This is a genomic window from Paenibacillus sp. F024, from assembly GCF_057814255.1.
In genome coordinates this window covers 1-41,276 of sequence record NZ_JBVASZ010000032.1, presented here as the reverse complement: position 1 = coordinate 41,276, position 41,276 = coordinate 1, and the positions used below count along the sequence as shown (strand labels likewise).

The window sequence follows — 41,276 nt, the reverse complement described above, 5'->3', positions numbered from 1 at the left end:
CAGGTTGCCTACGTGTTACTCACCCGTCCGCCGCTAACTTATCCCGAAGGATAAGTCCGCTCGACTTGCATGTATTAGGCACGCCGCCAGCGTTCGTCCTGAGCCAGGATCAAACTCTCCATTAAAGAAAAGCTGATATAGCTCAAAATTTAAAACTGGCGAGAATCATACGATTCTCTATTTAAAGCACTCACTCGTTGTTCAGTTTTCAAAGGGCAATTCATTCTTTAGTATGTCACCCAACCGCTTGTCCCATGCGGTCAGAAGACTAATTTACCACATCGCCTGTCCGATTGCAACTGTTTTGTTTTTCCTTGTTCAGCACAGTATGCAGCGAACAGCGAGATTCAATCTATCACATTTACTATCTACTTGGCAAGCACTTTTTTTGTCCTTGTCCAATCCAGGGGACGAACCCGCTGACTCAGAAACTCTCAAAGCGCTGCAATTAGACAGCGAAATGTAATTTACCACAAAACAGCTCCACATTGCAACTGTTTTTTTCAACAAGCCATCATCGACGGCCGGAATAATAATGTATCATAAACGCCCATCCTCAAGCAAGCCGATAAATTTTCCCATCCGGAGCCTTGAGCTTTTTCTTTTCACACTTAAAACAGGTACAATAGAACCGAGGTGATTTACTTTCATGGAGCCATTATTGAAGGTGGAAAAGCTGACCGGCGGATACAGCAGGCAAAAGCCTGTACTGCACGGTTTGACGTTCTCGGTGCGTCCCGGGGAAATGGTCGGTCTGATCGGACTTAACGGAGCCGGCAAAAGTACAACGATTAAACATATTCTAGGCTTGATGCAGCCGCACTCCGGTGAAATCCGGTTGAATGGAATCCGCTTGGAAACTGACCCTACAGCTTATCGGCGCACGTACGCCTACGTACCGGAAAGCCCCCTGTTATATGAAGAGATGACCGTAAAAGAACATCTCGAAATGGCGGCGATGGCTTACGGAATAGATAAAGAAGCTTTCGAACATCGTACCGCCGCGCTTCTCGAAGAATTTCAAATGAAGTCTCACCAAAACCGGATTTCAGCACATTTATCCAAAGGAATGAAGCAAAAGGTGATGATCATGAGCGCCTTCCTTGTCCAGCCGGAGCTTTATATCATTGACGAGCCTTTTCTCGGCTTGGATCCCCTTGGCATCCGTTCACTCCTGGAATTAATGGTCAAGGTGAAAGAAAACGGCGCAGCCATTCTGATCAGCTCCCATATCCTATCCACAATTGAAAGCTACGGCGATCGCTTCCTCCTGCTTCATCAAGGGCATATGGCAGCGGCCGGGGATATGAACGCGCTTCGCCAACAAGCGGAAATGCCGAACGCCTCGCTTGACGATATCTTCTGCAGCCTGGTGACCCGGGAAGTGAAGGTCGAATGAACAAAACAGAGCTGCATGGACCGTCCATGGATACAAAACGTCTCTGGAACAAGCGAACGGCCGATTTTTTAGTCGAGATTCACCCCTATATCGGTTATGCGCTGCAAAGCGCAGCACTTATGGTTGTCCTGGTCATGCTGGCGGGATCCTATTTCTACACCCGGCTCTTGTCGGAAGCTCCTTCTGGCTTCCCTTTCCGTGAGCTTGCGGCTCTTGTGCTGCTCCCTTTCCTGGCCCTGTCTCCGATTCGAACCTACCTTAAGGAAGCGGACATCATTTTCATGATTCCGATGGAGGCAGCCATGTCCACTTATATGCAGAAGGCTGCAGCCCGGGCGTTTTGGATACAGACTCTGGCCCTTCTAGCCGCCTGGACGGCTGTATGGCCGATGTATGCCCTGTCGGCTGGGGGAGACGGAACCAGCTTTGTCGTTATTCTACTCGTACTTGCGGCACTAAAAAAAGTGATGCTCTTAAGCCGTTGGCAGGAGCTCAAACGAACAGAACGCATCCAAACGCTGTCTTGGTCGGCTCTGCGATGGCTCATCGCCGGAGGCATGACATACCTGATTCTCAAATTGCCTCTTTGGAACGGGACTTTGATCGTCTCGGCGTCGCTGCTTCTGATATTCGGCATATTGCGTTGGGTTGACACATCATCAGGTATCCATTGGCCGCGGTTGATTGATACAGAGAAAAAACATCGTGCGTTCATCTTCCGTTTGCTCAACCAATTCATTGATGTGTCCGAAGTGCAAAGCCGCCCGCGCCCTAAACCTGCTCCGATGAAGGTGCTTCGCCTGCTGGGAGGATTCCGGTTTGCTTCTCAAGACACCTACCGTTACATGTATACCCTCGTTTGGCTGCGTTCCGAGTTGTTCGGAATCACGACGCGGCTGACGCTCTTGGGAGCGGTGCTCATCTCTTTTGCCCGGGATACGTGGATGAGCGGTTTTCTGTTTATTTTGTTTGCGGGACTTTTATCTCTTCAGCTGAAGGAACTGCTAAAAATGTACCGCCATTCCGATTGGTCCTTCATCTACCCCCTGCCGGCGGACTTGCGTGCCCGATCGGCCCGAAGCGTCCGATTCCGGATTCAAACCGCTTGTATGGCAATTCTTGCTTTTCCTGCTCTTTGGGCGATGCCTGTTCCGTTATATGGGCTAGGACTATTTTTGGTTGGATGGAGTATACCTTATCTGTACGGCGCAATGAAGCGAAAGCACTAAAAAAGCCGGAGTTTAGTTACTTTTGTCGGAATCTGACATAAAGTATAATTACAAAAAGGGATACCGATCAAAACCATACAGCAGAAAGGAATTCACGCTGCATGAGAACTACCCCGTTAATAACGAGAGCTCCGAGGGTACGCGGCAGACGAAAAAAGAGGTGGCTGTGGACGATTGCCGGAATGCTTCTTTTTGTAATCCTCGCGTGTGCGGGCATAGCCACCTATGTCGGCTGGCAGCTGACCCATCCGAAGCCGGCTGCGCTGGACGACTCGCCGGACCGATTGGGCATGTCCTACGAGAACGTACAGTTTAAGAGCCGGGAAGATGAACTGAATCTTAAAGGTTGGTTTTTGCCCGGCAAAACGATAGAAGGCGACCCTTCCGAAAAACCCGGAGTCATCATGGCCCACGGGTACAGCACGAATCGGCTGCAAAAAAGCGCTGAAGCGCTGGATTTGGCCAAGCGGCTCACGGACCGCGGATACAGCGTGCTCATGTTCGATTTCCGGAATTCGGGAGAGTCCGAAGGCAGCAAGACCACCATAGGATATGATGAAAAATATGATCTGCTTGGAGCAATCGATTGGATGAAAGCCCATCATCCTGGGAAAATCGCTTTGCTGGGATATTCGATGGGTGCCAGCACATCCCTGATAGCGGCGGCCGAGGAGCCTAACGTATCCGGCATCATTGCCGATAGTCCTTTTAACCATCTGGGATTTTATCTGAAGGATAATCTTTCCGTATGGTCTAACCTGCCGCAACACCCCTTCACTCCGCTCATTTTAGGCATTTTGCCTAAGCTCATCGGCGTAGACCCCGATCAAGTGGACGGATTCGCAGCCGTAGACCGAATTTACCCTAGACCGATACTTTTCATTCACAGTACCAAGGATGCTTCCATTCCTATCTCAAACAGCGAATCGCTTTGGGAAAAACACAAGGACCGGTTTGACATGTGGGCTACATCCGCCAGAGGCCATGCCAAAAACTATCCCCCTTTGAAAGAAGAATATCTAGAACGGGTTACGGCCTTTTTAGAAAAGCTTTAACGATCGCCTACCGGCAAAGAAGCAGCTGCTCAGTCACGAGACAGCTGCTTCTTTGCCGATGCTGCCGGTTTCCCTTCACAGCAAGACTTAGCTCTGGTTAATAGTCGAGAAATCGCTCCCTGACCTTCGAATCGGGAAGCATACAGGTGTCGCTTCGGCCAAAGAATCGGTACCGGTGTCGTGCGACCCAACCGTACACTATATCCCGTATAGGCCTAGGTACGACAATAAAGGCGTATAAAAGCGGCCAGCCGCCGCCAAGTCCTCGGAGCACCCGAAGACCTGCGGTTGACCGCGTATACACCTTTCCCCGTTCCAAAAGAATGAACGTGCTCAATGCATCGGGATCCATTCCCTGATGAAGGAGCAGCTTCCTGCCGATTTCCGATTGTATAGCCACAAACCGGAATAGGGCATTCCGGTCTCTAGGAAGAATAAACTGTACGACCCGCTGGCAAAACCCGCATACACCGTCATAAAATACCAATGGGTGCCCGGCAGCCGCTACCAAAAGTTCCTCTGCCGATTGTTCCCTCATGTGATCTCCCATGTGGACACTCGTCCACTCCTTCCTATGCTGCCTTTACAGCCTGGCCGTAAAATCAAGTATGGCTTGCGCCAGCTCTTGAGGCGATTCCATCATGCTCATATGCCCTGCGCCATCCAATGTTTTGGTAATGATTCGCTCCCCGCTCACCGAAAATGTCTTTTCCGGCGCAATAATTTGGTCTCCCGCTCCGGCAATCAGCAGCACAGGCACCTTCGCACCGGATAATACGGCATTCCGGTCCTTTCTTGTACGCATGCCCTCCAGCGTACGAACCGCACCTTCCGGGCTTGTGCCAAGACCGACTTGTTTCGCTTTGCCGATCGCTTCCGGCATGGTCTCAAAATGAGAAGGCGCGAACAATTTGGGAATCAAGCCTTCCAAGAAAGCGGGCAGCCCCTGCTCCCTGATCGTCTCCATCGCCTTTAACCGTCCTTCCTTCCCTTTGTCGTCATCGGGAAGTGCCGTAGAATGCACAAGCCCGAAGCCGAGCAGCTTGTCCGGATGTTTTTCCGCCAGCGTCAACGTGACATAACCGCCCAGTGAATGCCCTAATACAACAGCTTGCCCGCAGCCCATTTTAACCAACAGTCCGGCAATGTCTTCCGCCATCAGCTCCATCGTATAGGTTCCTTCCGGCGCTGCGGAATCTCCATGTCCCCGCAGATCGGGAATGATTAACCTGCAGCTTCCCTCCAGCAGAGGAATGACCTCTTCCCAATAAGCGGAGCTTCCGCAAAAGCCATGGATCAGCACCACCGGTGTACCTTCTCCACATTCAATATAACCGAGCTTGGTTCCATTTACGTTCTCATAACGTTTATCCATCCCGTGCCACTCCCCTAACTTATGTATTATGCAGCAATAATAAGTTTAGTATGTGCTCGTTTCTTAAACCTATTATACCATTTTACCCGCCCGTTTCCTCTATGAATCCAATGCCTGCAGCCACTGATGGCGACAGGAAAAAGCCGATCGTCCACCAATAAATTCATTAGTGATCGATCGGCTCGTACATCGGCCTTCATCCTTTTAGTTTACCGTTCGGCCGCCATCGGCTCCGCATTCAACCCGCTTGGCTCGGCTACCGGCTTATACTTGGAGGAAACGTACGTCTGTGCTTTAGGCTCCGTAATGACCTGTGCGTTCATGCTGTCCGGCTCCGGATCGGTAACGGAGTAGGTAATGACCGCTCGTCCGTCCTGTTCGAAGCGGATTCTCTCAATCGTAATGCCGTAGCCTGCAGTCGGCTTTTGGCCTCTGGAGAGAATGACCTTGTTGACATCGTCGTTGACCTTCTCCACCGATACGGTGACTTGCTCCTGCTGTACCGGCTGCTCTGCGTGCGATTCGACAAAGCTCATCACATGATGTACCCAAACAGCCGCTTCCCCGCGACTCATCTCACGCTTGGGATAAAACTTGCGGTCCTCGCCCACCTTAGCGATTTGGTGCAGAACAATCCGCTGCAGGCTGTTGCTGAGCTTAGGATCGATTTCATTCTCATCCTCAAAGACCACAAACATCTTGATCACAGGGAAGGTCCCTTTCGTATCGATGGCATGGATGATAAGGTCCGCAAATTGTTCACGGGTAATCGTCCCGTTCGGATCTACATCCTTGGGAATCGGCAGACCGTTCAAATGAGCATTCACAAACGACTCGGCGTACCAGGCATCATTCGGGATATTCGTATAGTAATCCGTAGCTTGCGGAGCTTTAATGAACGTCATGGCGCTGATGTTGATATCCAGTCCTTTGACCAGCATGTGAACGGCTTGAGCATAGCTGACTTTACCCGATGGAACAAAATGCTTGCCGTCCATACCGCTAACGACTCCCCGCTCCTTTAATGCCATAATTTGAACTTTATTATCCTGATTCAGATCATCGAACGCAAAAGCTGAGCCAGCCGTTAAGCTGCCCAACAGCGCCGCAGCCGACAAAAGGGAAACTAATTTTTTGACCGACATTGGAAAATCCCACCTTTGTATTTAATCGCTCCGGAGTTACTTTCTAAACGTATCCATTGACCAAAAGGTTGCACCGTATGATAGCTGGCTTCATTTTAACGACAATTGTATCCAATTTCCTTCTTTTTCCGACATCAACCTTTAAAACTTCGAGCTTGACGGCTAGAACCCGAACCAACGTCTTACCACAGCTTTTTTTAACTGCGTCAATGTTTGTATTTTGCTTTAATTTCTTTTACGGGCATCGTGAATCTTAACCCATCGAGCCTGCAGAATACCGCTGAACGGAGCGATCGCTATGGAACTTCATCCTATACAAACCCCCCCAAGCCGGAAAGAGGAAGGACAGATGTACCCTAGCCGGAATTCAATACAACCGGAAAAACGCTCCCGAAGCCGGCGTTTCACCGATCGGCTGCGTCTTATGATCCCTGCGCTGCTTTTACTGACCATTGTAGCGGTCATCATCGTAAATACCCATAAACCGCTCCCTGAAGGGATATCATATGAGGGGCACCCGCATCAGGTTGAGGGCATAGAGTTTCTGTCCGATCTCACCTATCAAAAGGATGGGGCCCTTGTTACCGAGCACATGATTTATGACCGTATCCTGAAGGCCATCGACGAGGCGGAGTCCTTTATTGTCATCGATATGTTCCTGTTTAACGGGTATATCGATCCGGGCCAGTCTTTTCCCTCACTGAGCGCCACGCTGACAGACAAGCTGATTGCCAAAAAGCAGGAGCGTCCCGAGCTGGAGGTGGTATTCATCACCGATGAGATCAACACCACCTACGGCTCGCACCCATCGCCCGAGCTGCAAAGAATGGAGGAAGCCGGTATTGCCACAGTAATCACGGACACGGATCGTTTGCGGGACTCCACTCCCATTTATTCCGGCATTTGGCGGATCTTCTTCCGTTGGTTCGGCGAAGGCGAAGCAGAAACGGGGTGGCTGACCAATCCTCTGGCCGAAACGGCGCCGGACATTACCGTCCGCTCCTATCTGAAGCTGTTTAATGTAAAAGCAAATCACCGCAAAGTGATCGTTACCGATCAAACGGCTATTATTTCTTCAGCCAACATTCATGATGCGAGCGCCCTTCACTCCAATGTCGCCTTCGCGGTAAATGGCGGCATCATCAACGATGTGCTGAGCAGCGAACAGGCGGTTTCCAGCCTATCCGGCGGGCCTGAGCTGCCGTCCAATCCTGACCGCGAAAACGGTAGAAGCGGCGACTTAACCGTACGTCTTCTCACCGAAGGCAAAGTATACAAATACGTCCTCGGGTCTTTAGCCCAAGCAGGGACCGGCGATACCGTGTGGATGGGCATGTTTTATCTCGCAGACCCCAAAGTTGTAGAAGGACTGCTCGATGCTTCTTCCCGCGGAGCGGATGTGCGGCTCATCTTAGACCCTAATGAGAATGCGTTCGGAAGCGAGAAAATCGGCATTCCGAACCGTCCCGTAGCGGCACAGCTGCTGGAACAATCGGAAGGCCGCATTCAAATCCGCTGGTATAACACCGCTGAAGAACAGTACCACCCTAAGATGACCGTGATTGCCGGACCTTCCAGAACCGTCATCCACAGCGGATCCGCCAATTTAACGAATCGAAATTTGGATGATTTAAATCTGGAATCAAACCTGATGATCGAAGCGCCCGCCGAAAGCGAGCTATCCATTGAAGTACTCGATTACTTTGATCGTTTGTGGACCAACAAGGATGCCGAATTCACATTGGATTTCGAGGCCTTCAAGGAAAAGACGACTCCAATCAAAAAATGGATTTACCGCTTACAAGAAACGCTTGGATTCACAACCTATTAAGTGACCAATAGAAAAAAGAGGAAGGCCTATGGATAAGCACCAAGCCTTCCTCTTTTTTTGCATCGCATTATCCTAACGATTCAACATGTCCTTGATTACCTCGGATGATCTCCAAGGCATCGTCAACATCGGACTCTTCTACGATCGCGCTTAGCACATATTGCAGTTCCCGATCATCGACTCCATCATTGGTACGGCTGCGGGGAGACTCCCGAATCGGCCTTATTCCCACGTAGGCGCCCAGCGGTGCTTCACTTCGAGCCCCTGTACCTCCTGGCCCGTCATAGCTTCCGGTTCCTCCTTCTACGGGAACATCGGACGTGCCCGCCGCAGAAGGGAAGGATAGCGGCGGCGAGCCCGGTTGAAAGGGAACTTCCAGCGCTCCGACCTCGATGTGCTTCACTCTGAGCGTTTCCAGCTTGATTCTGACATTCTCGGCATCGTTTTCCGTATGAAAATAAGCTTGTAAGGGTTTACTCATCACTTATCTCTCCTTTGTTAGAAAATGATGACTTATGTCTTATTACCCCTGACGGCCCCGAATTACACAATTTTCCTCCGGCCCTTCTTGTGATAAGCTTTTCTTCAGAAGCCTATGAAACAGGAAAGGACTAAAACCCCTTCATGAAAAAAAGGTATCTGCTTTTTATCGCTCTGTATCTGCTGCTGTTTGCGGCCTCGGTGTACGGAAGCTGGTCCCGCGGGCCGGAAACGCTGATGACGGATGTAAGCCGGATTCTATCACGCGAGGTGACGAAAATCGTTCCGGCGGATGACCTCAACAGCTTGCAGGATACGGTTTTAGAGGCAGCAAGGAAAGGACTGCCCATTTCCATTGCCGGTGCCGGTCACAGCCAAGGAGGCCATACATTCTATGAAGACGCGGTCGTACTGGACATGAAGCCGTTCAACCGGATTCTGCATCTGGATGAGAAACGGCGCATTCTTCGCGTACAAAGCGGCGCAACCTGGGCCGACGTTCAGAACTATTTGAATCCTCTTCACCTGTCGATCCGGGTCATGCAGTCCTCCAATATCTTTACGGTCGGCGGGTCGCTCAGCTCGAATGTGCACGGACGAGATCTGCACCACGGTCCGGTGATTGAAACGGTGGAGAGCTTTCGGCTGCTGATGGCCGACGGTTCTCTGCTTAACGTAAGCAGAGATGAGAATAAAGAGCTGTTTGGCCTTGCCATCGGCGGTTTCGGGCTGTTCGGCGTCATTGTCGATGTGGACCTGCGGATCATGGATAACCCCGTCTACCGGATCGATACGTTCATCACCGATTACCGCTCCTTCCCGGACCGGTTCCGCAATGATATCCTGTCCAAGCCGGAAACGGAGCTGGCCATTGCACGATTGTCCGTAGCTTCAGACAGCTTGCTGGACGAAATGTATGTAACCACCTATTCAAGGACCGATGAAAAAGCAACGCCTTCTCTAAACGAGCTGCAGGAGGAACGTTCCGTAGAGCGCAATAAATTTTTGTTCGGCCTATCGCGCAAATGGGATTGGGGCAAAGACTTCATCTGGTCTGTCCAAAAAAAAATGTTTGCCGATGCCCCTAAGGGAGAGCTGATCACGCGCAACAACGCCATGCGGCCTGATATCGAGTTTTTGGAGCATCGCTCCCCGACGGACACGGATATCCTGCAGGAATATTTCGTACCTGCTGACCGTTTCTCTGCATTTGTCGACGAACTAAGAACGATCGTCCGGCAGGAGAAGGTCAATCTGCTGAACGCTACGGTTCGATATATCCGCAGCAATGATGAAGCGCGTCTGTCTTATGCAAGGCATGACGGTTATGCCGTGGTGATCTTGATCAACCAGAAGCTCTCTAATCAAGGGAAAGCGCACACCGAAAGGGTCACACAGCAGCTTGTGGATGCGGTTATACGAAACAACGGCACCTACTATTTAACCTACCAGCTGTATCCGACACCGGAGCAAATGAGGCAGGTTTACCCTAACGGGGACAGCTTCTTCGATGCCAAGCGGCAATATGATCCGGATGGCCTTTTCCAAAATTTACTTTACGAAAGGTATGCCAATCATGGAAAATAAACCATTGCTCAAAAATCGCGAGCTGGCCATCCGCAGCCTGATGCTTTCTCAAAGCGCAGCGCTGTTCGGAAGCGGACTGGTCTTTCCGTTTTACCTCATTTTCATCAAGGAGATCGGCGCCGGATTTACCGAATACGGGCTGGCTTACGGCTTATTTGCCATCAGCTCGTCCTTGCTCCAGCCCAGGCTCGGAGCGTGGTCCGATCGATACGGCAGGAAATCGCTGCTGCTCTGGAGCGCTTGGGGCATGGCGGCACTGTTCTTGTTTTTCCCTGTAGTGACCGGGATTTGGCAGGTTTACGTACTGCAGGTGCTGATGGGACTGTTCGGGGCAATGCAAAAAACCGGCGAGAAGGCACTGCTCGCCGATATCACGGAGGGGCCGCTCAGAGGGCGGCAAATCGGCTCCTACCACGGCTGGGTAGGCTTGTTCTCCGGTCTTGCCGTTATAGCCGGGGGCATGCTGATCGACTTCTTCACGCTGGATATCATCTTTTATATCGGCTCTTTGTGGATGTTCGTCAGCGGACTGCTGCTGCTGAGAATGGAGGAGCAATGATAGATGCGCGCGACAAAGCTCCGGAAGATCGTTCTTCCGGAGCTTTTGCAGGATCGGCAGCCGGCGGCCGCTGAAAGAAACTTCATGGACCGGATTTATCGGTTAAGACTAGTTGCGCCAAGGGGCTATTTTGCGTTCAACCACCTTCAGCAGCTGGGTCAGCAGTACGGAGAAGACCATCAAAACACCGACATAGCCCAAATATTCGGCCGTGCGGAACAGCTCGGATGCATGCCGGATGGCATACCCAATCCCTTTGTTGGCCGCCAGCATTTCGGCGACGACGACTGCAATCAGCGCGCGCCCGATGGCCAGCCGGATTCCTGTAATAATATAAGAGAGCGTGGAAGGAAAAATGACTTCCTTGAACATTTGTAACTCATTGGCTCCGTAAGAACGTGCCGCTTTGATCAACGACGGATCCGTTGTTTTGACCCCCGCCATCGTATTGATCAAGATAGGAAAAACGGCCATCGTAAACACCATCATAATTTTGGATAAAATATCCAACCCGAACCACAATACGAAAAGCGGCGTTAAGGCCACCACGGGTGTGGTATAAAGCGCGGTAATAATCGGATCAAAGGAATACTCGAGTTTTTTCCAATAGCCCAGAGCCAGCCCCAATGGTATCCCGATCATAGCCATGGCCAATCCGATCCCCGCTTCCAGACCGCTTATCGCCAAATGTCGGAATACACTTCCATTCATAACAAATCCCCAGGTCTGTACCAGGATTTTACTGGGCCAGCTGAACATAAAAGGATCGATCATCCCTACCTGTCCACAGACTTCCCATACCAATAAAATACTTGCGATCGTCACCAGAGGATAGGTCCAGGCAGGGGAGAATTTTGATTTTTTTGGGGAAACCGGACCGACGGCAGCCGACTTCAGCGTCTCCAATTTGGCCATTTACACTTCCCCCTTATGATATTGTCTGGTAACTTCCCCTTTGAGGTGATTCCAGATTTGAGATTTATATTCCTGATATTTGGGAAGCAGCTTGGTTTCCAATGTTCTGGGATAAGGGATGTCGATTTTTAAATCCTCCACAATTCGGCCGGGACGTACGGTCATTAGGAAGATCCGGCTGGACAAAAACACGGCTTCATCGATGGAATGCGTAATGAAAATCACCGTCTTTTTTTCTTTAAACATAATTTTCAATACTTCTTCCTGCATGATCTCGCGTGTCTGTTCATCTATCGCGGAGAAAGGCTCATCCATTAATAATATTTTGGGGTTTACGGCAAAGGCGCGGGCAATACCTACCCGCTGCTTCATTCCGCCCGAGAGCTGATGAGGGTACTTGCCTTCAAATCCCTCAAGTCCGACCATCCGGATATAATGCATCACATGATCGCGGATATCCTTTTCCGATTTGCCCTGCAGTCTTAACCCGAAAGCCACATTTTGAAAAACAGTATGCCAAGGCATCAAGGCAAAGTCTTGGAATACCATGGCCTTCTCTCCACCCGGACCTTCAACGCGGTGTCCGTTAATATGAATAGTGCCGGTTACCGGACGAATTAATCCGTCCAATGTATGCAGTAGTGTGCTTTTCCCGCATCCGCTGGGACCGATAATCGAAATAAACTCGCCTTCATAAATTTCTCCCGAGGCATCCTGAAGCGCGTGAACCTGATTAGGCTCACCCTGGTTATATATAACATTCAGATTCTCAAAATTCATTAACGGCGCTGCTGCTGTCATCCTAGTTCTCCTTTGCTAAAGGTTTTTATTGATTTTCAAAGCGGAGCAGGCGCAAGGCTTTCCGCCCTTTATTCCGCATAGTACTTGTCATCCACAACTTTCTCCACCGGCAGATCATTTTGGATTCCGCCGATTTCTTTGACGGCATCGATCGCCCACTTCATGCCTTCAATATTCAATTTCCCTTTTTCCGGGATGGCATCCAAAGCAAAATCAAAAGACTTTGTCGTGACTTCCAGATCCGTACCAAGCGACTCTACTCCGATTTTGATCGCTTCCTCGCGGTTGGCAGGATCTTTAATGAATTTTATACCTTCCGCCGTAGCAGCCATGAAGGCGCGAACCACTTCAGGCTGATCTTTAATTACCTTTCCATTAGCCGCAATGACGTCTTGATTATAATTTTGCAGTTCTTCGCTCATCACGGCTAACCGTTTCATTCCTGCCTTCTCGCCGTTAACGTCGTTGGGCGGCTGAAGCAGCGTCCCCTGCACCTGCCCGTTTCTTAATGCGGTTAACCTGGCAGGCGTTGCGCCCGCAGAAACGATACGGACATCTTTATCAGGCTCAAGACCATGCTTTTTCAGCCACCAACGCGTAATAATATCCACACCGTTGCCCGGCTGTAAAACCGCGACCGCCTTCCCCTTCAAATCCTCAGGCTTGCTAATATCCGGAGCAACAAACATCGAGAATAAGGTTTTATTGCTTAACGTGCCCACAACCCTTACGTTAGCCCCTTCAGATACGGCGGTAATAATGGATTCCGGCAGGCTTGCAATAAATTGAAAGTCTCCTGATTGAAGGCCCCTTAAGGCTACAACTCCGCCATCCACCGATTTAATATTCACTTTTAAATTATGGTTTTCAAAATATCCTTTTTTTGCAGCTACGTGCCAGGGTAAGAAATCGATCGTATTGGATACCGTAGCGATATTGACTTCTACGACCTGGTCCGGCTTGCTTTTTGGGTTTGGCCCGCTTGCATTCTGGTCGTTGACCGGTCCCGGATTTGAACCACAGGCGGTGAGCGCAATCGTAAGCGCTACCAATATAATAAGTGGAATGGTGAAACATTTTCTTCTCAAACGGATCGCCCCCTGTCATGTAATACCATGGCCATGAAATGACTTATTCATTGTAATATTGTTCATCCACAACATCCTCCAGCTTAATATCCTTGGTCAATGTCCCCGCCTCTCTTGCCGTATCGATGGCCCATTTGATTCCGTCCACATTCAGCCTTCCTTTATTTCCATAAGAAGGAAGAGCAAACTCCAGCGATTTCATTACATCTTCTTCCTTTGTATTCAAGACCTTTGCGCCGATTTGAACCGCTTCGGAGCGATTGGCCGGATCTTTGATAAAATCAATGGCATCTGCGGTTGCCGCCATGAACGCCCGGGCGATTTCCGGTGTTTCGGCCAGCATTTTTCCGTTGGCTGCAATCGTATCATGGTTGTAGCTCTTCAGTTCATCACGGATTAATCCGATTTTCTTGAACCCGGCTGCTTCCGCTTGCAAATCGGTAGGAGGGCTTAGCAGAGTCACTTGAGCCTGACCCGCTTTCATTGCCTGTACCCGGGCGGGATTACCGCCGGCCGAAAGGATCCGTACGTCTTGATCCGGCACCAGCCCATGCTGTTTCAGCCACCAGCGCAAAATGACATCGGTGCCGTTACCCGGCTGCACTACCGCTCCGGCCTTCCCCTTTAAATCTTTAATGTCCTGGATATCCGGGGTAACGAATATCGAATACATCGATTGTGATGTCAACGCACCGATCAATTTGACATTCGCCCCTTCCGAAACACCGGTAATCGCGGGCTCCGGCAAGCCCCCCAGAAAAGTAAAATCACCGGTCTGAAGACCTCTTAAGCCGACAACGCCGCCCTCAACCCTTTGCAGCTCAACTTCAAGATTATATTTGCTGAACATCCCCTTTTGAACCGCGGCATACCATGGCAAAAAATTAATATTTTGCGTTGGGATGCCTACTTTGATCTTGGTCAGCTGATCCGGCATTTTCTTAACTGAAGCTTGCGGGCTTGCCGATTGCCCTTCACTGGATGACCCCGCCGGCTGTCCTCCGCTTGGCGGACTAGCCGTCCGCCCCCCGCTCCCGCAGCCAGCCAAAGTGAGCAATACGCCAAGTGATAGGTATATGAAGCAAAAGAGCTTTAGTCTGAGACTGTTTCTCATAAAGACCCTCCATTCCTATTCACGTTTGAAAGCGCCAACAAATTAGCCGACACTAGTGATTCAACAAACTGCAATAGTATCTCCATCGGCTGGCCATAGGTCCTAAAGCATCCTTAATCTGGCGCTCCGCCTCCTCTTGGCTCATGCCACGGGGGGTTCCCGCCATCGAGGCTTGCCAGGTTAATTTGGCCTGTTGCTCCAGCCATATGGCAAAAACCACCGCTTGCTCAATACTGTCACCGACTGTGCAAATCCCGTGATTGCGCAGATGAACGGCCCAATGATCCCCCAATGCCCGGGCTACGTCTTCACCCTGCCCGCGTGTCACGATTTTTAAAGAGGATGCAAAGACAGGGATCTCTCTTGCGGCTATGGCAGCCATGACGCCCTGCATGGGCAGGATTCGCATCCCTAAATCACCAAGTATAGTGGATATCGGCTGATGGGTATGGACTACGGACATCACCTCCGTACGCGCTCTGAATATTTCCGTATGAAGCACGACTTCATCAGGGGGGTTCAAGCCCTCGCCCTCAACCTTTCTTCCTTCCAAATCCACCATCACCACTTTATCCGCTGTCATATCCAGCAGGTTCCCCAGATCCAGACCCCTTGCTTTAATCAGTATAAGGTCTGTCCCGGGTATGCGGGCGCTCACATGTCCAAGATAATCAGACAGCTCCAATTTCGCTAAAATTTTACAGCCCAGCGCGATTTTTTCTTTTAAATCCTGTACAATCGTTAGATCAAGCCCTTCCAATTCCTTCATCCCATACACTCCTTCTATCATTTTCAAGTCAATGGATGCGATTACCTTAAGGGATTACGGCGCCCTCCTTTTTAACCTTTGAATCGGAATCATAGGAGATTAAAGCACGCTAGTATTGACAGGGGAGTGTAAGCGCTTTATATTCGGGTGGGGGCATGCACCCGTTCAACATCGGGGCTAGCCTAAACGTTTATTTCCAAGTATGTCACTAATGATATTTCATAAGTTCCTCACATTCAAATTGATAATTTCGATACCAAGGTATTAAGGAAATCTATAAGTGCCCTATGCCCACATGATGATTTTCTATTGTAATCCGGAAGGATGCCCCGGTTTCATTTGATGCAGCCGGATCGTTATCACCAGCATCAGTCCGCCTATGACTGCGCAGATAAGCGCCATTAAATGAAGCTCGTTGGATGCGATTTCTTTACCGAAAACATTGCCGAGCAAACTGGACGAAAGAATCGTTCCCATATAGCGGGATGTCATCAATAAACCCGAAGCGACGCCCGTTTCCTCCGTGGAGATGAAGGAATATAAAGCGGTCTGCAGGCTGAGATTATTGATCCCTGTACTCATGCCAAGGAAGGAAAGAGCGACAAAGAACCAGACCAATCCGGGGCCGTCTTGTACGGTCATGAGCAGAAGCGTTCCCGTAATGACGGCCAGTGTGCCGAACAACAAGGGATATCGGGAGCCTTTTATATCCAGCCATCTTGCGGCAACAGGTGTAATCAGCACGGCGAAGCCCGAAAGGAACAGCATCGACAGCCCGGTTTGTTGAGTATCAAAATGCCGGGCCGTCTGCAAATACAAAGGAATTCCAAAGGTGATGGAATAAAATACGATGTTAACTAAAATATTTTGAATATAAATCAGCGTCACATGCTTGTTGTTTTTAAGAAAATGAACATCAATAAAAGGCTGAAGCTGACGAAGCTCAAACCTGTAAAAGAAATATCCCAGTCCTATACCTGCGCCCAGCAGCCACCATTCCCCTCCTTTGCTTAAGGAGAGTAAAAAGAGAAGCCAGACCAAAACCAGCAAAGAAAACAGTATAATTCCCCTTACATCCATTTTCATTTTCAATGACTTCCCTGTATCTGCAGGCATGACTTTTACGGCCAGGATCAACGAAACAAGAATGACAGGAAAATTAATGATAAAAATCGCCTGCCAATCCCCATAATGAATTAAAAATCCGCCTATGGATGGTCCAAAAGCGGCAGAAGTAGAAGAAAATACCGATAAAACCCCGAGCGCACGCGCCTGATTCTCCGTAACCACGCTGCGCACAATGCTCATTCCGGATGGAAACACCGCAGACGTCCCGATGGCTTGAACGATACGGAAGGCCAATAGCCAATGAAAGCTTGGAGATAACGGAGCCAGCATGGAAGACACCGTAACCAGCAGCAGGCCCATGATAAACATCCGCTTTCTTCCGAACATATCGCTGAGCTTACCCAGTACCGGCTGTCCGATGGCGCTTGCCAGGTAATAGGTCGAAATCAACCAGGAGATCTCCGTAAAGGACAACCCAAAATCCTCCTGCAGTCTGGAAAAAGCCACGGAGATCATCGTCGTATTCAAAGGATTCAAGATAAAGCCCAGTGCTATGGCTATGATTAAAAGCTTGCGTTTTTTATCGCCTGGTTCCATTTCAGGCCTCCATTATTTCCTTTATCGAATGATAAAAATCCGTTTGTTATCCGATGCGTATGCTGAATTTATTATGAACTTTTGTGTGCCACAGCGCAAACTTTGATGGTAAAATAATGAAATGAATCAAAAGATTTCAAAGGAGGAACTGATCATGGGATTTGTTTCGGAGTGGGTACAATATGGAGATCAAAAGGAATATGTAGGATATGCCGCTGAACCTTCACGGCCGGCATCCGGTCTGCCTGCGGTCATGGTACTGCAGGAGATTTTCGGGGTGGACGGGCATATTCAGGATGTGGCCCATCGGTTCGCCAGAGCCGGCTATGCCGCTTTCGCGCCGGATCTGTTCTCTCGTCACGGTAAGCGTCCAAGCCATCTGACTGCAGAACGGATTGAAGCCGCCAAAGGGTTCATGGATCAGCTTCCTTCTCCCGGTTGGCGGGACATCCAGGTGAGGAGTCAGGCACTTTCCGCCTACCCTCAGGAGCAGCAGAATGCTTTGCTAGAGACGATCGAGGGAATGTTCGCCGCTACCGCGCCCGCACAGCATCTGGAGCAGATGCTCTCCACCAGCCGGTTCATACAGGAACAGTATGCTCCAACGAAAGGATCCAAGCTAGCGGCATTAGGCTTTTGCATGGGGGGTGCTTTATCCGGCTATTGCGCGGTTCACGTTCCCCGCCTAGCCTGTGCCGTGGTCTACTACGGCAATCCGCCGGCAGCGGACAGCGCTGCATCGGTACAATGTCCGGTGATCGGTTTCTACGGACAGCTGGATACGGGAATTACGGAGAAGATTCCTGCTTTTGCCGAAGCGATGGAGAAGCACGGAAAATCCTTTGAATATCACGTTTACGATGAGACTCCGCATGCCTTCTTTAACGACACGCGCAAATCGTACCGCATCCAGGCGGCAAGAGATTCCTTTTCGCGCAGTCTGGATTTTCTCAACAAACATTTGTGATTCGACATCAAGCTCCCTAATTCCACATGAAGGAACAGACCGGTTGCTAACACCGCGTTGCGCCTTTATGCTTTTGGTTATACGATTTGCTGTTCAAGGATCGCGATTTGCAAAAAGGTGGGATTCCGTTATGAAAATCATTGAACATCCGTTTCGGCCGGGAACCGTCAGCTTTTACAATGAACGGACCGGCAAACGCAGCTATTGGTTTAGCGCCCACAACTTGTTCACCGAAGTAATGGATAATGAGGAAGCGGTTGAGCTCATGCTGAATTGGGGGCAGTCCGAGGTGGAGCAGGCTGTTGTCCGGTCCGTTCTGCTTGAGGAGCATTGGGTGAATGATCCGGCGGATTATGAAGCCGCTGTGATTTCCCCCGTGAAAAAATAATAACCTTCAAGGTGCGCCTCATGCACCTTGAAGGCTGGAAACCTTTTATTCCTCCATCTCCAGCCGTTCCGTTATAATCCGGCTGCACGTTTTGAGCTCACGGATATACTGCTGGACCTGACTGTCGTAAAAATGCGCCGTTGATCCGGCTGCGCTGATCGCGGCAATGACTTCTCCATAGTCGTTCATTACCGGAACCGAAACGGAGCTGACGCCCATTTTCAATTCATCATGGCTTACGGCATAGCCTTTTTTATGAATATCGGCGATACAGCTTCTCAACCGGTCTGGATCGGTCATTGTTTTACCTGTATACGCGGTGAATTTGTTCTGCAAAAGCCTTGATCTTTCGCTTTCGTTTTGATGAGCTAGCAGGATCTTTCCTACAGAGGTGCAATGTAACGGAACTCTGCGGCCGATTTGCGTGATGGTCCCCAAATGATCGTCTGGAAGCAGTTTGCAAATATAAACGACTTCTCCGTTATCATAAACCCCCATGTGGACAACCTTTCGCAAAGATTTCGTCAGTCGCTCAAGGAAAGGCAGGGAGACCTTGCGCAGCTCCATTTCATGATATACAGCGAAGCCCAGCTCCAATGCAGCCAACCCCAAATGGTATTTCTGCGATTTTTTATTTTTCTCGACCAGATGATCTTCACTTAACGTTCGGAGAAGACGGAACACCGTGCTTTTCGCCAATCCCAAGCGCGCACTCAACTCGCTGATTCCCATTTCCGGATTTTCATAGGTGAAAACCCGTAAAATGCGGAGCGCATTATGCACAGAAGATAACGTTTCTTGCTGCTTGGCCATGAAAGGCTTCCTCCTCGCTAGATGGATTTCACATACAGGAACAACCGTATTTACCCCACTTGTCAAGCGTATTACATTAAGAATACATATAACCTACAACACAGGAGGCTTATCTCATGTATGATGTGCATACGCATTTTATTCCGGATGAGGTCATGAACTGGCTCCGGGACAACCGTGCCCGTGTGAACGCCAAATGGGAAAAAAAAGACCCGGCAAAAGCGGAATTTCTAACGGTTAACGGAAAATGGTCGTTTGAATTAAAAGAAGCATTCGTCCAAGAAAGCCTGTATCTTTCGGAACAAAAACGCGCCGGCGTGAATCAGTCGTTAGTCTCACCGATCCCGCAGTTGTTTCTTTATGAATTTACCAGCGATATTACCCAAGAGCTGTCCCAAGTGTATAATAATTCGTTAGCGAATATGTCCAGGCGTCATGCTTCGGTATTGGCCTTGGCTACACTGCCATTAAACGATCCATTGCTTGCCGCAGGCGAGTTGAACCGGTCCATGTCGTCCGGACTCAAAGGCGCTATTATCGGCCCCGGCATTTCCGGCAAAATGCTGACCCATCCTGATTATATCCCTTTATGGGAGGAAGCGGACCGTTTAGGGGCTATTTTGTTTATCCATCCGCTTCTTTGCGAGGATCCGCGTCTGCAGAATCGAATGATGCCCAATCTAATCGGAGTGCCCTGGGAAACAACCGTTTGCTCGACCGATATTTTATTAAGCGGATGGCTTGATACATATCCGAAAGTCAAAGTGCTTCTTGCCCATGGAGGCGGCTTTTTACCCTATCAAATCGGTCGTCTGAACAAGGGCTGCGGGCAATGGAAAGCCGTTTCCTCCTCACTTCAGGCGCCTCCGGTTGAATATTTAAAAAGATTCTGGTTTGATACTGTACTCTGGAATACGGATGCCTTACAATATTTAATAGATTTGGCAGGTAAAGAGCAAGTGGTGCCCGGTTCGGATTTTCCTTTTGATCTATGCGCTTGGCCCCCGCAAATTGAAGGCACCTCAGGTTATCATAGCCTGATGGGCGGCTAATGCATCATCTTCACAACAGAGGTGATCCCTAACCCATGGAATTAAAAAACATCGAGGCCTTCCTGATGGTTGTCGAAAAGGGCAGCTTCTCTACCGCTGCGGAAGCGTTATACGTTACCCAGCCTACAATCAGCGTTCGCATTCAAATGCTCGAGCAGGAATTGCAAAGCCCCTTGTTCAACCGAATCAGCGGACGAAAGGTGATCCTCACCCCTGCGGGTGAAAAGGTGCTGCCATATTTCCGCGAAGCCTACGACAGTATTTCAAACTGCCTGCTAGCCTTGAAGCAAGCTCCATACGAACAAAAAACCATTACGATCGCTTGCCCCAATCACATGGGTGTGGAAATTATGCCCGAGCTGCTGAAAGCGCTTTATGGCGTGTTTCCGCAAATCGATTTTTCAGTTAATATCAGCACGACGAAAGAGATACTCGAAGATATTCGATCAGGTGCTGTAGACATTGGTCTGGCTTATATCCAGTCCGCTTCCGATACCAAAGATCTGGATGCCATTCATATTGTAAACGAGTCGAATATTCTGGTCTGCGCGCCGGAGCATCCGTTAACCCAAACCGGAACCATCACTACCGCGGAGCTGAAGAAAGAACGTATTATTACCTACAGCAAACCGTTTTTGACAACCCAGCTGGTAGAGCAATTTTTGAAAAAAAACGGGTTGAAGGATGTTCAAATGGTGGAAATCAACAATCTGGGCTGGATCAAAATGATGGTCAGAAAAGGACTTGGCGTTGCTTTTTTGCAGAAAATGATTGTCAGCGAAGAATTAAGAAACCAAACGATCGTCGAGCTGCCGATGAATCTTCCGCTTCCGACCGTCCCTATTTATTTGGTGCTCGGAGCCCGGCTTCAGCAAGAAATCCGGGAAACGGTCGTCTGTGCCGCGAAGAAGCTCTTTCAACAATTCTAGCATTAGCTTGTTATAGCATCCGGCTGGGGTTATCCCGCAGCCGGTTTTTGCACAGTACTCATCTTGTGCTACTTCTCATAATCATAGGGGATAAAGCTGTTGGACAAATCATACGGCTGTTGAATAAACCCTTGTTCCAGGCATGCTTGATAGAAGGCTTCTATAATAGGCTTGTTTTCGGACCATCCGTTCTCATTCCAATCCCTGCCGCCCAGGCTGGATTCCGTCTGGTGCAGATGCCAATCGGCGAATGGCAGGTAAAGACTTACCATGTGTGCCGCTTCCCGGTACCCCCTCGCCTTTGATTTCTCGTACACCTCCATTAATTCATCGATAATTTCCGGAGAGCTTTGTACGATTTCGTCTTTGATCGCCATCACATGCGTAATCGGAGTGATTCCGGAATGCTGAACGAATTGAATCTGCTCTTCCGGTGACGGCTTGAGCAGCCAGCGCAGGCCGTCAAACCGGTCCGGCTTGCGCGCATAAAAGAAGCAATCGATCTCGCCGCTGCGTAACAGTTCTTCGGGCGTATCGCCCAGATAGTCCCAATTCATCTGATGATCCTCGGGGTAAGGCATGTTATCCATCCGGTCTTTGCGAAGCGGACACCAAATGATATCCTTCGTGTCTACTCCGTAATGATGGGTCAGCAGCCATCTGTGCCAGATCGATGCGGTAACCCAATATTGGAATACCGCCACTTTCTTCCCTTTTAGATCTTTATAGCTGTTTAAATCCGATTCCTTGGAGCAAAAAGCATAAACCTGGGGAATTTTTCGGGAGAACACCGGCAGCGCCTTTAAGCTCGAATCCTTTTCCTGAACCTTAAGGAATGTCGCTAAAGACATTTCTCCGATGTCAAAATCCCCTTTTAAAGTCCTCAAGGTGCATTCGTCAATGTTTTTTACAATCTCGGCGGTATAATCGAACCCCTTCGTTTCGATGGAATGGTTGAGCAAGGGCATCGTATGCAAATAAAATGTGCTCCCGATTTTTAATTTTCGTTTGGACAAGGGTCGTTCAACTCCTTTATTCTTGATTGATTTACACTTCTACGTGCCCGATTTTCCCGATTCTTGGATCGGACGCGCCTTCCCACATATCCGTGGTTCGCAGCGTGTTATCCAGCATCCTGGGCTCCCGCGGGTTTTCCTCCGGAAATTCCTCCATGCCCAGCGTATATTCCAGAGTCAGCCCGTCAGGATCCAGGAAGTACATAAAAATACTGCCTGAGGCCAAGTGCCGGCCGGGTCCGAAAATCACAGGTACGTTATAATTCATCAGCCGGTTTCTCGCTACACCCACATCGTTGATATCCGCTACCTTGTAGGCCACATGAAACATGCGAAGATCGTCGCCTTGAGATATGCCGAAGGAATGATGATACGGGTTGGGAAAACAGCGCATAAAGGCAAAATACATTTCCCCATCCGGCTTATGACGCGTGTCGGATATTTTAAAGTTCAATACCTCGGTAAAAAAGCGCACCGTCTCCTTAAGATTAGGTACCCGCAGCACGATATGATCCAGCTTCAATACTTTAATGGGATCGGGTTGATACGGCTTGGCTCGTTGCATCATCCGGTTATACAATTCAAAGGTGACGCCGTTGGGGTCCTTGAACCGGAACGCCTTATCGATTTTGAGCAGGGCTCTCTCCGCTTTATCCACCTCTACCGGATGACATCCGGCTTTCTCCAGAAGCTCGAAGGCTTTCTCCAGCTGCTGTGTGCTCTCCATTTCAAAAGCGATTCTCTTCAGTCCCGGTTTGTCGGATTTATTCAACAGCAGATTGTGATAATCGGAGCTCGACGATAGGAAGGCGATATCCTCTCTGATTTCCCCGACTTGATCCAAACACACCATGTCACGGTAAAAATTGGCGCTTTTTTCCACATCTGTCACATTGAGTGCCACATAGCCCAGCTTTGTATAGCGGATCATCATCCATCCTCCTCATTCGTTCAGGATTTCGCCAATGACTTACAGTAGAATGCTTACCGAACCCAACCGGCCCAATTCCTCGGCATCCAAAATCGCTTTGCGCTCGGCAATTTTGAGTTGTCCATCCCTGACCGCAAATTTATATTCATACACTCCGACGTACTGCCTGATCTGTTCATGCCTCCTGTAGCGCATCACCATAAAATTGGCGCAGGCGGAAATATAATCGCCGTCCCGGGCTGTAATTCGAACATTGGTAATCAGTCTTCTGGTTCGGGAGTGCGGGTTTTCCGCATGGGCGTGGCGGCTTTTCAATCTTTTGATCCGCGAACGTATGCGGTCGATGTTATCCGCGACATGAAACAGCGTATTCTCCGGGTTCCCTCTCGGCACATCATTGGGAGGAACAAGATACCAGGCATCCTCCGTCAGCAGCTCGCCCCATTCATCCAGGCGCCATTCGTCCAATAAATAGGCTTCATGATATAAAAAATCTTCAATGTCGGACCGCTTAATATCCTGCGCTATCCTCTTTACGCTCATGTGAATTCCTCCTGCCCGCATGTGCTTAGTTGGTACCCGGCGTGGTCTCGCCCGTCATCAATTCGTTCCATCTTCTCCAGAATGTCCGCAGATGTATTTCATCCGTATTCAGCTGTTCTTCTTTATGCAGTCCGCGCGAAATATCGGACCATTCCACTTCTTGATACGTTTCATATCCTTGCTGAGCAACTTCCAACGCCTCCACATCGTCCGGAGTAGCAAATCCGCCCGGGCCATAGAAGGTTAAATAGCTGTCCAGCCTGACTCTTCTTGCTACCGGACATTCTTCTTTGGGCCCCAATGCCCAAGCCGTAACCTTCATCTGATTATGACTGACAGGAAAAAAGGTTCTAACGGTAATCGAGGAGCCGTCATTGATCACGAGATTCGGGAAAATGACAAGATTCCGGTTCGTTTCTGCAATCCTCATCCCCTTCTCTTCCCCGAGACGCCGGACAAGCTCTTTGCGCTTCTCCTCGATCACAGGCTTGGCATCCTCTCCGTAGATGGGCATCCAACGTGCGATGGGCCTTCCCCTATAGGTTTTGTTATCGATGACGGCATGACCGTTGCCAAGGGGCTTGCCGATCCCGTGCGCCGGCATTAATAAGCCTTTGGGCAGGGCAATCTCCACACCGGAATCCTTCAAATAATCCAAATAAGTGATATGCGTCGGCACCACATGGTAGTCATCGAAGCTGTTCTCCACAAGCAGCTTCCAATTGGCCTTCATGTCATATTCCTGGGTACCTTGAATGATTTCCATTTCACCGGTTTCGGATTGATCCGCGATCAGATCCAGATATTCCTTGGCTCCGGCCAAATATTCCTCCAACGAAATCGCATGCTTATCGAAATTTAAAAAGTAGAATCCCCTGTAGCTTTCCAAACGCGGCACGTTGTGCAGACCCATATGGGATTTATCCCAGCCGGGAGGATAAGAATCTTCTCCGGGGATGGCAATGTTACTCCCGTTATTGCTAAAGGTCCATGCATGATAAAAGCAGCGGAACGTTTTGCAGTTGCCTTCTCTTTCCCGGCATACGATCGCACCGCGGTGAGAGCAGGTATTGAGAAACGCATGCACTTGGCCGCTGCTGTCCCGGTTAAAAATAATCGGTCTGCCCGCGACATTTCTCGTGACGAAATCCCCTTTTTTCGTCACTTCCGATTCATGTCCCACATAAATCCAGCATTTATTAAAGATGATTTCTTTCTCTTTCTCCAAAAGTTCCGGTCTTGTAAAAACGGAACGGCTTACCTTAAACAGCATGCGTTCCGGATCGTCAATGATAAAGCGTTTACATTGCAATTGAGATGCCTCCTTTAGCAACATGTTCTGAGGGTCTTTTCTCTACTTCCAATAATAAGTCAGTTCTCTTAATTGCTCCAATTGAAAGTCTCAATCGGCACCCATTGACAAAATTTATGGCCATGAGAAAAGCCGCCCCCTATGGAGCGGCCTCTCTTATCTGCCTGGAATATCGGAAACGGAAACTCCGCCGATCCCCCAGTGCGTCTTGGGAACCTCCGTGACCACGACGCGGACGGATTCCTTTTTGACCTCAAGCTTTTCAACTACGGCATCGGTAACGCCTGCGATCAATTCTTTCACTTTCTCAGGGGGACGCCCCTCAAGAATCTGAATATTTACGATAGGCATCGTTCATTTCAACTCCATTATGTTAGTGGCTATTCCTCAACTCTGAATTCCAGCGTTCCGAGACCGTCCCACTTCACGGTAACCGTGTCCCCAAGCGTTAGCATCAGGGCCCCGGTAATTCCGCCGGTAAGGATGACCTGACCCGCCTTCAGCTTGAGCCCTCTGCGCGACAGCATATTGGCCAGCATTGCAACCGATTCGGCAGGATGACCCAATACAGCGGCCCCTGCGCCGAAATCTTTCAGTTCACCGTTGATCGAAAGGGTTACACCGACTAAATCGAGCTCCAAATCCTCGGGCTTTCTCATCGTTGGACCGATAAACACCCTTGAAGCAGAGGTATTGTCGGCAATGACATCCGGCAGGGTAAACTGAAAATTCTCGTACCGGCTGTCAATAATTTCAAGGGCGGGAACCACGTACTCGGTTGCAGCCAATACCTGCTCAATCGTTACCCCCGGGCCCTGAAGATCCTCGCGTAAAATAAAGGCGATTTCCGCCTCTACCTTCGGATGAATCAGCTCGCTTAAGTGCAGTGCATGACCGTCGACCACCATGTAATCAAAAATATAACCGTAAATCGGTTCTTCCACGCTCATTTGTTTCATCTTGGCAAGGCTCGTCAGCCCCATTTTGGGGCCGATGATCCGATATCCCTGCCCAAGCTTGATGCCGACCAGCTCCTCTTGAATACGGTAGGCATCATCAACCGTCAGATCGGGATGCTCTGCAGTGATCCGGGTAACTTCCCTTTTGCCGACTTCGGCATCGATCAAGAATTGGGCTATGCTGATACATTCGTTTCGGTCCATAACGTCCTCCTAGTGGGAAGCCACTTTATTATTGTGTTTGGCGATTTCCGCGGCGACATCCACGATCATATCTTCTTGACCGCCTACCACTTTGCGCTTGCCCAATTCGACCAGAATATCCCTGGAATCCAACCCGAATTTTTTGGCGGCACGCTGCGCATGCAGAAGGAAGCTGGAGTAAACGCCCGCGTAACCGAGCACCAGACTGTCTCTGGTAATTTCCTGCGGTGTAGTTAGAATGGGGGCGACGATCTCCTCGGCAAGGTCCATCATTTTATAAAAGTCCACGCCGGTCTGGATGCCCAAACGATCCAATACCCCGATCAAAACCTCTGTCTGCGTATTGCCCGCTCCTGCCCCGAGGCATCTTACGCTGCCGTCAATCCAGGCTGCCCCTTCTTCTATAGCCACCAGCGTATTGGCCATCGCCAAGGACAGATTATTATGGGCATGAAATCCGATGTTGACCGAAAGACTTTGCTTGAGCGCACGGATTCTTTCCTTGACTTGATGCGGAAGAAGAGCCCCGGCAGAATCCACGACATACACCGTGTCCGCGCCATAGCTTTCCATCAATTTGGCCTGCTCCACCAGCTTTTGCACAGGAGCCATATGCGACATCATCAGAAAGCCAACGGTCGTCAGTCCCAATTCCTTAGATCTGGCGATATGCTGCGCCGATACGTCCGCTTCGGTTACGTGGGTGGCTATGCGCGCCATCCCGACGCCCAATTGGGCGGCCTTGTTTAAATCTTTAATCGTACCGATGCCCGGGAGCAGAAGTACGCCGATTTTCGAATTTTTACAAACGGAAACGGCAGCCTCAATCAATTCCATTTCGTTGGTCCGGGATAAACCGTACTGAAGAGACGAGCCGGCAAGTCCGTCGCCGTGAGAAACCTCAATAAAAGGCACGTTCGCTTCATCCAAGGCTCTGGCTACATTCGTGACCTGCTCTACCGTATATTGATGAGCAATAGCATGGCTCCCGTCGCGAAGCGCAACCTCCGTTATCACTATATCGCGTTGTTGTGACAATTTCATTCTCTCCTTCCCGTTATACCGCAGATTGGCTTATTCTATTTTTGGCGAATTCTTCCGCCACTTTGACCGCAGAAGCCGTCATGATATCGAGGTTGCCGGAATATCTGGGCAGGTAATCCCCCGCTCCCTCCACCTCCAGGAAAACGGTTACTTTATTACCGTCATAGATCGGCTCGGACCGAAGCCGGTATCCGGGAACGTAGGATTGAATATAGCTTACCGTGTCCGTAATGGAACGTGTTACAGCCGCTTCGTCGATCTGTCCCTCCACTAGCGCATATACCGTATCCCTCATAAGAATAGGAGGCTCCGCAGGGTTCATGATGATGATCGCTTTTCCTTTTTGGGCACCGCCGATTTGTTCAAGACCATGTGACGTCGTTTCTGTGAATTCATCGATATTGGCGCGAGTTCCAGGGCCTGCGCTCGCGCTTGAAATCGTGGCTACGATTTCGGCATAGCTCACCGGATGGATACGGCTAATGGCATGTACAATGGGAATGGTAGCTTGGCCGCCGCATGTGATTAAATTAATATTATCCGCTTCCATATGTGCATTCAGATTCGCAGCCGGAATGACGTAAGGCCCCACCGCAGCGGGCGTTAAGTCAATAGCAAGCTTGCCGGCTTCTCTTAGCATTTTGGCATGACGGATGTGCGTTTTGGCCGAGGTAGCGTCGAATACGATGTCTGCCAATTCCGGAGCTTCCTCCAAAAACTGCTTTAATCCGCCGTCAAATGTCCGGCAACCGATTGCTTTGGCACGGCGCAAGCCGTCCGATTCGGGATCGATCCCGATCATGGCCGTTAACTCCAACACTTCGGAGCGTCCGAGTTTAATCATCAAATCCGTACCGATATTTCCTGAACCCAGAATAGCCGCTTTTACCTTAGACATCTATGCCTTCCCCCTTACCTCATGATTTAGTCCGTGAAGCTTACGCTGACTTCTCCAAGATGAGCTAATCTTGCGCTGAAGGAATCGCCCGGCTCCGCATTGACCGCGGCGGAAAGCGCTCCGGAAAGAATGACCTCTCCTGCTTTTAACACAATACCGAATTCAAACAATTTATTTGCAAGCCACGCTACGCAGCTTGCAGGGTGGCCAAGGGCAGCCGCGCCTACGCCGGTATTGACCATTTCTCCATTCTTGTAAAGGACCATGCCGATTTGCGCCAAATCCGCTTCGTGCACCTTTACCTGTTTGCCGCCCAACACGTATAACCCGGAAGAAGCATTATCAGCGATCGTATCCTGAAGCTTGATTTTCCAATCCTTAATCCGGCTGTCCACAATCTCAAGCGCAGGCATGACATATTCCGTGGCCAGCAGCACATCGGTCACCGTCACCCGGGGACCGATCAGGTCGCGCTTTAGTTTGAACGCGATTTCCGCCTCGACTTTCGGTTGAAGAACACGGTTAAACGGAATCGCCCCTCCGTTGTCCACCGTCATGGTATCCAACAAGTGGCCATAGTCAGGCTGGTCCACACCAAGCAGCTTTTGCATGGCAAGCGAGGTGAGGCCGATTTTTTTACCTACGATTTTGGCTCCGGCCTCGACTTTCCGTTCGATGGTTTTTAATTGGACGTGATAGGCTTCTTCAATCGTGATGCCAGGCTCCAGCACCGTCAACGGTTCAACGCCGGCTCCCGTTTGTTCCGCTTTGGCCAGATGATCCGCAAAGGACATGCTCTTGATCACGTTCACTGCGATTCCTCCTTCATTAGAGCTTAATGCAAATATTAGTTAGCTCAGAGTAAAATTCAAGACTGTGCTTGCCGCCTTCACGGCCGATCCCGCTCTGCTTCATTCCGCCGAATGGAGTGCGGAGATCACGGAGGAACCAGGTATTCACCCATACGATCCCTGCTTCAATTTGTCCGGCTACCCGGTGAGCGCGACGCAGATCGTTGGTCCACACGGAAGCGCTTAACCCGTAATGAGTGTCATTGGCTTGAGCGAGAACTTCCTCCTCCGTGTCGAAAGGAATAACGGTGACCACCGGTCCGAAAATTTCTTCCTTTACGGTTCTGCAGCTGCTGTCCAACCCGGTGATAATGGTGGGCTCCAAATAGTAGCCCTTATCCAACCCCTCCGGTCGTCGGCCCCCGGTGAGGATCGTACCGCCCTCCTGCATGGCCAATTCAATGTAGCTGTTGACGCGGTGATAGTGCTCTTCACTGATCAGAGCTCCCACTTTCGTTTTGGCTGCAAACGGATCGCCTACAACCAGTTCTTTGGTTTTGGCCACAAACTTCTCCAAGAATGATTCATATGCGGGACGCTCCACATAAATTCTCGACCCGCACAGGCATACTTCCCCTTGATTGATAAAACTTGATTTCATCGTGGTTTCAATCACTTCGTCCAAATTCGAATCGGCAAAAATAATATTCGGATTTTTGCCGCCTAATTCATAGGACAAACGTTTGAGCGTTTTGGAAGCGGCGCCCATGATGATTTTCCCGGTTGTCGTTTCGCCCGTGAACGAGATGCCGTTGACCTCCGGATGCTCCGTCAAGGCCGAGCCGGCGGAATCGGGTCCGAAGCCGTGCACGAGATTCACCACGCCGTCGGGAATACCTGCATCCTGACAAATTTGACCCAGAACCGTCGCCGTCATCGGCGTTAATTCGGCCGGCTTCATCACGACCGTATTCCCTGCCGCCAGGCATGGAGCCAGCTTCCAGGTCATAAGCAGCAGCGGAAGATTCCAGGGATTGATCAAACCAACAACACCGAGAGGACGGCGAATGGCGTAGTTAATCGCCACATTGTCCATTGAATACGCTTCCGTTCCATCGGAACGCAAATAATCGGCGAAGAAGTGGAAGTTATATGCGGCCCGCGGAATATCGATGCTGCCGGACAGCCAGACGGGTTTGCCGGTATCCAGCGACTCCAGCTCGGCAAGCTCTTCCTTACGCTCGAGAATCAGATCCCCCACTCTGCGGAGAACGGCAATCCGATCATTCAGCGGCATCGTCTTCCAAGGGCCGTTTAGAGCTCTCTTGGCTGCGGCGACCGCTAAGTCGATCTCTTCCTTGCCTCCTTCGGCTACCTTCCCGAGCACCTCTTCCGTTGCCGGATTGATATTATCAAATGTCCGGCCATTCAACGACGGAACATATTTCCCGTCAATAAAATGCATGCAGTCGATTGCCTTGGTTTGCGGCTTGCTTACGGATTGTGTCTGCATTGAAACCATCCTCCTAGATTTGGAATAAACCGGTTACGGTTTAGGGATAGCTTCATCTTAAATCCGCGGCAAGCCCTTCACAAGGCTAGCGTTCTGTTATACGGAATTCAATCGACTGTTATAATTTGGCGGGATGTTAGGCACGATAATCCAGGGAGGTGATCGCTCATGAGTGGAAGAAACAGCAAGCCTGACAATGACGGTCCTGCAAGCAGCCCAAGCCGCCTGGATCAGTTCGGCGACAAACTGGCGGAAGAAACCGTTTCCCGCGAAGCCGCTGAAGCACGCAATACCGGCAAAAAGAAATAGCGCCGACAGGTAAAAAAAGCTCCGCTGAGAACCGGCTGCTGCCCCATGCAGCGGTCGGTTCTTTTGTTGCTCACTCTAGGTGATGAGGGGTTATAATATCTAACGGAATTATATCAAAAACTGGTTGAGATTGTCATGAAAATTATAAAAACCGACTAATATTGAAAGATGGACACGAATTTTATAGAGAGGAGGAATGCAAATTGAATAAACGATGGTTGTCTTACGTGCTTCCGGTCGCTCTGGGCGTTACTTCCGTTTTATCCGTCGTGCCGTCATCCACGGCTGCGGGCTTAGAAGGTTTCAAAGATACGTCCAGCCATTGGAGCTCTAAAGCCGTAGCATGGGCGGTCAATAACGGAGTTGTCGATGGTTACGAGGATGGAACGTTTCGTCCTAATCAGGCGGTTTCCGAGCCTGAGTTTCTCGCGATGCTGCTGCGAGCTTATCCGGATACGGCCATGTCTGCTAGAAAAACGGGCCAAGCCTGGTATGAGCCATATTATAACTATGCATGGGAAAAGAAGTGGCCTGTCCTAAACAATGCTAATCGAAGCGTATACAATCGGGGATATGTGGCACAATTGATCGCCGCCACGCAAAACAAAGCGCTCGGCTTAAACGATTCTATCCTTTTCTTGCTGGATCAGGGTTTGTCTCAAGGGAAAACCGCGGCTACGATCGAAGGGTATAGAGCAGGGGACAAATTCACCCGCGCCGAAGCGGTCCAATTCATTCTTAATATGAAGCAAAATGCCGCTCGCTTGTATGCGTCCACAGCACCTGCGCAGGCACCCGTACCGGCGCCTGTACAGCCGCCGGTAAGCTCTCCGGCGGTCACGAACGCGCCGATTTCCGTTAAAGGCATTGCGCTCGGCGACTCTGTCCAGACGGTTGTGCAAAAGCTCGGAGAACCCGCGCGCAGGGACGCAAGTGAATATGGCTTCCAATGGTATGTTTATAACAAAAATTACAAGGACTATGTACAAATCGGCATCAGCGGCAATAAAGTCGTTGCTTTATATTCACCATCGGCCAACTGGAGCACCGACCGCGGGATCGCAGACGGCTCAGCTAAAGCCGAAGTACAAAAGCAGTACGGAAATCCGGTCTCATTCATTTTGAAAGGCAATACCCGTTTTATGATGAATTACGGAAAAGGCGAATACGGAACCTATGAAATTAATGGCGCCTATGTCACCTTTTTCTACGATGTACATCGTGACAACGTTGTGACCGGGGTCCAGGTGATCGGCCAATCCACTGAGCTTTCGCTCGCAGCCTTTTATCCCCAGCCTAGCGATGCGCTGGCAAGAGCATACGAACGGCAAAGCTTTGACCTCGCCAATGCAGGACGGGCGAAGCTCGGATTCGCTCCGTTCGTCTGGGATAGTGCCATTGCCGTGACTGCGCGCAAACACAGCCAAGATATGGCTGCCAAAGGTTACTTTGACCATACGAGCCTAAGCGGTCTAAGCCCGTTTGATCGAATGGAGCAGGACGGCCTCAGATTCCGCTCTGCAGGCGAGAACATCGCCGCGGGTCAAACGAGCGCTATCTTTGCCCATCATGGCTGGATGAATTCCGCAGGCCACCGCAAAAATGTGCTTGGAAATTTTCAAAGACTGGGTGTCGGAGTACATTTCGGCGGAAACATGAAGATTTACTACACACAAAACTTTTACACGCCTTAAAGCAAGCTGAAACAGATAAAACGTCTCTTTCTTTGGCTTCAAGCCTTGGAAGAGACGTTTTTTTGAGATGGAGGCGGCAAAGGGCTCATAGCCCCTCCTTGTTCATATATTCGAAGAGGAAAGATTGACCGTTACGGTAAAACCGCGGGTCGTACAACCCCAGGCGCTTGTCGTCATCCACAACCACCACGAACGGCGACCACTCGTATAAGGTCCTGGCCTTCGGATTGGCGGCAAACAATGTTTCCAGATCGGCATCTTCACTGGACTTCAATTGTGTCACCGGCCGAATGCCGGTCCATATCGTTCCTTTGGATAAATCAACCGTATCGCCATGCTTCCCGATGACCGTAAACGTCCCCGGAACGAAATCCGCGGCAAGCGCTACTTGTTCGCATTGATCGTTAACCTGTTTATACAAAGTGTAGCCTTGAACAGACTGCAGTCCTACGTGCAGTGCGATCAGCAGCCATACGGTACGGTACACCCGGTGCGTAGGCCCATTCAAGCGCCCGCTTCTTTTGCGTAGAAAAACCCACAGCCAGCCGCCGAGCATAAGCGCCCAGAACACCAAATCGACGATCGGGATGGTACCGAAGGTAATGCGTATCGTCGAAAACGGCTCCAAATAGCCGGTTCCCCACGCGTTGAACAAATCGCTTGTCGCGCCATAACCCTACTTGTTGATTTTTAACTAATTCATTTTATAAACGAAATACTTGATGCTGTTATTGAAGAAACGAATTTAACGAATTTTCATCCATGATTAGCTTTACTTGTCGTCTAATCCCATTAATTTTGCCAGATAAATAAATATACGAAAACCTTCTCCTTTTGAAATCAGCAACATCAAATATATCCAGGTCTTGGACGATCTTGGCAATTTCCTTGGGTAGATCAAACTGTAGTTCAAAATAATCAGTTAAATTTGAATCGATTCCAGAAGGTGAGAAAAACCACGAACGAGAGTCATAACTTCTTAGTTAACAAAGTTGTTCGTCGGTATCACGAAATAAACTTGAGGGCAATTAATTTAATAGATGCATGGGATATCTCCCTTGAATACAAGTGGATTATCGTTGCGTTTGCTAATATGATAGGCAATAATTTCACCATTCCACAGATCCTTAATCGCCGATAAGTAAATGCGAAAGTCAAATACCCGATATTGTGTTACATCAGTTACCCACTTCTGATTAGGGCCATTCACCTTAAAATCCCGCTGCAGCAGGTTCTCAGCTATCCTCCCGTCTGATACAGCTGCTTCATAACTCGTCCGATGGATCTTTCGACGAATAATTGCCTTGATACCAAGCTCTTGCATAAGGCGTAGTACCTTCTTGTGATTGACAATAAGATCGTGCTGACGGTACAGTTCGTCTTGTATACGACGGTAACCCAGAATCTTATTTCGCTCTTCATAAATCGCTTTGATTTTACGCTTTAACTCGCCGTCCCGATCTTCCTTTTTACGCTTCAAGAAGGCGTAGTAACCGCTTCTATTTATATTTAGATATGTACACAAGTCCTTTATACTTCTTGCATTCTTTAGTTCGTCAATGACTGTGTATCGGCTCTGCAACCCTCCCGATTCAAGATGTGTAACCACTTTTTTAGAACATCTACCTCCAATTGGAGACGTCGAATTTCACGTTCTTGCTCCGTCTCTATTCGGTGTGGATCTCCACGTCTATCCTCTATGGCGACCTCTCCACCTACGTGATACTTTCTCACCCAAACCCTGACCCGATACCAATCCTGGATGTCTAGATGTTCTGCTATCTTTCTATAGCTCCAACCATCTTCCTCATGTAACCTTACGGCTTCCATTTTTAGAGATTCAGGATAATGTTTAAACTTTTGACCCTTCTTAGCTGGAATAAAAAATGCACCCCCTATAATTCATCGGATTAACCAGGGGTTTTTCCAATGTTCATTATAAGGGGTGCACTTCATCGCATCTGCAAGGGCTTTTTTTGGCATACGTCGCCTGTTTTCTAGCTGTTTACAAACTGTTCACAATATAATTCATTGAATACCGGAGAGGCTCCGCTTTGATTGGTGGAGTTGGCCAGGATGCCGAATTTATTGTGCAGCAAATCAATGAGCATGAGAAATAACGAAGCTGGTCCCTGCAAATTGCAGGGATCTTTGTTTGAACGGTGGCCATCCGATGAATTTAGGCCACCTTGGATAGACGAGCGATATTTTTTGTTTCTAATTATAACATTCAAATAATCGTTTGACTGTATTAAACATCGGAAGTATAATAATTTCATATTCAAATGATTGTTATATTGTTGAATTACTAAAAAATCGCCCGAGCGATAAATAGCCTAAGCATTGATACATACTGGAGGTACATACTATGGCAACTTGTGATCTTGTTTCACTTTCCCCTTCAACCAATAGTCGACCAAACCCAATCCTGTTTATCCACGGCGCTTTTCATGGCTCTTGGGCTTGGGAGTATTTGGAGGACCATTCGGCCCCAGCTGGCGTTCTGCTCGCTTCGGCACCACCGGGTGGCACGCGAAAAACACTGTGAAAACCGCCGTTCGCAATCCTGGCAAGATGATGAAGTCATTGATCACAGGCCGAGTGAATCTCTATAATAACGAAACCTGAGCGGTTCAGGCATTCTTTTCAGCAAACATGCCCCAAGAACAGGTCAGGCGGTACGTCAGCTCCTTGCAAGATGAGTCGTTACGGGCCTTTATGGACATGGCACGATTCCCGGTCCAGCGACAAGGTCAAGACCCCCATGCTTGTGCTCGGCGCAGCAAACGACTTCCTCATTGACAGCCATGAGCTTGAACAGACGGCTTGCGCGTACGGTACAAATCCGGAGGTTTTCGCGAATATGGCACACGATATGATGTTGGATGGCTGAATGGCAGCGTGTAGCATATCGAATGGTTGAATGGCTAACCGCACTAAACCTTTGATAAATATTGATATTTAATCAAATAATTATTTGGATATAAGAACATGTAGATTAAAGAAATATACAAATGGATGGAGTAAATCACAATGTCACTCACATTAATTCTTTCCGCTATTGGCACATTCATCGTGACAAACATTGACGACATTTTTGTGCTGATGATCTTTTTCGCACAGATCGAGAAAGCGCGGCACGCACAAGTTGTTCTAGGGCAATATCTGGGGTTCGGATTGCTGGTTGTACTAAGCTTACTGGGGGCTTTCGGCTTTACATTTTTGCCGACCGAGTGGGCCGGTTTTCTTGGGTTGATACCCATTTATCTCGGTATCCGAATGTTCCTCAAAAAAAAGGAAGAAGATGAGGCGGAAGAGGCGCTTGAGAAATTGGGCGATCTAAAGTCACAACCTTCAAAGAACCGTTTGTTGGACCACTAACCGGTAAGGTCGCTGCGATTACCTTTGCCAACGGCGGGGATAACCTGGGCATATACATCCCGTATTTTACGACCCAGGGGAACGCGTCACTTTTATACATCGCGATTATGTTCCTTTTGATGGTCGCGGTATGGTGTTTCCTTGCGTATCGGCTGGCAAGCTTCCCGGCCATTCTAAGGATTCTGCAAAAGTACGGAAGTGTCATTGTTCCACTGGTGTTTATCGCATTAGGTATTTCAATCATGCTGCACGGTGATTCATTTGCATATCTCATGAGGCTGTTTGGGTAACGTTAAGGAAAATCGAAATCACGAACTGGAGGGAAACACAATGGTAGTAGGTGACGCTAGCCAGCACACTCAGTTGTTGGTGATCGGCGGTGGTTCTGGGGGTTATGTTGCAGCTATACGAGCCGCGCAGCTTGGCAAGAAAGTGTTGCTGGTGGAAAAATCGGAACTCGGCGGTGTATGTCTCAATTGCGGCTGTGTGCCGTCCAAAGCGTTGATTTCAGCGGCGCATCGGTATGAACAAATGCTGGAAAGCGGCATATCCGGGTTAAAAGCGACAGGCGTTGAGTTTGATTTTTCACAGATTCAGCAGTGGAAACAGTCGAAAGTGGTGAATCGCCTCAAAACGGGTATCCAATCCTTGCTTAAAAAGCATGAAATCTCGGTCTTCAAAGGAGAGGCGCTTTTCATTAATGATCGGGAAGCTCGTCTCTATAATGAACAAGAATCGCTCCGATACCAATTTGACCACTGTATTGTTGCAGTCGGATCGCGTCCAATTGAATTAAAAGCATTCCCGTATGGGAACCGAATTTTGTCCTCCACCGAGGCACTGAGCCTTACTGAAATCCCTAAACGAATGGTCGTCATCGGCGGCGGCTATATCGGCATCGAACTGGGTCAAATGTACGCTAAGTTCGGCACCAAAGTGACCATTTTGGAAGGTTCACCGTCGATTCTGCCCGGATTCGAGAGTGAAATTAGCCGTATTGTGCGAAAAAATCTTGATTCCCTTGGTGTTACGGTGTACACGAACGCCATGGCTCAATCCGCACAACAGTCGACTGATGAAATCGCGGTTACCTTTACGGTGGATCAGGCAGAACAACAAGTGACGGCCGATTACGTTCTTGTGACAGTAGGACGCCGTCCCAATACCGATGGCGAATTCGGTCTTGACCGTATTGGAGTAAAAATTGGCGACAGGGGACTGGTTGAAGTCGATCAACAAGGGCGAACATCTATTCCTCACATTTATGCGATTGGTGATATCATCCCTGGCCCTGCACTGGCGCATAAAGCCTCATACGAAGGAAAAGTGGTTGCCGAAGCAATAGCTGGCCAGCCAAGCGCCTTCGACTATCAAGCGATTCCGGCGGTTGTGTTTTCCGATCTGGAAATTGCCTCCGTAGGACTTAGCGAACCTGAAGCCAAGGAGAAGGGATACGACATCATGGTTGGCAAGTTTCCGTTTGCGGCAAATGCGCGTGCTCTCTCTTTGAGTGCGTCCGAGGGATTCGTCAAGCTGGTAGGCGATAAGAAAACAGGGCTCATACCTTGGCGGGCAAATCGTAGGCACAAACGCGTCTGATCTGATTCCGGAAATTGCCTTGGCGAGCGAAATGGGAACGACCATCGAAGACCTGGCCCTTACCATCCATGCGCATCCGACACTTGGGGAACTATCAGCTGAAGCTGCAGAGGTGGCTCTCGGCCATCCCTTTGAGGATTTTCCCTTTGACAAAACAATGGCATAGGAATATTATGATAATCAAATAATTGTTAGATTGAGGTGATTTGATGAAGAACCAAGATACATGCGAGATCTTTTGTTATGACGAGCATAAGGTCAATCGGGTTAAGGAAAAGCTAAGCAAAAATGATTTTCAGGATATGGCTCAAATATTTAAGGTGCTTGCGGACCATACGCGGCTAAAGGTTGCCTATGCACTGTGCGATGAGGATGAGTTATGCGTCTGCGATGTGGCCAATATCATCGGCTCCACCATGGCGACGGCTTCCCATCATTTACGGCTGCTACGGAACATGGGGATTGCCAAGTATCGGAAAGAAGGAAAGCTTGTTTTCTATTCATTGGAGGATGAGCAGCTCAAACAAATGATAAGGCTCGCCATTGAGCATCAAAAGGAGGTTGTTGACGTTGAGTAAAGTGGCTGAACCATTAGAGAACAAAAACGTATACCGCGTTGAAGGATTCACATGCGCGAATTGTGCCGGAAAGTTTGAAAATAATGTGAAGCAGCTTCCGGGAGTTCGGGATGCCAAAGTGAATTTTGGTGCTTCTAAAATTGCTGTTTATGGCGATGCCACAATTCAAGAACTGGAGAAAGCCGGTGCGTTTGAAAATCTAAAAGTGACCCCCGTAAAACCGATGCGGGAAGCTAAACAAGAGGTACACAAAGGCACGAAAGAACCATTTTATAAAAAGCACAGCACGTTATTGAATGCAGTCTTAATAATCGTTTTCGGTTATCTTTCTCAATATGTAAATGGAGAAGAAAACCTGATCACTTCTCTGTTATTTGCAGCTTCCATTGTGATCGGGGGATTCTCGCTCTTTAAAGTTGGTTTTCAGAACTTGATGCGATTTGAATTTGATATGAAGACGCTCATGACTGTGGCCATTATCGGAGCTGCGATTATTGGGGAATGGGCGGAAGGTGCGATAGTTGTTATTCTCTTTGCAATCAGTGAAGCGTTAGAACGATTCTCCATGGACCGGGCAAGACAATCCATTCGTTCGTTAATGGACATCGCACCAAAAGAAGCACTTGTTAGACGAAATGGGCAAGAAATGATGGTCAATGTCGATGACATCACCGTTGGCGATATCATGATTGTCAAACCCGGTCAAAAGATTGCCATGGACGGTGTGGTTGTCAGTGGCAACTCTGCCGTCAATCAGGCAGCGATTACCGGTGAGTCCGTTCCCGTTGGCAAAACGATTGATGATGACGTTTTTGCCGGAACTTTAAATGAAGAAGGCTTGCTTGAAGTCAAAGTAACTAAGCTGGTCGATGATACGACCATTGCAAAGATTATTCACTTGGTTGAGGAAGCTCAGGGAGAACGTGCCCCATCGCAAGCGTTTGTCGATAAGTTTGCTAAATACTACACACCGATCATTATGGTGGTTGCCGCTTTAGTTGCGGTTATTCCTCCGCTTTTCTTTGATGGCAGTTGGGCCACCTGGGTTTATCAAGGATTATCTGTTCTTGTTGTTGGTTGTCCTTGTGCACTCGTTATTTCCACGCCGATTTCCATTGTGTCAGCGATCGGAAATGCAGCAAAAAATGGCGTTCTTGTGAAAGGCGGTATTTACCTCGAAGAAATGGGTGCCTTAAAGGCCATTGCATTTGATAAAACCGGTACGCTCACAAAAGGGGTACCGGTTGTAACGGATTTCAACGTGTTTAGCAAGAAGACAAATGAAACCGAGTTGTTGTCGATCATCACAGCTTTAGAGTATCGTTCCCAACATCCGCTTGCTTCGGCCATCATGAGAAAAGCAGAAGAAGCGAATATTTCTTATTCTGACGTCATGGTTGCTGATTTTTCTTCCATCACCGGTAAAGGAATTAAGGGTACGGTAAACGGAACAAGCTATTATATTGGTAATCCCAAACTCTTTAAAGAATTAGCTACTGCTCATTTTAGTAACGAACAAGAGCAACTGGTTACCACACTGCAAAACAAAGGCAAAACGGCTATGGTCGTCGGAACGGACAAAGAAATTCTCGCGGTTATTGCGGTAGCCGATGAAGTGCGTGAATCCAGTAAGGAAATCATTCAAAAGTTACATCAACTTGGCATCAAAAAAACCATTATGCTCACCGGTGATAACAAGGGTACTGCAAATGCGATCGCCGGACATGTTGGCGTATCGGATGTTCAGGCTGAACTGATGCCGCAGGATAAATTAGACTTTATTAAACAGTTGAGAGCCGATTACGGCAACGTAGCCATGGTTGGCGATGGTGTCAATGATGCGCCTGCACTAGCGGCTTCTACAGTTGGGATCGCCATGGGTGGAGCCGGTACAGATACCGCACTGGAAACGGCAGACGTTGCTTTAATGGGGGACGATCTAAGAAAACTTCCATTCGCGATAAAACTAAGCCGCAAAGCTTTAAATATCATCAAGCAAAACATCACCTTTGCACTTGCTATTAAATTGATTGCTTTACTGCTCGTCATCCCGGGTTGGTTAACGCTTTGGATTGCCATCCTTTCCGATATGGGGGCAACGCTCCTGGTTGCGTTAAACGGTCTACGACTAATGAGAGTCAAAGAATAAAGGAAAAGGCTAGAACATTCATGTTGAGTTAGGGGTGATACCCCTGACTCTTTACTTTGAAAGGAAGTGTGTTGTGCTTCGTTACTATGTTGTGGCCATTATCGCCTTTGCCGTTGATCAATTGATCAAATGGAGTGTTGCGACTTATATGGATATCGGTCAAAAGATACCGCTGATTCCGGGTTTTATCCAACTGACATCCATTCGAAATCGGGGTGCCGCGTTTGGTATCTTGCAAAACCAGCGGCTGTTTTTTATCTTGGTGACTGCCATCGTGCTTATTGGTATTATCATCTACTTGCGCAAAATCTATCGCGGGAAAAAATTCCTCGCTTATGCATTAGTGCTGATTTTTGGAGGGGCATTGGGTAATTTTGTAGATCGCTCTCTGCATGGCGAAGTCGTGGACATGCTTGAGTTAACATTTATCAATTATCCGGTATTTAACATGGCGGATGTCTTCATCACGACAGGGGTTATTATGGTCATGATTGACACGCTCCGGGCATCCAGAGCGGATAAGGCATCGAGTCAGAGCTTGCAGGAGTAGATCGGGGTGGTTGTGCTGAATTGGGGCAGTTTGCTTTATGTATTTCTGACGGCGGCCGCCAATGTGATCGGCGGTCTCGTTTTTGTGTTAAAACGTGATTGGTCGCGTAGCGGTCTGAATGCTTTGATGGCTTTAAGCGCAAGACTTTTGATCGCTATCGCCATTTTGGATTTTATTCCGGAATCTTTGGAGCATGATTCCTCAAGCCCGATTTTCATCCTGATCGGTGTACTGGCGATTTACTTTTTCCAGCAATATGTCGCCGGTCATTTTCACTTCGGCGAGGAAACGCATGCTTCACAGCACGAAAAAAGTACGGCAGTCGGCGCGATGACCGGTATGCTCATCCACACATTTTTTGACGGGTTGTCGATCGCAGCCAGTTTTGAGGTCGATTTTCGTTTGGGAATTACGGTCTTTATTGCCGTGCTTCTTCACAAAATACCAGACGGACTCACGATTTCATCCATTATTTTTATTCGTAAGCGTCAAACCCAGCAAACCTGTTCATAGGAAGCAAAGCCTGTCACAATGAATCCATCATACCTGGAGAGGATGGACTTATGATGGAAGAGACGTTGCAGGAAATATGGACGAAGCGCATTGCGGCCTATCAGGAAAGCGGGCAAACGATGAAGACCTGG

43 protein-coding genes, 1 rRNA gene and 1 pseudogene are annotated in these 41,276 nt (G+C 49.0%); 20 read left to right on the top strand and 25 right to left on the bottom strand.

The features are described 5' to 3' along the window. Nucleotides 1–125, bottom strand: a 16S ribosomal RNA gene (locus ACZYR9_RS22675); the annotation flags it as partial. A 524-nt stretch (nucleotides 126–649) separates the two neighbouring features. On the opposite strand from ACZYR9_RS22675, the gene ACZYR9_RS22670 reads away from it, so the two are divergent. The 3 genes from ACZYR9_RS22670 (at nucleotide 650) to ACZYR9_RS22660 (ending at nucleotide 3,683) form a co-directional block, all read left to right on the top strand. Then, nucleotides 650–1,399 (top strand): ABC transporter ATP-binding protein, encoded by a 750-nt coding sequence (locus ACZYR9_RS22670; protein ID WP_488980708.1) that lies wholly within the window; start codon nucleotides 650–652, stop codon nucleotides 1,397–1,399. After that, nucleotides 1,396–2,628, top strand: a complete 1,233-nt coding sequence (locus ACZYR9_RS22665; RefSeq protein ID WP_488980707.1) for an ABC transporter permease — start codon at nucleotides 1,396–1,398, stop codon at nucleotides 2,626–2,628. Before ACZYR9_RS22670 ends, ACZYR9_RS22665 begins: the two co-directional genes overlap by 4 nt. A 101-nt stretch (nucleotides 2,629–2,729) precedes the next feature. Beyond that, the gene (locus ACZYR9_RS22660; RefSeq protein ID WP_488980706.1) at nucleotides 2,730–3,683 is read left to right on the top strand and encodes an alpha/beta hydrolase; all 954 of its coding nucleotides are present in this window, start codon (nucleotides 2,730–2,732) and stop codon (nucleotides 3,681–3,683) included. Between the two features lie 97 nt (nucleotides 3,684–3,780). Here ACZYR9_RS22660 and ACZYR9_RS22655 read toward each other — a convergent pair whose 3' ends face one another. The 3 genes from ACZYR9_RS22655 to ACZYR9_RS22645 form a co-directional block, all read right to left on the bottom strand. Next, nucleotides 3,781–4,221 (bottom strand): thiol-disulfide oxidoreductase DCC family protein, encoded by a 441-nt coding sequence (locus tag ACZYR9_RS22655; protein ID WP_488980705.1) that lies wholly within the window; start codon nucleotides 4,219–4,221, stop codon nucleotides 3,781–3,783. Between the two features lie 45 nt (nucleotides 4,222–4,266). Further along, nucleotides 4,267–5,058, bottom strand: a complete 792-nt coding sequence (locus tag ACZYR9_RS22650; protein ID WP_488980704.1) for an alpha/beta fold hydrolase — start codon at nucleotides 5,056–5,058, stop codon at nucleotides 4,267–4,269. A gap of 209 nt (nucleotides 5,059–5,267) precedes the next feature. Continuing rightward, on the bottom strand, nucleotides 5,268–6,203 hold the full coding sequence (locus tag ACZYR9_RS22645) for a protease complex subunit PrcB family protein (protein ID WP_488980703.1): 936 nt from the start codon (nucleotides 6,201–6,203) through the stop codon (nucleotides 5,268–5,270). 298 nt (nucleotides 6,204–6,501) lie between these two features. Here ACZYR9_RS22645 and ACZYR9_RS22640 point away from each other — a divergent pair, with 298 nt between their 5' ends. Continuing rightward, nucleotides 6,502–8,034 (top strand): phospholipase D family protein, encoded by a 1,533-nt coding sequence (locus ACZYR9_RS22640; protein ID WP_488980702.1) that lies wholly within the window; start codon nucleotides 6,502–6,504, stop codon nucleotides 8,032–8,034. Nucleotides 8,035–8,101: 67 nt separating this feature from the next. Here ACZYR9_RS22640 and ACZYR9_RS22635 read toward each other — a convergent pair whose 3' ends face one another. Continuing rightward, the gene (locus tag ACZYR9_RS22635) at nucleotides 8,102–8,515 is read right to left on the bottom strand and encodes a hypothetical protein (RefSeq protein ID WP_488980701.1); all 414 of its coding nucleotides are present in this window, start codon (nucleotides 8,513–8,515) and stop codon (nucleotides 8,102–8,104) included. 143 nt (nucleotides 8,516–8,658) lie between these two features. Here ACZYR9_RS22635 and ACZYR9_RS22630 point away from each other — a divergent pair, with 143 nt between their 5' ends. Together ACZYR9_RS22630 and ACZYR9_RS22625 are read left to right on the top strand one after the other, a co-directional pair. Further along, complete coding sequence (locus tag ACZYR9_RS22630) at nucleotides 8,659–10,101, top strand: FAD-binding oxidoreductase (RefSeq protein WP_488980700.1); 1,443 nt, start codon at nucleotides 8,659–8,661, stop codon at nucleotides 10,099–10,101. Further along, the gene (locus tag ACZYR9_RS22625) at nucleotides 10,091–10,660 is read left to right on the top strand and encodes an MFS transporter (RefSeq protein ID WP_488980699.1); all 570 of its coding nucleotides are present in this window, start codon (nucleotides 10,091–10,093) and stop codon (nucleotides 10,658–10,660) included. The genes ACZYR9_RS22630 and ACZYR9_RS22625 overlap by 11 nt, the downstream gene beginning before the upstream one ends. Nucleotides 10,661–10,768: 108 nt before the next feature. On the opposite strand, the gene ACZYR9_RS22620 is transcribed toward ACZYR9_RS22625, so the two are convergent. The 6 genes from ACZYR9_RS22620 to ACZYR9_RS22595 form a co-directional block, all read right to left on the bottom strand. Further along, nucleotides 10,769–11,575, bottom strand: coding sequence for an ABC transporter permease (locus ACZYR9_RS22620; RefSeq protein ID WP_488980698.1), 807 nt, complete (start codon nucleotides 11,573–11,575; stop codon nucleotides 10,769–10,771). Next, nucleotides 11,576–12,376 carry an ABC transporter ATP-binding protein gene (locus ACZYR9_RS22615; protein WP_488980697.1) on the bottom strand — a complete coding sequence of 267 codons (801 nt, stop codon included), beginning with the start codon at nucleotides 12,374–12,376 and terminating at the stop codon, nucleotides 11,576–11,578. A gap of 68 nt (nucleotides 12,377–12,444) precedes the next feature. Further along, entirely contained in the window at nucleotides 12,445–13,464 is a 1,020-nt protein-coding gene (locus ACZYR9_RS22610) for an ABC transporter substrate-binding protein (RefSeq protein WP_488980696.1), read from the bottom strand. A 43-nt stretch (nucleotides 13,465–13,507) separates the two neighbouring features. Continuing rightward, entirely contained in the window at nucleotides 13,508–14,578 is a 1,071-nt protein-coding gene (locus ACZYR9_RS22605) for an ABC transporter substrate-binding protein (protein ID WP_488980695.1), read from the bottom strand. Between the two features lie 52 nt (nucleotides 14,579–14,630). Next, nucleotides 14,631–15,347: a class II aldolase/adducin family protein gene (locus ACZYR9_RS22600; RefSeq protein ID WP_488980694.1), complete on the bottom strand. Its 717-nt coding sequence runs from the start codon at nucleotides 15,345–15,347 to the stop codon at nucleotides 14,631–14,633. A 306-nt stretch (nucleotides 15,348–15,653) separates the two neighbouring features. Continuing rightward, the gene (locus ACZYR9_RS22595) at nucleotides 15,654–17,012 is read right to left on the bottom strand and encodes an MFS transporter (protein ID WP_488980693.1); all 1,359 of its coding nucleotides are present in this window, start codon (nucleotides 17,010–17,012) and stop codon (nucleotides 15,654–15,656) included. A 154-nt stretch (nucleotides 17,013–17,166) separates the two neighbouring features. Between ACZYR9_RS22595 and ACZYR9_RS22590 the strand changes: the two genes are divergently transcribed. Both ACZYR9_RS22590 and ACZYR9_RS22585 read left to right on the top strand, forming a co-directional pair. Next, on the top strand, nucleotides 17,167–17,979 hold the full coding sequence (locus ACZYR9_RS22590) for a dienelactone hydrolase family protein (RefSeq protein WP_488980692.1): 813 nt from the start codon (nucleotides 17,167–17,169) through the stop codon (nucleotides 17,977–17,979). A gap of 130 nt (nucleotides 17,980–18,109) precedes the next feature. Next, on the top strand, nucleotides 18,110–18,367 hold the full coding sequence (locus ACZYR9_RS22585; RefSeq protein WP_488980691.1) for a hypothetical protein: 258 nt from the start codon (nucleotides 18,110–18,112) through the stop codon (nucleotides 18,365–18,367). A gap of 45 nt (nucleotides 18,368–18,412) precedes the next feature. On the opposite strand, the gene ACZYR9_RS22580 is transcribed toward ACZYR9_RS22585, so the two are convergent. Beyond that, the gene (locus ACZYR9_RS22580) at nucleotides 18,413–19,180 is read right to left on the bottom strand and encodes an IclR family transcriptional regulator (RefSeq protein WP_488980690.1); all 768 of its coding nucleotides are present in this window, start codon (nucleotides 19,178–19,180) and stop codon (nucleotides 18,413–18,415) included. A 116-nt stretch (nucleotides 19,181–19,296) separates the two neighbouring features. Here ACZYR9_RS22580 and ACZYR9_RS22575 point away from each other — a divergent pair, with 116 nt between their 5' ends. Together ACZYR9_RS22575 and ACZYR9_RS22570 are read left to right on the top strand one after the other, a co-directional pair. Next, nucleotides 19,297–20,232 (top strand): amidohydrolase family protein, encoded by a 936-nt coding sequence (locus ACZYR9_RS22575; protein WP_488980689.1) that lies wholly within the window; start codon nucleotides 19,297–19,299, stop codon nucleotides 20,230–20,232. Between the two features lie 35 nt (nucleotides 20,233–20,267). Then, nucleotides 20,268–21,161 carry a LysR family transcriptional regulator gene (locus tag ACZYR9_RS22570; protein WP_488980688.1) on the top strand — a complete coding sequence of 298 codons (894 nt, stop codon included), beginning with the start codon at nucleotides 20,268–20,270 and terminating at the stop codon, nucleotides 21,159–21,161. A 68-nt stretch (nucleotides 21,162–21,229) separates the two neighbouring features. Here ACZYR9_RS22570 and ACZYR9_RS22565 read toward each other — a convergent pair whose 3' ends face one another. The 10 genes from ACZYR9_RS22565 to ACZYR9_RS22520 all read right to left on the bottom strand — a co-directional run bounded on the left by ACZYR9_RS22565 (nucleotide 21,230) and on the right by ACZYR9_RS22520 (nucleotide 30,372). Next, nucleotides 21,230–22,177, bottom strand: a complete 948-nt coding sequence (locus ACZYR9_RS22565) for a substrate-binding domain-containing protein (RefSeq protein WP_488980687.1) — start codon at nucleotides 22,175–22,177, stop codon at nucleotides 21,230–21,232. 31 nt (nucleotides 22,178–22,208) lie between these two features. Further along, nucleotides 22,209–23,108, bottom strand: a complete 900-nt coding sequence (locus ACZYR9_RS22560) for a VOC family protein (RefSeq protein WP_488980686.1) — start codon at nucleotides 23,106–23,108, stop codon at nucleotides 22,209–22,211. A 39-nt stretch (nucleotides 23,109–23,147) separates the two neighbouring features. Continuing rightward, nucleotides 23,148–23,651, bottom strand: coding sequence for an aromatic-ring-hydroxylating dioxygenase subunit beta (locus ACZYR9_RS22555; RefSeq protein WP_488980685.1), 504 nt, complete (start codon nucleotides 23,649–23,651; stop codon nucleotides 23,148–23,150). Nucleotides 23,652–23,676: 25 nt separating this feature from the next. Then, nucleotides 23,677–24,963, bottom strand: a complete 1,287-nt coding sequence (locus tag ACZYR9_RS22550; RefSeq protein WP_488980684.1) for an aromatic ring-hydroxylating oxygenase subunit alpha — start codon at nucleotides 24,961–24,963, stop codon at nucleotides 23,677–23,679. A 156-nt stretch (nucleotides 24,964–25,119) separates the two neighbouring features. Beyond that, on the bottom strand, nucleotides 25,120–25,314 hold the full coding sequence (locus tag ACZYR9_RS22545; RefSeq protein WP_488980683.1) for a 4-oxalocrotonate tautomerase: 195 nt from the start codon (nucleotides 25,312–25,314) through the stop codon (nucleotides 25,120–25,122). 29 nt (nucleotides 25,315–25,343) lie between these two features. Further along, entirely contained in the window at nucleotides 25,344–26,126 is a 783-nt protein-coding gene (locus ACZYR9_RS22540) for a 2-keto-4-pentenoate hydratase (RefSeq protein WP_488980682.1), read from the bottom strand. Between the two features lie 9 nt (nucleotides 26,127–26,135). Next, nucleotides 26,136–27,164, bottom strand: coding sequence for a 4-hydroxy-2-oxovalerate aldolase (dmpG, locus tag ACZYR9_RS22535; protein WP_488980681.1), 1,029 nt, complete (start codon nucleotides 27,162–27,164; stop codon nucleotides 26,136–26,138). A gap of 19 nt (nucleotides 27,165–27,183) precedes the next feature. Then, entirely contained in the window at nucleotides 27,184–28,068 is an 885-nt protein-coding gene (locus ACZYR9_RS22530) for an acetaldehyde dehydrogenase (acetylating) (RefSeq protein ID WP_488980680.1), read from the bottom strand. Nucleotides 28,069–28,094: 26 nt separating this feature from the next. Next, nucleotides 28,095–28,862, bottom strand: a complete 768-nt coding sequence (locus tag ACZYR9_RS22525) for a 2-keto-4-pentenoate hydratase (protein ID WP_488980710.1) — start codon at nucleotides 28,860–28,862, stop codon at nucleotides 28,095–28,097. A 34-nt stretch (nucleotides 28,863–28,896) separates the two neighbouring features. Beyond that, nucleotides 28,897–30,372, bottom strand: a complete 1,476-nt coding sequence (locus ACZYR9_RS22520) for an aldehyde dehydrogenase (RefSeq protein ID WP_488980679.1) — start codon at nucleotides 30,370–30,372, stop codon at nucleotides 28,897–28,899. Between the two features lie 168 nt (nucleotides 30,373–30,540). On the opposite strand from ACZYR9_RS22520, the gene ACZYR9_RS22515 reads away from it, so the two are divergent. Further along, complete coding sequence (locus ACZYR9_RS22515; protein WP_488980678.1) at nucleotides 30,541–30,681, top strand: hypothetical protein; 141 nt, start codon at nucleotides 30,541–30,543, stop codon at nucleotides 30,679–30,681. Between the two features lie 203 nt (nucleotides 30,682–30,884). Then, nucleotides 30,885–32,375, top strand: coding sequence for a CAP-associated domain-containing protein (locus ACZYR9_RS22510; RefSeq protein ID WP_488980677.1), 1,491 nt, complete (start codon nucleotides 30,885–30,887; stop codon nucleotides 32,373–32,375). A gap of 85 nt (nucleotides 32,376–32,460) precedes the next feature. Here ACZYR9_RS22510 and ACZYR9_RS22505 read toward each other — a convergent pair whose 3' ends face one another. The 3 genes from ACZYR9_RS22505 to ACZYR9_RS22495 all read right to left on the bottom strand — a co-directional run bounded on the left by ACZYR9_RS22505 (nucleotide 32,461) and on the right by ACZYR9_RS22495 (nucleotide 34,256). After that, entirely contained in the window at nucleotides 32,461–33,003 is a 543-nt protein-coding gene (locus tag ACZYR9_RS22505; protein WP_488980676.1) for a hypothetical protein, read from the bottom strand. A gap of 405 nt (nucleotides 33,004–33,408) precedes the next feature. Then, on the bottom strand, nucleotides 33,409–33,855 hold the full coding sequence (locus ACZYR9_RS22500; protein WP_488980675.1) for an IS3 family transposase: 447 nt from the start codon (nucleotides 33,853–33,855) through the stop codon (nucleotides 33,409–33,411). Nucleotides 33,856–33,923: 68 nt separating this feature from the next. Continuing rightward, a complete protein-coding gene (locus ACZYR9_RS22495) occupies nucleotides 33,924–34,256 on the bottom strand; it encodes a helix-turn-helix domain-containing protein (RefSeq protein ID WP_373423936.1) in 333 nt (110 codons plus the stop codon). Between the two features lie 817 nt (nucleotides 34,257–35,073). On the opposite strand from ACZYR9_RS22495, the gene ACZYR9_RS22490 reads away from it, so the two are divergent. From ACZYR9_RS22490 to ACZYR9_RS22455, 8 genes and pseudogenes are all read left to right on the top strand, one after another. Beyond that, nucleotides 35,074–35,268, top strand: coding sequence for a hypothetical protein (locus ACZYR9_RS22490; protein ID WP_488980674.1), 195 nt, complete (start codon nucleotides 35,074–35,076; stop codon nucleotides 35,266–35,268). Between the two features lie 140 nt (nucleotides 35,269–35,408). Further along, nucleotides 35,409–35,756 carry a cadmium resistance transporter gene (locus ACZYR9_RS22485; RefSeq protein WP_488980673.1) on the top strand — a complete coding sequence of 116 codons (348 nt, stop codon included), beginning with the start codon at nucleotides 35,409–35,411 and terminating at the stop codon, nucleotides 35,754–35,756. Next, nucleotides 35,705–36,046, top strand: a complete 342-nt coding sequence (locus tag ACZYR9_RS22480) for a cadmium resistance transporter (RefSeq protein WP_488980709.1) — start codon at nucleotides 35,705–35,707, stop codon at nucleotides 36,044–36,046. The genes ACZYR9_RS22485 and ACZYR9_RS22480 overlap by 52 nt, the downstream gene beginning before the upstream one ends. 40 nt (nucleotides 36,047–36,086) lie before the next feature. Further along, nucleotides 36,087–37,521: pseudogene (gene lpdA, locus ACZYR9_RS22475) on the top strand (dihydrolipoyl dehydrogenase). Nucleotides 37,522–37,564: 43 nt separating this feature from the next. Further along, nucleotides 37,565–37,933, top strand: coding sequence for an ArsR/SmtB family transcription factor (locus ACZYR9_RS22470; RefSeq protein ID WP_141336351.1), 369 nt, complete (start codon nucleotides 37,565–37,567; stop codon nucleotides 37,931–37,933). Then, complete coding sequence (locus ACZYR9_RS22465; RefSeq protein WP_488980672.1) at nucleotides 37,926–40,082, top strand: heavy metal translocating P-type ATPase; 2,157 nt, start codon at nucleotides 37,926–37,928, stop codon at nucleotides 40,080–40,082. The genes ACZYR9_RS22470 and ACZYR9_RS22465 overlap by 8 nt, the downstream gene beginning before the upstream one ends. 73 nt (nucleotides 40,083–40,155) lie before the next feature. Further along, on the top strand, nucleotides 40,156–40,632 hold the full coding sequence (gene lspA, locus ACZYR9_RS22460; RefSeq protein ID WP_141336349.1) for a signal peptidase II: 477 nt from the start codon (nucleotides 40,156–40,158) through the stop codon (nucleotides 40,630–40,632). A gap of 6 nt (nucleotides 40,633–40,638) precedes the next feature. Then, on the top strand, nucleotides 40,639–41,145 hold the full coding sequence (locus ACZYR9_RS22455; RefSeq protein WP_488980671.1) for a ZIP family metal transporter: 507 nt from the start codon (nucleotides 40,639–40,641) through the stop codon (nucleotides 41,143–41,145). Nucleotides 41,146–41,276: the final 131 nt, after the last annotated feature.

Coding starts and splice junctions, on each gene's coding strand:
- ACZYR9_RS22670 (WP_488980708.1), top strand. CDS start 650: ATGGAGCCATTATTGAAGGTGGAAAAGCTGACCGGCGGATACAGCAGG.
- ACZYR9_RS22665 (WP_488980707.1), top strand. CDS start 1,396: ATGAACAAAACAGAGCTGCATGGACCGTCCATGGATACAAAACGTCTC.
- ACZYR9_RS22660 (WP_488980706.1), top strand. CDS start 2,730: ATGAGAACTACCCCGTTAATAACGAGAGCTCCGAGGGTACGCGGCAGA.
- ACZYR9_RS22655 (WP_488980705.1), bottom strand. CDS start 4,221: ATGAGGGAACAATCGGCAGAGGAACTTTTGGTAGCGGCTGCCGGGCAC.
- ACZYR9_RS22650 (WP_488980704.1), bottom strand. CDS start 5,058: ATGGATAAACGTTATGAGAACGTAAATGGAACCAAGCTCGGTTATATT.
- ACZYR9_RS22645 (WP_488980703.1), bottom strand. CDS start 6,203: ATGTCGGTCAAAAAATTAGTTTCCCTTTTGTCGGCTGCGGCGCTGTTG.
- ACZYR9_RS22640 (WP_488980702.1), top strand. CDS start 6,502: ATGGAACTTCATCCTATACAAACCCCCCCAAGCCGGAAAGAGGAAGGA.
- ACZYR9_RS22635 (WP_488980701.1), bottom strand. CDS start 8,515: ATGAGTAAACCCTTACAAGCTTATTTTCATACGGAAAACGATGCCGAG.
- ACZYR9_RS22630 (WP_488980700.1), top strand. CDS start 8,659: ATGAAAAAAAGGTATCTGCTTTTTATCGCTCTGTATCTGCTGCTGTTT.
- ACZYR9_RS22625 (WP_488980699.1), top strand. CDS start 10,091: ATGGAAAATAAACCATTGCTCAAAAATCGCGAGCTGGCCATCCGCAGC.
- ACZYR9_RS22620 (WP_488980698.1), bottom strand. CDS start 11,575: ATGGCCAAATTGGAGACGCTGAAGTCGGCTGCCGTCGGTCCGGTTTCC.
- ACZYR9_RS22615 (WP_488980697.1), bottom strand. CDS start 12,376: ATGACAGCAGCAGCGCCGTTAATGAATTTTGAGAATCTGAATGTTATA.
- ACZYR9_RS22605 (WP_488980695.1), bottom strand. CDS start 14,578: ATGAGAAACAGTCTCAGACTAAAGCTCTTTTGCTTCATATACCTATCA.
- ACZYR9_RS22600 (WP_488980694.1), bottom strand. CDS start 15,347: ATGAAGGAATTGGAAGGGCTTGATCTAACGATTGTACAGGATTTAAAA.
- ACZYR9_RS22595 (WP_488980693.1), bottom strand. CDS start 17,012: ATGGAACCAGGCGATAAAAAACGCAAGCTTTTAATCATAGCCATAGCA.
- ACZYR9_RS22590 (WP_488980692.1), top strand. CDS start 17,167: ATGGGATTTGTTTCGGAGTGGGTACAATATGGAGATCAAAAGGAATAT.
- ACZYR9_RS22585 (WP_488980691.1), top strand. CDS start 18,110: ATGAAAATCATTGAACATCCGTTTCGGCCGGGAACCGTCAGCTTTTAC.
- ACZYR9_RS22580 (WP_488980690.1), bottom strand. CDS start 19,180: ATGGCCAAGCAGCAAGAAACGTTATCTTCTGTGCATAATGCGCTCCGC.
- ACZYR9_RS22575 (WP_488980689.1), top strand. CDS start 19,297: ATGTATGATGTGCATACGCATTTTATTCCGGATGAGGTCATGAACTGG.
- ACZYR9_RS22570 (WP_488980688.1), top strand. CDS start 20,268: ATGGAATTAAAAAACATCGAGGCCTTCCTGATGGTTGTCGAAAAGGGC.
- ACZYR9_RS22560 (WP_488980686.1), bottom strand. CDS start 23,108: ATGATCCGCTATACAAAGCTGGGCTATGTGGCACTCAATGTGACAGAT.
- ACZYR9_RS22555 (WP_488980685.1), bottom strand. CDS start 23,651: ATGAGCGTAAAGAGGATAGCGCAGGATATTAAGCGGTCCGACATTGAA.
- ACZYR9_RS22545 (WP_488980683.1), bottom strand. CDS start 25,314: ATGCCTATCGTAAATATTCAGATTCTTGAGGGGCGTCCCCCTGAGAAA.
- ACZYR9_RS22540 (WP_488980682.1), bottom strand. CDS start 26,126: ATGGACCGAAACGAATGTATCAGCATAGCCCAATTCTTGATCGATGCC.
- ACZYR9_RS22530 (WP_488980680.1), bottom strand. CDS start 28,068: ATGTCTAAGGTAAAAGCGGCTATTCTGGGTTCAGGAAATATCGGTACG.
- ACZYR9_RS22525 (WP_488980710.1), bottom strand. CDS start 28,862: ATGTCCTTTGCGGATCATCTGGCCAAAGCGGAACAAACGGGAGCCGGC.
- ACZYR9_RS22520 (WP_488980679.1), bottom strand. CDS start 30,372: ATGCAGACACAATCCGTAAGCAAGCCGCAAACCAAGGCAATCGACTGC.
- ACZYR9_RS22515 (WP_488980678.1), top strand. CDS start 30,541: ATGAGTGGAAGAAACAGCAAGCCTGACAATGACGGTCCTGCAAGCAGC.
- ACZYR9_RS22490 (WP_488980674.1), top strand. CDS start 35,074: ATGAGTCGTTACGGGCCTTTATGGACATGGCACGATTCCCGGTCCAGC.
- ACZYR9_RS22485 (WP_488980673.1), top strand. CDS start 35,409: ATGTCACTCACATTAATTCTTTCCGCTATTGGCACATTCATCGTGACA.
- ACZYR9_RS22470 (WP_141336351.1), top strand. CDS start 37,565: ATGAAGAACCAAGATACATGCGAGATCTTTTGTTATGACGAGCATAAG.